The sequence below is a fragment of the Ancylobacter sp. TS-1 genome (genome assembly GCF_009223885.1).
Taxonomy (GTDB): Bacteria; Pseudomonadota; Alphaproteobacteria; order Rhizobiales; family Xanthobacteraceae; genus Ancylobacter.
This window is the reverse complement of record NZ_CP045144.1, coordinates 2124813-2180880: the sequence shown is the minus strand read 5'-3', so window position 1 is coordinate 2180880 and position 56068 is coordinate 2124813. Positions and strand designations below refer to the sequence as shown.

Sequence of the window (56068 nt, the reverse complement as noted above, 5' to 3'; positions counted from 1 at the left end):
ATCCGGCTCATCCAGAGCGTCCTTCGCGGGCGCGGCCCCTCCGGCACCGGCCGGAAGCGGTGAGGGGGGTGCTCCCCGCCCAGGCCGAGTACCGGCGTGCGCACCACGTGGAAGCGCTCCATCTGCGGCGCCGTCAGGCCGAAATAGCGGCGTGCCTTGCCGATGATGGTCTCGTTGTCCGCGATGACGCCCGCCAGCCCATCGAGCATGAACGGAAGGAAGCTCCAGAAGAACCCGACCGGAGCTCCCTCTTTAATTCGTACATCGCTGTAGATGTTGACGAATATCTTCGTGTCGGGAGAGTAGAACTTGCCATTTGTGCGAAAGGCGGACCAGCCCACGGACGAATTGATGCAGTGAACCGTGCCGGGACGCAGTTCGATCAGGACGCGGTCGAGCACCCGGATGCGCTGCTCGAGCGTCAGGGCGGGGGCGATGTCGTTGATGGCGACCACGGGCATGCCGAAGCGGGCCCTCTCCGTCACCGGCAGATCGAACTCGGCATCGGGCGAGAAGATGCACAGGCCGCCGTCATAGCGCTGGCGCAGAAAGGCGAAGACGCGCTCCGTCACCACTTCCGAGCCGCCCGACACGCCGAGCCAGGGCACAAGCACGAGATGGCGCACATCGCGCGGCATGGCCGCGACCACGGCGCAGGCGTAGCGCTCTACCACCGCGTCCGGCAGGCCGCGCGGATTGGTCACGAGGCGCCGTTGGATCTCCGATGTCGGCGTCGCGCCTCTCGCGACGTCGCGCAGATCGTCGAGATCGGCCTTCACTTCGGGCCACATGTCGAGCACGACATGCGCGCGAGACGGATCGGCGACACTGGTCGCGGTGCGAGAGGCATTCGGGATGACGGAAACCAGACCCGCCGCGATCGCCGCGCGATGAAGGGCCTCACCGCGCCCCGTCGGCCGGTTGCGGGAGAACAGCAGGAAATGCAGGACCGGCCCACATTTGGCCGCCGAGCGATGCGCCGCGAGATAGTCGCGTTGAGAGAACCAGGGATTGGGATCGGCCAGGTTGCGATTTCCCAGGAAGCAGAAATCCAGCAAAGGAAACCGGCGACGGAATCGCGTTCTCTTGTTCGTCGCCACATAGAACTTTCTGTCAAGGAAGCCGCGGTTCAAGCGCAGGAGCACAAGAACGGCCAGTCCTGAAAAGGTGAAATACGGAATAACTCCAATTATGTAAAATGTTCTCGAAATAATATTAAAAAATCGACGGCTCATTTTAGTTTGTTTCTATTGCAAGATTGCGCAGAGTCTAAACGGTCGGATAGCAAAGAGTAATCTCGCTCCCGGACGCGATTGCGCAATATCTTACCACCAGGGTTCGGTTGCAGCAACGTATTGCTGCTACCGCAGAGGTCTGGACAGTACGACATTTTTCTTGATTTTCGCTCTGGTTGCGTCTAGCTCGCCTTGGCTTGGCGCCCTTCGCAGCGTGGCGTGATGGCATTGTCATACGTAAAAATACCATCTCCTTTGGTTTCGGTTATTATCCCGACCTACAATCGCGCCGAGCTTCTGGGCCCGACGATCGATAGCATAGTGGGCCAGTCCTTTTCCGACTTCGAAATTATTCTCGTCGACGACGGGTCGACCGATCGCACGAGAGAGTTGTTCGCGGAAGGTCGCGATCACCGCATGCGCTATGTTCTCCAGCCCAATGCCGGCGAAGGCTCGGCCACGAATCACGGCTGGCGGCTGGCGCAGGGGCGCTATGCCGCCGTGGTCTCCTCGGACGATCCTGTCCTGCCCGGCTGGATGGAAACCATGGTGGCTTTCATGGAGGCCCGCCCGTCCATCCTGGTCGGTTATCCCGACTGGCGGGTCATCGACGCTGAGGGGCGGGCCGTCGAGACGATGGTGACGCACGAATACGCCTTCGCCGACATGGTGGCGTGGCTCCTGACGGTCCCCGGGCCCGGTTCATTCATCCGTAGGGAAGCGCTCAAGGATTTCGGCGACCTGCGCAATCCGGCGTTTCGCTATGCCCCCGATCTCGATAGCTGGCTGCGCCTCGCGCTGGTCGGGGATTTCGCCCGCGTGCCGCACGAACTCGCATGCTGGCGACGCCACCCGACATCGATCACCGTCGCGGACCGCTCGCGGGCGCGGGCGACGGAAATGCTCGTACTGGTCAGGAGCTTCTTCGCGCGGCCCGACATTCCTCGCGACATCCGCAGGCTGAAGCGCTTCGCGCTCAGTCGCGCCTACTGGTACGCGGCATGGGCAGTCCTCGAAACGGCCCCCCTGCTCTCGGACTATTACCTGCTGAGATCGTACTGGATTTCTCCCGAGGATCCCGAGCGTCTTCCAGTCCCCTTGAGGCGTTTCCCGCGCCCGACCGCCTCCGGGATACGCACGAAGCTCGGCGCAAAGCTGCGCTGATCGCCCGGTGAGGGCGCGTCGCCCGGAGCGCATATTCGCTCTCCTGGAGGTCCCGGCCATCCTCGCCGCCGAAGCACGGCGCGTCCGGTCTCAGGCCATTATCCGGCGCCGGATGGCGGAAAGCGGCAGCTGCACTGTCCACGCCTTCAGCCATCTCTGGAGCCGGACGTCGACGAAGCCCATGGCCAGGGAGACCGGCAGGGCCGAGACGAACATGAGCGCCGCGACCTGCCAGAAGGACAGCGGCCACTGGTTCCACTTCACGATGTAGGTCATGGCTGACATCGGAACCATGTGAACGAGATAGATTCCGTAGGACAGGTCGCCCAGCCGGGCCATGAGCGAGCCGATCCGTCCTTGGGCGCTCCATGTCAGCGCGGCCCGAACGAAGCAGCCCATGGCGACAGCCCACACAGGAACGAAGATCATCCCGAGATAGGGAGCGATGAGAGGGCCGATACACGGCACCTTGTGAGCGTGCTCTATGCCGTAGAAAAGCGCGATCCCGACGAGGGCGTAGACGACGCCGGAGCCTAGCCTGGGACGGGGCAAAAGGCGTGTCACGAGGCCCGCCAGGAAATAGATCGAGAGCGGCATGACCAGGACGGCGCCGCCGGTCGGAAAGATCTGGTTCTGGAGATTGTCCGGCGCCGACAGCAAGTAGCTGACCGAAAGGGCCACGATGGCTCCGTAGACGGCGTATTTCCTCAGGACGACGATGAGCACGAACATGAGGACATAGAAGGACATCTCGAAATAGAGCGTCCAATAGGGAACGTTCGCCCATGGCTGCGGGCCGGCCGGGATCAGCAGGACGAGCTGCCAGGTCGTGCCGTGCGCACCGACGAAATAGAGCGAGGCCACGCCGGAGACAGCCAGGGCAATCCACAGGGAGGGATAGACGCGCCTTGTGCGGTCCAGTGCGAATTTCAGCGGAGGGTCGCTGGCTTTCGCCGCCATCAGATAGGCGGACAGCGCGAAGAAGATATAGACGCCGAGCGCGCCGAAATGAAAACTGTAGAGAAAATCGGTCGGGCCCTTCACGGTCATGTCCGCGAACGCGAAGACATGCTGGACATAGACCGCCGCCGCCGCAATGCCGCGCAGAGCCTGCAGGCCGGCTAACCTCTCGGGAGCTTGCGAAGGCGCGGCCATTGGGCTCCGGCATTTTCACGGCACAGGCGACGCGTCCTACAAGCACGGCGCACGGGCCGCCGCAAGCCTGTCACCTCGGTGCCGCCGCACAATCGGCGGTGGCACGCACGCTCCGTTCCACAACGGAGGAAGGCCGGCGCGGCCGGATGGTGGCCACCGGCCTCGATGCGCGCGGCGCTGCCGGGGTCGTGTTCCATCGGACCTTGCCGCCCGCGCCCCTCCCGGCCGGTCGCTACCGGGTTCCGGCGGCCTTCCCGGTGGCGGGACGATGCACAGCCGAAAGGCCGCTCCAAACGTTCTCCCGGCCGCCAGCAGCCGTTCCCCCAGCTCTCCGGCGCGCCCCTCGGGCGCCAGCAGAAGGTCGTTGGGGCCGAGCGAAAGCGGCGTCGCCAGCCCGTCACGCGACAGCACGACCATTTCGGTGTCCGGCGGAAGAAGATGTCGCAGGAGTGCGGATGCTTCCTCGCGCCCGGGCAGGGCGACGCGCCGCCGGGTGAAGCCGCGTTCGCCGGCAAAGGTGTCGATCATATGCCGAAGCGGGGAGCCGGGCCCGGTTCCCGCCTCCATGCATTGATGGTCCAGAAGAAGGGTCAGCCGCGCCGGAGCCTGCCAGTCGGGCTGGAAGCGTGCTCGCAGGAGGTCCGCCGGGCCGTTGGTGTCCGGCGGATTGAGATCGGGATCGATGAGCCGAAGAAATCCCGCGGCGATCACCGCGTCGAGTTCCTGCGGGCTCCGCACCTCGACGAGCCTGTCCAGCGCGGGCACCTCGTCGCGGCCGACGGCGAGCCAGTGAAAGCCGGCCCTCTCGCAGATGTGCAGCATCAGTCTTTCGATGGCATGCGCCATGCTGCCGCGAGGCAGGCCGTCCTCCTCCTCGAAATCCTCAGGGGTGAGCGCCAGATCGAGCAGCGGACGCAGGGCGCCTCGCCGCGACCAGAACATTGAGCCCGCCGGGAAATGCAGCGCCTGCGAGCGGGTGATGGCAATGCCGAGCCGCTCGCCCAGCCTCACGCAGCGCTCCAAATCATATCCCCAGTTTATCGACGGCCGGACAGGCGGGAAGATGCGCGGCATCACCAGGCCGAGCCGGGGCCCGCGCCTGAACGCCTCCAGAATGCCGAGCACGACCTCGCGGTTGCCGGCGAGGAGTCCGACCTGATCGCGCCGCCATGCATCGCCGTGTATCCAGTGCGGCGACCGTTTGCCGTGCAGGTTGAGGCACAGCTCGTAGCGCTCATGGACATCGGCCAGCCCGACGATGCGCGGGGCAACATCCCGTCCCCGGTTGGGCACCAGCCTGACCTCGACCTTGCCGTGCGGCCAATCGGCGAAGCAGTCCGTGAGCGCCGCCCTCTTGGCGTCGGTGTCGGTCGTCACATACAGGTCGGTGGGGCCGGCCATGGACAGGGTGAGGACATCGCGCAGCTCGGGGGCCAGTTCGTCGTAGTAAAGATGGATGATCGCCGCCAGGGACGGCCACGGCTGCGCCCCGACGTCATAGCCGAGCGGTAGCGACAGGGTGGGAACCGAGCCTGCCGGAAGCGTGATGGCGGCGGTGATGTGTTCGGTGGCCCGCCCTTCATCCATCGTGGTGCTCCGCGCGTGGACCCTTCACGACGCTCGCGCTCCTCCCGCAGTCTGCGTGGCCGCAACGCCCGGCCGGCCTGGCGATACCGTCTCCAGGCATGGCGTGTCGGATATGATGTCGGTGCGGCGATGTCGGGGTATCCAACCATCTTCGGGGGACGCGATCCAGAACCCTGATGCCGGCGCGACCCTTGCCCGGGCCGCAGGCGAAGACCCCGCTCGCCGGCGCCGGCGCCGTCGGCTGTGGGCGGCGCGTGTCGAGGGGCATCCGCCATTCTGGCGACTCACGGTGAAGTCGCGTATGGAGACCCCGATTGGGGGCAGCTTGATGCAGCATGAACGCATATTGATCACCGGCGGCACCGGGTCGTTTGGCCGTACCATGCTGCAGGACCTGCTGGACCGGGGATGCCCCGAAATCCGCATCCTCAGCCGCGACGAGGAAAAGCAGGACGCGCTGCGTAATTCGCTGCGCAGCGCCAATGTGCGCTTCTATATCGGCGACGTGCGCGACCGCGACAGCGTCGACCGGGCCATGGCGGGCGCGACGCGGGTTTTCCACGCGGCGGCGCTGAAGCAGGTTCCGTCCTGCGAGTTCTTTCCGCTGGAGGCGGTACGCACCAATATTCTCGGCTCGGAGAACGTGCTGCGCTCGGCGGTGGCCGCCGGCGTGCGCAGCGTGGTCTGCCTGTCCACCGACAAGGCGGTGTTCCCGGTCAACGCCATGGGCATGTCCAAGGCGATGATGGAGAAGATCGCCTGCGCCATCGCCCGCTCGATCGGCCCCGATTCCCCGACGACCATCGCCCTCGTGCGCTACGGCAACGTGATGTATTCGCGCGGCTCGGTGATCCCGCTGTTCATCCGGCAGCTACGGGACAACGTGCCGATCACCGTCACCGAGCCGAGCATGACGCGTTTCCTGATGCCGCTGCGGGATTCGGTGGCGCTGGTCCACCATGCCTTCGAGCATGCGCGCCAGGGCGACCTCTTCATCCGCAAGGCGCCGGCCGGCACCCTTGCCGACCTCGCCGTCGCGCTGAAGGAGATTTTCGGGCGTCCTGACCATCCCGTCGACATCATCGGCTGGCGGCACGGCGAGAAGCTCTACGAGACGCTGGCGAGCGCGCAGGAACTCACGCGCAGCGAGGATATGGGCGACTATTTCCGCGTCAGCATGGACGGGCGCGACCTGAACTACCGGCCCTATTTCACGGAAGGCGACATCCACACCGCCGAACACCACGACTACCACTCGCACAACACCCAGCGGCTGGACGTCGGGGCCATCAGGGATCTGGTGCTGTCGCTGCCCGAGCTTGCGGCGGACCTTGAGGCCTGGGAGCGTCGTTGATGGGGTCCGGGCGGGACAGCGGCGGGCACCGTCGATGAGGGTGGTGGTGCTCGGCGCGACCGGGATGCTGGGAAACGCGGCAATGCGCGTTCTCGCGCGCGAGCCGGGGGTCGAGGTCTTCGGCGTCTCCCGCCGTCCGGTGACGCCGGAGGAATTCCCCGGCGTGCCAGCGGAGCAGTTCCTGCACATTCCGGACATCGCGGCTCTTGATGGAATAGCCGACATCCTCGCGCGCACCCGCGCGGAGACCGTCATCAATGCGATCGGCGTGGTCAAGCAGCTCCAGAGCGCCGACGATCCGCTGGTCGCCCTGCCGATCAACGCGCTGCTGCCGCACCAGCTCGCCCGCCTGTGCGGGGAGGCGGGAGCGCGCCTGGTCCATGTCAGCACCGACTGCGTGTTCGACGGCAAGCGCGGCGGCTACACCGAGGAGGACGTCGCCAACGCGACCGACATCTATGGCCGCAGCAAGCTGCTGGGCGAGGTCGACGCGCCGCACGCCATCACCCTGCGGACCTCCATCGTCGGGCATGAGCTGGGCAGCCGGCACGGGCTGATCGACTGGTTCCTTGGACAGGAGGGATCGGTCTTCGGCTTCACCCGGGCCATCTTCTCCGGCGTCACCACGGTGGAACTCGCCCGCGTCATCGCGCGCCACGTGCTGCCCGATCCCGGCCTGCATGGGCTCTATCACCTGTCGGCGGCGCCGATCAGCAAATACGATCTGCTGTCCATCGCCGCGCAGGTGTATGAAAAAGAGATCGCCATCGTCGCGAGGGACGAGCCGGTCATCGACCGCTCGCTGCGATCGGATCGGTTCAGGACGGCGACGGGGTACGCGCCGCCGGACTGGCGCCGCCTTCTTGCGGACCTGCGGGACGCCTATCGTGACCGCGGCTGATCCGGCGGCGGGCGCGACGCGCGCGGGAATGAAGGGAGCGCCATGCTCAAGGTCATGACCATACTGGGCACGCGCCCGGAGATCATCCGCCTGTCGCGCGTCATGGCCCGGCTGGATTCCTTCTGCGCGCACCGCCTCGTCCATACCGGCCAGAATTACGACTACGAGCTCAACGAGGTGTTCTTCGAGGATCTCGGCGTGCGCCGGCCGGACCATTTCCTCGGCACGGGTGGCGGCACGCTGGGCGAGACGCTGGGGCGCATCCTGATCGAGAGCGAGAAGGTGCTCGCCGCCGAGCAGCCCGACGCGGTGCTGATCCTCGGCGACACCAACTCGGCCATCTCGGCCCTGATGGCGCGGCGGATGAAGATCCCCGTCTACCACATGGAGGCGGGCAACCGTTCCTTCGACCGCAATGTGCCGGAGGAGACCAACCGCCGGCTCGTCGACCACATCTCGGATTTCAACCTCGTCTATACCGAGCATGCCCGCCGTCACCTGATCGCCGAGGGCATCCAGCACCGGCGCATCTACCTGACCGGCTCGCCGATGCGCGAGGTGCTCGACCATTACCGCGCGCGCATCCTCGCCTCCGACGTGCTGGACCGGCTCGCCCTTTCGCCGCGCGGCTATTTCGTGGTGTCGCTGCACCGCGAGGAGAATGTGGACAGCCGCGCCCGGCTGGGCGAGCTGGTCGGCACGCTTTCCGCGCTGGCGGCGCGCTACGATCTGCCGGTGATCGTCTCGACGCATCCGCGCACGCGCAAGCGACTGGAGGCTCTCGGCGCCGAGGTCGACGGGCGGGTCCAGTTCATGAAGCCGTTCGGATTCCACGACTACAACCACCTGCAGATGAACGCCTTCTGCGCCATCTCCGACAGCGGGACCATCGCCGAGGAGGCCTCGATCCTGGGATTCCCCGCCGTCACGCCGCGCGACGCCATCGAGCGGCCCGAGGCGCTCGACGCCGGGTCCATCATCATGACCGGCCTGGCGCGCGAGGCGGTGCTGCGCGGCGTCGATGTCGCCACGAAGCTCTTCGCGGAACGCGAGGCGACGGGGCTGCCGCATCCGGTGCCGGACGACTACCAGGTGACAAATACTGCCGAGCGCGTCGTCGGCCTGATATTGGGGACGGCTAGCCTCTCCAATGGCTGGGATGGTATCCGCAGCAACGATCCCGGCCCTTGAGACGGACGGGGGGCAGGGGCGACATTCGGCGGTGGGTTTCCGCTGGCGATTGATCGGAATCATGGCGCGCATGAGCGTGTTGGGCGCCGGGTCGAAAATGGAAAGTGCAGGCATACGGAGCGGCCGACGTCGGACCTCCAGGTGCCATAAGGGCGGGCATGCCAGTGAATGCGATGAAGCGTGAGGAAATGGGCCAGAGGTCGCCGCGTACGGCCATCGTGCTCGCCGGGGGCAAGGGAACGCGGCTGCGTCCCTACACGACGACGATCCCCAAGCCGCTGGCCCCGATCGGCGACAAGCCGATCGTGGAGCTGATGATCCAGCGGCTTGTGCGCGCCGGCTTCGAGCGGGTGGTCCTGGCCGTGAACCATATGGGCGACCTGATCCGCGCCTATTTCGGCGACGGCAGCCGCTGGAACGTGCAGATCACCTATTCGCTGGAAGAGGAGCCGCTGGGCACCATCGGCCCCCTGCGGGTGATCGACAGCCTGCCGGAGAACTTCCTCGTCGTGAACGCCGACGTGCTGACCGACCTCGACTTCATGTCGCTGCTGGAGGGCCACGCCGCCTCGGACGCCATCTTCACCGTGGCGGCCACCCGTCGTGAGCAGCGCATCGAATATGGCGTGCTGGACGTTGCCGGCGGCAGCCTGGTCGGCTTCAAGGAGAAGCCCGTCGTCGAGCACATGGTGAGCATGGGCGTCTATGCCGCCTCGCGGCGGGTGCTCGACCACATTCCGGCAACCGGGGCCTTCGGCTTCGACCAGCTCATGCTGACCCTGCTGGCGGCCGACGAGAAGGTGGCGATCCACCATCACCACGGCTTCTGGCTCGATATCGGCCGGCCGGACGATTACGAGATCGCCAACGACCTCATCGCCAAGGACAAGGACCGCTTCATCTGACGCGGCTGCCGGCGCGGAAAGGCGTCAGGCGCGCTGGTCGAGGCTGCGGTCCGAATCGGCGTGCCGGAAGCCGGCGACCACCCGCAGAAGCTGCTGCTGGACGTCCGTCTTGGTGACGTCGCGCGAGATGTCGTCGCGCAGCGCCGCGAGGGCCTCGATCGCCGCGGGCAGATCGGCCGGGAAGGCCTCGTAGGGAATGCCGCTCATTTCCTCGAGCCCGACGCCGGTCGCGCTCTCGCCGGCGCCGACGAATTCCTCGTAGGGCTTCTCGCCGCCGGTATCGAGCGGGGTCACGATGAGGGGATAGCGCCCGTTGGCGAGTTCGCTCTCCACCGCCCGGATCGCCGCCGTCTCGTCCTCGTAATAGGCGGGCTTCAGCCCGTGATGGGCGAGCACGCCCTCCGCGATCTCCAGCATGGGCCGCAGATTGGTGGCGGGGTCGAGATTGGGGAAGACGATGTGTCCCGCCGGCACCGCGCAGGCGGCGAGCAGGCAGATTTCGCCGGATTCGCGCAGGCTCACGAAGAAGCGGCGCGAGCCCTCGGGCGCAGCCAGCGGCTGGCGCCGCGCGAGGCGGAACAGGAAGGCCTGCGGCAGGCTGCCATTGGAAAAGGCGACATTGGCGAAGCGCGTCGAGCGCCGCGGCGCCCCCTGCGCGCCGGAGGCGAACAGCACGTGCTCCATCAGCCGCTTGCTGGCGCCCATGAAGCTGGAGGGATTGGCCGCCTTGTCGGTCGACACGGCGAATATCTCCGCCCCCTCATGCCCGTACAGCGGCAGCCAGCGCAGGAAGCGGTCGAGCTTCAGCGCGTTGGTGTCCAGCATCTGCAGCAGGGAGGGGACGTCCTTCTCGGAGCGCACATGCTTGTGCGCGGCGAAGTGCAGGATCTGGTCGTAGGCCGGCTCGTCCTTCAGGTGCCGCTGCATGGCGGGACCGCCGAAATCGATGGGGAGGAAGCGCAGATCCGGCGGAAGGGGGACGTCGGCCTGCGAGCGCAGGTCGCGGGTCAGCTCGGCGAGCGGGTTCTCGCCGATGTCGACGACATGGACGGCACGGGGGCGGAACTTCAGCAGTTCGCGCAGCGTGCTGGCCCCGATGCTGCCGGCGCCGCCGGTGATCAGGATGCGCTTCTCGCTCAGGCGGTCGGACAGCAGGTCGGCGGAGCGCTCGATGTCGGCGGTGAAGAGCGACGAGCGCCGGTGCGTCGCGACGTAGGACAGGTCGCCGTCGGAGAACGTGTCTGAAAACGCCATGAGGTTGCCCGCCCGCAAGAGAGTGCGCAGCGATATACGGAACGGCGCCAGCATTGGCAATGAACCGCCCTGCGCGCCGCCGGGCTCACCTCCAATTCCGTTCAACGTTACATTTGCAGCTTGCCATGTATCCCCGGCCGGGCGCGTGCCCCCATAGCTCGTCACAACATGGGGAGTGTGAAATGGCCGCTCATACGTCGTTGAAGTCCATCGCCACGGCCCTCGCCGTGACGATGTTCGCCGCGCTGCCCGCCAGCGCCGAGACCAAAGGGCCCGTCACCGACGAGAACGGCGTCGTGGTCGTGCCGGCCGGCGAGCCGCTGCAGATCGGCAGCTTCCTGTCGCTGACCGGCGCCGATGCGGCGCTCGGCATCGACGCCCGCCGTGGCGTCGAGATCGCGCTGGAGAAGATCAGCGGGACCTACAAGGGACATCCGGTCGAGATCGTCTACGAGGACGAGACCTGCAGCCCGGAAGGCGGCCAGACGGCGGCGACCCGGCTGGCCTCGAACCCCGAGCTGGTCGCGGTGCTCGGCCCGAGCTGCTCGGGCGCCGGGCGCGCCGGCGTGCCGATCCTCTGGCAGCACAAGGTTCCGGTGGTCGGCGTCGGCCCCACCTCGCCGACCCTGACCGCGCCCACGCGCGGGCCGACCTTCGACGGCTTCGTGCGCGTCTCGTTCAACGACAACGCCACCGGCAAGTTCGCCGCCGACTATGCCTTCAAGACGCTGGGCGCCAAGACGGCGGCCACGCTGCATGACGGCAGCGTCTATGGCGAGCAGGTGGTGCGCACCTTCGAGGCCGCCTTCAAGGCGGCCGGCGGCGAGATCGTCGCCAGCGAGGCGGTCGGCGCCGCCGATACCGACCTGCGCCCGGTGCTGACCCGCATCGGCACCAAGAAGCCCGCTCTGCTTTTCGCACCGCTCTATGTCTCCACCGGCGCCTATCTCGTGCGCCAGATGGGCGAGATCGCCAGCCTCAAGGATACGGAGCTTCTCGCCACCGATCCGATCCTCGCGCCGGCCTTCCTCACCGCCGCCGGCAAGGCCGCCATCGGCGTCAAGGTCGTCGGCATCGACTTCCGGCCGGAAACGCTCGGGCCCGCCTACCAGACCTTCGTCGAGACCTACAAGACGAAGTTCGGCGAGCCGCCGATCTCCAGCTTCCACGCCTATGGCTACGATGCGCTGGGCCTGCTTCTGGCGGCGGTCGACAAGGCCGCGGTGGAAAAGGACGGCACGCTCTACATCGGCAAGAAGGCGCTCAACGACGCGCTGCACGCCACCGCCGGCTATGACGGCCTGACGGGCAAGCTCAGCTGCTCGGCGCTCGGCGACTGCGCCTCGCCGGTCTATGCGGTGTGGGAGTTCACCTCCGAGCAGCCCGACAGCTACGCGCTCGGCACCAACCCGAAGCGGGTCGACAAGTGAGCGAGGACGCCATGACCCCCGGCGCGTCCCCGGCGGCCGGCGGTTCGGGAGAGATCCCGGACCGCCCTGCGGCCGGTGGCCGGGAGCATGGCGCCGGCGAGGCGGGGGCTGGTATCGGCGTCGGCATCGGTGCCGCCCTTGCCGACTGGCGCCGCCGGTCGACCTGGGTCGACATGGTGATGCTGGCGCTGCGGGTCTCGCTTCTCGTGCTGGTCTCGGCGGGGCTGCTGCTCTCGCTGGCACACAACGAGTACAGCGCCGGGGACTGGCTTTCCTTCGCCGTGTTCGGCCTGACGCTGGGCAGCATCTACGCGCTGATATCGCTCGGCTACACCATGGTCTACGGCGTGCTGCGCATGATCAACTTCGCCCATGGCGACGTGTTCATGGCCGGCGCCTTCGGCGCGCTGATCGTCGCCGATCCGCTCATCGCCACCGGCTCGCTTCTCGCCGTGCTGCTGCTGATCGCGGTGGGCGCCGCGACCTCCGCCGCGATAGCCGCGCTGGTCGAGCGCGTCGCCTACCGGCCGTTCCGCCACCGGGGCACGCTGGCCCCGCTGATCTGCGCCATCGGCGTCTCCTTCGTGCTGCAATACACCGCGCGCGGCCTCTTCGGCACCGGATCGCGGGCCTATGACGACATACCCCTGCTCGACGGCGTAGTGACGCTCGGCCCGCTGCAGGTGCCTCTCGTGCAGATCTTCGTCATCCTCGCGGCGCTGCTCGCCATGGGGGCGCTGCACCTGCTGGTCCAGCACACGCGCCTCGGCGCCTCCATGCGCGCCGTCGCCGAGGACCGCGAGACCGCCGCGCTGATGGGCATCAATGCCGACCGCGTGGTGACGCTGACCTTCCTGATCGGCGGTGTCATGGCTGGCACGGCGGGCGTGCTGTACGCGCTGGTGTTCAAGCAGATCCACGCCTTCATGGGCTTCGCCATCGGCATCAAGGGGTTTGCGGCGGCGGTGCTCGGCGGCATCGGCAACATTCCCGGCGCCATGGTCGGGGGCTTCGTGCTCGGCCTTGCCGAGAGCTTCGGCCCGGCGGCGCTGCTGTCCGGCTTCGGCATTCCCGCGCCCTACCAGCTCAAGGACGCCATCGCCTACGGACTGCTCGTGATCATCCTGATCTTCCGCCCGCAGGGCATCTTCGGCGAGCGCCTCGCCGTCAAGCGGATGTAGCCGATGATGGCCCCGGACATGCGCGGCGCGGCGCCGCAAAGCCTCGTTCTCAAGGCCGGCATCGTCGGCGGGCTGGTCGGCGTCTATGTGGTGGCGGTCGGCGTCTTCGCCGCCTTTGCCGCGCGCCCGGTCGTCGCGCAGTCCGTCTCGCTCGGCCAGATCATGCTGCTGTCGATCGCCCTGGCGGTCGGCTGGTCGGCGGCCGATCCCCGTCAGGGCCGTTCCCGACGGCTGGCGATGGCGGCCGCGGCCGGCGTCCTCGCCGGCCTCGTCTATGCCGGCGCGCTGCTGGTCGCCCGCGAGGCGAAGCTGCAGGCGATGTTCGTCGCCCTCAGCCCGGCGGCGCTGAACACCGGCCTGTTCGGCAAGGCCGGCATGGCCGCGCTCGCGGCGGCGGCGATCATCGCGGGGCTGTCGGCCCTTGCCGGGGGGCTCGCGCGGCAGATGCCGGCGCCGGCGCGGCGGACGCTGCTCGCGGTCGGCGTCGCCATCCTGATCGGCGCACTGCTGCGCGATCTCTGGATCAGCTTCTTCTCGAACCTGCTGGGCGGGCGCTGGTGGGTTTCCACCATCTATGCCGGCAACGGGCTGAGCTGGATCGGCACGGCGGTGGCGGTGGCGGTCGGCCTCGCCTGGCAGGCGTTCCGCACCCTCGGGCGCCGCGAGGCCGGCAAGCAGCGCACCTCGCTGGCGGGTCTCGTCCTGCTTCTCGCCGCCGCGATCCTCATTCCCTACTTCACCAACGCCTTCGTGGCGCAGGTGATGCTGCTGGTCGGCCTCTATGCGCTGATGGGCACCGGGCTCAATATCGAGCTTGGTCTCGCCGGGCTGCTCGATCTCGGCTTCGTCGCCTTCTTCGCCATCGGGGCCTATGTGACGGCCCTGCTCACCGCCGATTCCCCGCTCGCCATCGCCCAGCTTTCCTTCTGGGAGGCGCTGCCGATCGCCACGCTCTGCGCGGCGGCGGGCGGCTTCGTCTTCGGTCTACCGGTGCTGCGCGTGCGCGGCGACTATCTGGCGCTGGCGACGCTGGGGCTGGGCGAGATCGTCCGCCTGCTGGTCGTCTCCGACATGAGCGCGCCTTTCATCGGCGGCGCGCAGGGCATTGTCGGCATTCCCCGCCCGGAACTGGCCGGGGCGCCGATGGTCTCGCAGCTCAGCCTCTATTACCTCACGCTGGCGCTGACCTGCCTCGTCGCGCTCGCCGGCTGGCGGTTGCAGCACTCGCCGATCGGAAGGGCGTGGGCGGCGGCGCGCGAGGACGAGGATGTCGCCGCCACGCTCGGCATCGACCTCGTGCAGAGCAAGCTGCGCGCCTATGTGCTGGGGGCCGCTTTCGCCGGTGTGGCGGGTGCGCTGTTCGCCACCACGCTCGGCTCGATCTTTCCGCAGAGCTTCAAGCTCGACGTGTCCATCAACGTGCTGGCGCTGCTGGTGGTGGGCGGGCTCGGCAGCCTGCCGGGCGTGTTCGTCGGCAGCCTGATCCTGATCGGCCTGCCGGAATTCCTGCGCGAGTTCGGCGAGTACCGCTACCTGTTCTACGGCTTCCTGCTCATCCTGGTGATGCGGGTGCGCCCGCAGGGCCTGTGGCCGGATCCGCTGCAGGCGAGGAGCAGCTGAGATGCTGGCGTTGAACGACGTGTCGATCCGCTTTGGCGGCGTGCAGGCGCTCTCCGGCGTGTCCTTCAAGGTGGCGGACGGCGCCATTCACAGCGTCATCGGCCCCAACGGGGCGGGCAAGACGACCCTGTTCAACGCCATCACCGGCGTCGCGCGGCTCTCCTCGGGAACGGTGAGCCTCGCCGGCGCGCGCATCGATGGCCAGCCCCCGCATGTGATCGCGCGGCAGGGCATCGCCCGCACCTTCCAGAATGTGCGGTTGTTCGGCTCGATCAGCGTCCTCGACAACGTGCTGGTGGCGGAGGAGGCGCGGCCCGGCATCGTCCACGGCCTTCTGGCCACGCTCGCCTGCCTGCCCGCCGCGCGCCGCGCCGAGCGGGCGGCGCGGGAGGAGGCGATGCGCCTGCTGGGCGATGTGGGACTCGCGGCGCAGGCCGAGCGGGCCGCGCGCACGCTGTCCTATGGCGACCAGCGCCGGCTGGAAATCGCTCGTGCGCTGGCGACGCGGCCGAAACTGCTGATGCTCGACGAGCCGGCCGCCGGCATGAATCCGCAGGAAATGGCGCGGCTGACCGAATTCATCGCCGACCTGCCCCGGCGCTTCGGCGTCACCATCCTGCTGATCGAGCATCAGATGCGCCTCGTCATGGGAATCTCCGACCGCGTTACCGTGCTCGAATATGGGCGGTGCATCGTCGACGGCTCGCCTGACGAGGTACGCGCCAATCCCGAGGTGCTGCGCGCCTATCTCGGCGGGCGCACCGCCGCGCGGGCGCTCGGGCTGGAGGCCGCGCCATGATCTCCGCTTCGACCGCCCCGCCGCTGCTGTCGGTTCGCGACGTGGATGTCCATTACGGGCAGATCTGCGCGGTGCGCGCCGCCTCACTCGAGGTCGCCGCGGGCGAGGTGGTGACGCTGATCGGTGCCAATGGCGCGGGAAAGAGCAGCCTCATCAATGCGATATGCCGGCTGCGCGACTGCGGGCGCGGGCATGTCGCCTTTCGCGGCAGCGACATCGGCGCCCGGCGCGCCGACGAATTGCCCGGCCTCGGGCTGGTGCAGGTACCGGAGGGACGGCGCGTCTTCGGGCGGCTGACCGTCATGGAAAACCTGCGCCTCGGCGCCTTCTGCCGGACGGCGCCCCGCAAGGAGCTCGAGGCCGAGCTCGATGCGGTGCTCACGCTGTTTCCGCGCCTTGCCGAGCGGCGCGAGCAGGCGGCCGGCACGCTGTCGGGCGGCGAGCAGCAGATGCTCGCCATCGGGCGCGGGCTGATGGCCAGGCCGGCGATGCTGCTGCTGGACGAGCCCAGCATGGGTCTCGCCCCGCGCATCATCGACGTGATCTACGGCGCCATCGCCGCCATCGCCGCCAGGGGCGTGTCGCTGCTGATCGTCGAGCAGAACGCCTTCCTCGCGCTGGAACTGGCCCAGCGCGCCTATGTGATGGAGGCCGGCGCGATCACCCTGTCCGGGCCGGCGGCGGCCCTCATGGATGACGAGCGCATCCGTGCGGCCTATCTCGGCTGACCGGCCTTGCCGGCCTCAGTTCATCACCGGGGCATAGTCGTGGCGGTTGCGGCGGGGCTGCCAGGAGGCGAGCGCCGGCAGTTCCGGCTCGCTCTTCTTGCGGCCGGTGGTGCCGACGGCGGCGTAAAGGTCCTGGATGAAGGCCTTGAGCGTCGGCGTGGTGCGCACGCCCTTGCGGGTGGCGAGCTGGAAGCGCACGGCGTAGGAGGTCTCGTCGACGAGGAGGGGGCGCAGCCGCCCCTTGTCGACCCAGTTCCGTGCGTAATGCATGGGCAGGAAGGCGAGATAGGCGCCGGAAAGCACCAGCATGAGCTGGGCCTCCATCTGCTCGACCGATGCCGAGGTCTTCATCAGCCCGATCCGCTCCAGATCCTGGTTGCACCAGTAGGAGCGGCTGGCGAAGGGGTGCTCGCGGATGATGTCCACCGTCAGCTCGGCATCGTCCCGGCCGAACAGCGGGTGGCCCTCGCCGCAATAGAGCGCGCTCGATTCGGTGTAGAGGTTCTGGTAGCGCAGGTTCGGCAGCCGCGGCACGAAACCGAATATGGCGAGGTCGATGCTGCGGTCGACCACCTGCCGCTGCAGGGCGGGCGGGCTGTCGACCGCCAGCTTGATGCTGACATTGTTCGGCCGCTTGGAGAAGCGGCGCAACGCCTCGGCGATCGGCGAATGCGGATCGGTGACGGTGTTGTCGACGACCCCGATGCGCAGGCCGCCGGTCAGCATGCCATGGAGCGATTCGGTCTCGCTGGAGAACTCGTCGAGTGCCGCGAACAGCCGCAGCGCCGCCTCGTAGACGACGCGTCCGTGGTCGGTCAGCTCGAAGCCGCTGCGTCCGCGCTGACACAGCTTGGAGCGCAGCCGCTCCTCCAGCGCGATCATGTGGTTGCTGATGGTCGACTGGCTGATGTTCAGTTCCGCCTGCGCCGCCGAGAATCCGTTGCAATCCACAATCGTGGTGAACACGCGCAGCAGTCGGAGATCGACATTCGCGATATTGACCATGTCCGTCCTCCGCAATCGCGAGACCCGCCGAGGCGGGCCGCGCGGGCCAGTGTGTGCCCCTTGAGGAAAATGGAAAGCAAAGTTGGGACCATCCCGGCGCCGGATGCGCGCCGGGGCGGTCCGGCGAGGGAGAATGTGGAATGTCCGTTTCCGACCTGATGCAGCGCCTGCACGCGATTCTCGGCGATGCCGGCATGCTGACCGATGCCGGGCGGCTCGCCCCCTATCTCGTCGATCACCGCGATCTCGTGCGCGGGCGCGCCCCGGCGGTGCTGCGCCCGTCCAGCACCGAGCAGGTGATGGCGATCATGCGCCTCGCCAGCGCGCACCGCGTCGGCATCGTGCCGCAGGCCGGCAACACCAGCTACTGCGCCGGCGCCACGCCGGACGCCTCGGGCGAGCAGTTCGTGCTGAGCCTGGAGCGGCTCGACAAGGTGCGCGCCGTCGATCCCCTCGATGCCGCGCTGTCGGTCGATGCGGGGGTGATCCTCAAACACGCGCAGGAGGCAGCGGAGGCGGCCGGGCTCTATCTCCCGCTGAGCCTAGGCTCCGAGGGAAGCTGCTGCATCGGCGGCGTCATCGGCACCAATGCCGGCGGCCTGTCGGTCCTGCGCTACGGCATGACACGCGACCTCGTTCTCGGGCTGGAAGTGGTGCTGCCCGACGGCACGCTGGTCAACGACATGAAGAAGCTGCGCAAGAACAACACCGGTTACGACATCCGGCAGAACTTCATCGGCGCGGAGGGCTCGCTCGGCATCGTCACCGGCGCGGTGCTCAAGCTGATCCCGATTCCGGCACGGCGGGCGACCGCCTGGGTCGAGCTGGCGCCCGGCGTGCCGCTCGCCGACATGCTGGCGCTGGTGCGGCGGGAGACCAGCGATCTCGTCTCTTCCTTCGAGTTCATCACCGCTCGCTCGCTCGCGCTGGTCGCGGGCAATGACGGGCGCCTGAAGAGCGGCTCGGGCGGCGTGATCCTCGTCGAGCTGTCCTCCTCCTCGCGCCATCTGCCGATCGGGGACGTGCTGGAGGGCGCGATGGGCGAGGTGGTGGAGGCCGGCTGGGCGGAGGACGTCATCATCGCCCAGACCGAAGCGCAGCGGGCGCAGATGTGGCGGATCCGCGAGACGATCCCGGAAGGCGAAAAGCACTTCGGCGGCTCGGTGAAGCACGACATTTCGGTGCCGCTGGGCTCGACGGTCGCTTTTCTCGCGCGCGGTGGCACCCTCGTGGCGGCCTATGATCCGGCGCTGGAACTCTCGGTCTATGGCCATGTCGGCGACGGCAACCTGCACTACAACGTGCTCGTGCCGCCCGGCGAGGACCGGCTCGCCTTCACCGACCGGATCGGGCGCGAGCTTGCGCCGGCCCTGTACGACCTTGCCGTCGGCATGGGCGGCACCTTCAGCGCCGAACACGGCGTCGGCCGCCTGAAGAGGGGGCTGCTGCAGCACTATGCCGATCCGGGGCGCTACCGCGTGCTGCGGGGGATCAAGGGCCTGTTCGATCCGCTCGGCGTGATGAATCCCGGTGTCATGGTCGACCCCTCCCTCGGCCTGCCAGACTGCGACCTTCCCGTCCCACCGCCCATCAGGAGACTGCTATGATCAATGCCGAACGCTTCTACATCGACGGGGCCTGGGTCGAGCCGCTCTCGGCCGGGCGGCTGGAGGTGATCGACCCGGCAACCGAGGCGCCGTTCCTGACCATCGCGCTCGGCAGCGTCGCCGATGTCGACCGGGCGGTGGCGGCGGCGCGGCGGGCCTTCCCGGCCTATGCGCAGACCGGCTTCGCCGAGCGCCGCGAACTGCTGGAGGCCATCGCCGCCGTCTATGAGCGCCGGCTCGACGAGATGGCGGGGCTGATCACCCGCGAGATGGGCGCGCCGGCGGCCTTCGCGCGCGACGCGCAGGCTGCCTCGGGGCTGTTCCATCTCCAGCGCGCGATCGAGGTGCTGCGGGACCTCGACGTCGAGGAGACCATCAACGACGCTCTCGTCACCCGCGAGCCGATCGGCGTGTGCGGGCTGATCACGCCGTGGAACTGGCCGGTGAACCAGATCGTGTGCAAGGTCGCCCCGGCGCTGGCCTCGGGCTGCACCATGGTGCTGAAGCCGAGCGAGGTGGCGCCCGCCTCCGGCCTGCTCTTCGCCGAGATCCTGCACGAGGCCGGCGTGCCGGCCGGCGTGTTCAACCTGGTGAACGGCGACGGGCCGACGGTCGGCCAGCGCCTCGCCAACCATCCCGAGATCGACATGGTGTCCTTCACCGGCTCCACCCGCGCCGGCATCGCGGTGGCGAAGGCGGCGGCCGACACGGTGAAGCGGGTGAGCCAGGAACTCGGCGGCAAGTCGCCCAACATCATTCTCGACGATGCCGATTTCGAGCGTGCGGTGACGAACGGCGTCGCCAACTGCTTCAGCAATTCCGGCCAGTCCTGCAACGCGCCCACGCGCCTGCTGGTGCCGGCGGCGCGCTATGAGGAGGCGCTCGCCCATGCCCGCCGCGTCGCCGAGGCGACCGTCGTCGGGGCGCCGGAGGATCCCTCCACGGTCATCGGTCCGGTGGTGAGCGCGGTGCAGTTCGACAAGATCCAGCGGCTGATCGAGGCCGGCATCGCCGAGGGCGCGCGGCTGGTCGCCGGCGGTCCGGGCCGTCCCGAGGGACTGGCGGCGGGCTATTATGTCCGCCCGACCGTGTTCGCCGGTGTCACCAACGACATGAGCGTCGCCCGCGAGGAGATCTTCGGGCCGGTCGTCGCCATCCTCGCCTATGAGGACGAGGAGGAGGCGATCGCCATCGCCAACGACACGGTGTACGGCCTCGCGGCCTATGTCAGCTCCTCGGACCGGGAACGCGCGCGGCGCGTCGCCCGCCGGCTGCGCGCCGGCACGGTGCATATCAACGACGCCCCCGAGGACGTCGCCGTGCCCTTCGGCGGCTACAAGCAGTCGGGCAACGGGCGCGAATGCGGGCGCTACGGCTTCGACGAGTATCTCGAGGTCAAGGCGATGCTGGGCTATCACACCGCCTGAGCCCCGCCGGGCCGGCGTTGTCCGCACCCGGAGATTCGACATGGATCCCCGGGGCCACGCCCCGGGGATGAGGACCGGAGGGCGCAGCCGTCGCCCTCCTTGGTCCGCCCCGGGCCAAACTTTAGATTTGCGTTGATGCATTCGTCGCCGGCGCCCTCCTGCCTACTCTTCCCGCGACAAAGGGAGGAGGACGGCATGAGCAGCGAAGAACGATCCGGCCCATCGTGGTCGCGCCTGCCCGCCGGCCTCGCCCCCGGCGACGGGCTGTCGGTCGGCATGATCGCGCTGGCACCCGACCGGGTCGGGGTGCGGGACTTCGAGGCCTTCCTCGCCCCGGTGCCGGATGTGGCGGTCTTCGCCACCCGCGTGCCGATGGCGGATGTGGTGACGCCGGATTCGCTCGCCGCGATGCGCGAGCATCTTGCCGAGGCGGCCGCCCGCCTCGTGCCCGGCTCGCCGCTCGCCGCCATCGCCTTCAGCTGCACCTCGGGGACGGCCGCCATCGGCATCGAGGCGGTGCGCGCCGCGATCGGCGAGGCCCGGCCGGGCGTTCCCGTCCACACGCCGATCGAGGCCGGCGCGAAGGCGCTCGAGGCCCTCGGCGCCCGGCGCATCGCCCTGCTGGCGCCCTATCTGGAGGCCACCGGCGGGCTGATCGCCGACTATTTCGAGGCGCAGGGCATCGAGGTGCTCAGCCGCGCGACCTTCGCCCTCGACGGCGACCGGCAGATGAACCGCGTCACGCCCGCCTGCCTGATCGAGGCGGGGCGGGGATGCATCGCCGCGACGCCCGGGGCGCAGGCGCTGTTCATCTCCTGCACCGGCCTCGCCACGGCGCAGGTGGTCCAGTCCATCGAGGATGCGACGGGCCTGCCCGTCGTCACCAGCAACCAGGCGCTGGCATGGGACGTGCTGCGCGGCTGCGGCGACATGACGAAGATCGAAGGGCGCGGACGGCTGTTCCGCTAGGCGTATGGGAAACCCAATGACACGGCAGATGCACCTCGTGGCCTTCCTGCTCGCGGGGCCGACGGCTCACCACCACGGCATGTGGCGCCACCCGGAGACGCTGAACGCCTTCCTCGATCCGCAGAGCTACGAGCATGTGGCGCGCGTGCTGGAGCAGGGCTGCTTCGACGGGCTGTTCTTCGCCGACGTGCAGGGCCTCTACAATTACTACAACGGCAGCCACGACACGGTGGTCGAGAAGGGGGGGCAGATGGCGCTGCTCGATCCGGTGCCGCTGCTGTCGGTGATGTCGCGCGTCACCAGCCACATCGGCCTCGGCGCCACCCTGTCGACCTCGCTGCTCAACCCCTACCAGATCGCCCGCACCCTCGCGACGCTCGACCATCTCAGCGGCGGGCGGGTGGCGTGGAACGTGGTGACGTCGTCGAGCGGCATCGAGGCGCGCAATTTCGGCCTCGACGGGCTGCCGCCGCGCAATGAGCGCTACGACCGCGCCGACGAGGTGGTCGAGGCCTGCATGGCGCTGTGGAACTCGTGGGAGGCCGACGCGCTCATCGTCGACAAGGCATCGGGCACCTTCGCCGACCCGTCCAAGGTGCGTGCCGTCAATTATCAGGGAAAGTGGAGCCGCACCGTCGGCCCGCTCACCGTGCCGCGCTCTCCGCAGGGCAATCCGGTCATCATGCAGGCCGGCTCCTCGGATCGCGGGCGCGAATTCGCGGCGCGCTGGTCGGAGGTCATCTTCACCCTCCAGCACGACGTGGAAGGCATGCAGGCCTTCTACAACGACGTGAAGGGGCGCATGGCCAAATATGGCCGGGCGCCGGAGGAATGCGCCATCCTCACCTCGGTCGACCCGATCGTCGGCGAGACCGAATCCATCGCCCGCGAGAAGCAGGCCTATATCAACGATCTCGTCGACGCCGAGCTCGGCATGGCGCTGGTCTCCTACCATCTCGGCGTCGACCTCTCGCGCTATCCCGCCGACCAGCCGCTCGACGACATCCAGATGGAGGAGGGCTCGCGCGGCTCCTTCGACGTGCTGGTGCGGGCGACCAAGGCGGAGGGGCTGACGCTCGGCGAGGCCGCCCGGCGCTTCGCCACCTCGGAACTGTGCCCGCAGGTGGTGGGCACGCCGGAAAGCGTCGCCGACCAGCTCCAGTCCTATTTCGAGGCGAAGGGCTGCGACGGCTTCATCCTGACGCCGACGACCTTCCCCGGCAGCTTCGAGACCTTCGCCCGCAGCGTGGTGCCGATCCTTCAGGAGCGCGGCATTTTCCGCCGCGCCTATACCGGCCGGACGCTGCGGGAGAATCTGCGCAGCTGACACGACGCGAAACGGCAGGCGCGCCGCGCCTGCCGCTTACGTCCCCGTCGGTGGGCTCTCAGTACCCGACGGAAAGGTCGACCCGGCCGACCGGCTCCTCGCCGCGCTCGAAGCGGTTGAAGCTGCCGATGATGGCGCTCTCCGCCGCCGTGCTGACCGGCTGGGCGGCGATGTGCGGCGTGACGAACACGCGCGGATGCCGCCAGAGCGGGCTTTCGGCCGGCAGCGGCTCGCTGGGGAAGACGTCGAGCATGGCCCAGTCGAGCCGGCCGGCATCGAGCGCGGCGACGAGATCGGCTTCGACGAGATGGCCGCCCCGGCCCAGATGCACCAGCGCCCCGCCGCCCGGCAGGCGATCGAACAGCTTCGCACCGAGAATGCCGCGCGTTTCGTCGGTGAGCGGCAGGATGTTCACCAGCACCTCGGCGCGGGCGAGGAAGGCGTCGAGCCCGGCCTCGCCGACGAAGCTCTCCACGCCGGCGATCTGCTTGGGCGTGCGGCTCCAGCCGATGACGTTGAAGCCGAGCGCGACGAGCTTGGCCGCGATGTCGGAGCCGAACACGCCCAGCCCCATCACGCCGACCGTGCGCTGCGAGGGATGGATCGCCTCCAGCATGCGCCATTCGCCGCGCGCCTGCTGCTCGCCATAGCGCCCCATCTGGCGGTGCCAGTGCAGCACGCCATAGAGCGCGTATTCCGTCATCTGCTCGCGCAGGCCCCCATCGACGAGGCGGAACAGCGGCTTCTCGCGGGGAAAGGCGGGGTCGCGGATGATCTGGTCGATGCCGGCGCCGAGCGAGAACACCGCCTTGAGGTTCGGCAGCGAGGCCAGCACGCCGTCGGGAATGCGCCAGACCAGCGCATGGGTGATGTCGGCGGGATCGCCGAGATCGGGGAAGACGCGGAAGGCGACGTCCGGCCGCTCGCGGGCGAACAGCGCCTGCCACGGCGCGGGATCGTCGATATTGGAGGCGAAGAGCAGCGTGGGGCCGGCCATGATTCAGTTCCTTCTCTCGACGCCGGGCAGCACGCAGAGCAGTTCGAAAAGCAGGTTCGCTGCCGTCAGCGCCGTATTACCCGAGGTGTCGTAGGGCGGCGAGACCTCGACGAGGTCGCAGCCGACAATATCGAGGCCCCAGCAGCCGCGGATGATCTCGAGCGCCTGCATGCTGGTGAGCCCGCCGATCTCCGGCGTGCCGGTGCCCTGCGCATAGGCGGGGTCGAGCGAGTCGATGTCGAAGGAGATGTAGACCGGCCCGGCGCCCAGATGCGCCCGCACCTCGTCCATCAGCGGCACGAGGGAACGGTGCCACAGCTCGTTGGCCGGAAACACCCGGAAGCCCTGGTCGCGCGGCCAGTCGAACTCGTCGGCGGAATAGCCGCTTCCCCGCAGGCCGATCTGCACCGTGCGGTGGGGGTCGATCAGCTTCTCTTCCACCGCGCGGCGGAAGGGGGTGCCGTGGGCGATCTTCTCGCCCGACATGGTGTCGTTGATGTCGGCATGGGCGTCGACATGAACGAGGCCCACCGGGCCGTGCTTCTTCGCCATGGCGCGCAGGATCGGCAGCACCATGGTGTGGTCGCCGCCGAGCGACAGCGGCTTGCAGCCATGGGCGAGGATGGCGGCAATGCCGGCCTCGATCGCATCGACCGATTTGAGCAGGCTGTAGGGGTTGGTCGGGATGTCGCCGACATCGGCGATGTTGAGCGAATCGAAGGGCGCGGCGCGGGTGGCCATGTTGTAGGGGCGGATCAGCACCGATTCCGACCGGATCTGGCGCGGCCCGAAACGGGTACCGCTGCGGTTGCCGGTGCCGATGTCGAGCGGCACGCCGACGAAGCAGGCGTCGAGCCCGGCGGCGTCCTTGACATGCGGCAGCCGCATCATGGTCGCGATGCCGCCGAAGCGCGGCATGTCGTTGCCGCTTAGCGGCTGGTGGAAGGCTTCACTCATGCTGGCACCCGGTAAGAACTGTCTCGATGAGGCCGGCGGGCCTCGCGATGCGTGGATTCCGCCTTTCCCGTGTCGCAGCCAGTGTCGGAGGGCGATGCATTCGCTTCAACGCGCGCTTGCCCATCCATACTCGGAGCCGCGTCAATGTGACGGCGGTCGGGGCCGCCCGGCTGCCGCGCTTGCATTCGCCTTCCTCAAGCTAAGGATTGCAAAGTCGCGGTGGTTGGCGCGGCGGCAGCTTCCTAGCGTCGGTACCCTTCGGGCCCTCCGGCCGGAAGCCGCCACAGGAAGCCAACATGACCGTCTCCCTTTCGTTCGACACGCCCGAAGGCCCGCTCGCGGCGACCGTCAGCCGCGTTCTCGCCGCCGGCTATACCGGGCGCACGCGCCATCTGGTCGAAGCGCATATCGAGGAGCTGAAGGCGCTCGGCATCGGCGTGCCGCCGCATATCCCGATGCTGTTCCCGATCATTCCCGGCCTGCTGTCGCAGTCCGGCGTGACGCAGGTGCTCGGCCTCGACACCTCGCCCGAGGTGGAGTTCGTCGTGTTCCACCAGGACGGGCGCGACTACGTGACCGTGGGCAGCGACCAGACCGATTCGGTGATGGAGGCGCAGAACGCCGCCATCGCCAAGAACATGTGCCTGAAGTCCGTCGCCACCGAGGCGTGGGCGCTGGAGCCGCTCCTGGGCCATTGGGATGAGCTGGAGCTGACGCTCACCTGCGAGGGCGTGGTGATGCAGCATGGCGCGCTCGGGCAGATGATGACGCCGGCGCAGCTTCAGGAGTTCGTCGCCGGGCATGACGGGCCGCAGCATGAGGGGCGGATGATCTTCTCCGGCACGATGGAGATGCACGGGCGCTGCCCGCGCGCCTCGGTGGAGATGGTGATCACGCTGCACGATCCCGTGCTCGCGCGCTCGATCGTGCACCGCTTCCGGGTCGAGCCCATGCTGGAAATCTTCCCGCCCAAGGGCTGAGGCGCGAGGGTCAGAGCCGCACGCCCAGCGCCCCGGCGGCGCCGGGCGTCGGCTCGGTGCGTGCGGGCGCCACCGCCGGCCGGCCGAGGATGAGGTCGGCGCCCTTCTCGCCGATCATGATCGCGGGCGCGTTGGTGTTGCCGCCGACGAGGCGCGGCATGATGGAGGCGTCGACGACGCGCAGCCCCTCGATGCCGCGCACGCGCAATTCCGGGTCCACCACGGCGCCGTCGTCCGAACCCATGCGGCAGGTGCCGGCCGGGTGGTAGTGCGAGGCGGAGCTGGCGCGCAGGTGCCGCTCCAGCGCCTCGTCCCCGACCATGGTGTCGCCGGGCGAGACCTCGCGCCCGCGCAGCCCGTCAAAGGCGCTCTGGGCATGGATCTCGCGCGCCATTTTCAGGCCGGCGAGGTTGAGCCGCCGGTCGTCGGCGTCGGCGAGGTAATTGTGCAGGATCGCCGGCGGCGCCAGCGGATCGGCCGAGCGCAGGAAGACCCTTCCGCGCGAGCGCGGGCGTAGCAGCGCCCAGTGGATGCTGTAGCCGTGGAAGGCGGGCCGGAACAGGTCCTGGCTTTCGGGATCGAGCGCGACCGGGAACATGTAGAACTGGAGATCGGGGCGTTCGAGCTCCGGCGCGCTCTTCAGGAAGGCCTGCGCGTTCATCGGGAAGACGGCGAGCGGCCCGCGCCGCAGCAGGGCCAGTTCGGCGACCGCCAGCGCCGCACGCGGCTTGCTGAGCAGGCTGTAATAGGTGATCGGCCGCAGGCATTCGTGCTGGACGAAGCCGCCGAAATGGTCCTGTAGGTCACGTCCGACGCCCGGCAGGTCGTGGCGCACGGCGATGCCGGCCTGCCGCAGCTCGTCGGCCGGGCCGATGCCCGACAGTAACAGCAGGTGCGGCGACTGGTAGGCGCCGGCGGCGAGGATCACCTCCCGTTCGGCCCGCACTTCGACAACCTGCCCGCCACGGACATAGGCGACGCCCGTGCAGCGCCTGCCCTCCAGCGTCAGGCCGGTGACGTGGGCGCCGGTGACGATGTCGAGGTTGGGTCGCCGCGCGGCGGGGTGGAGATAGGCGTTGGCCGCCGAGCAGCGCAGCGGAAAGCCGTGCAGATGGGTGTATTGCGACCAGCCGAAGCCTTCCTGCGACGAGCCGTTATGGTCCGGGTTGAAAGGGTGGCCGAGCGCGCGGCCCGCCGCGATGAAGGCCTCATAGAGCGGGTTGGCATAGCGGCCGAAGGCGGTCTTTAGCGGCCCTGCCTTGCCCCGGAAGGCCGGGTCGCCGCCGGGCTTCCAGTCCTCCGAGCGCCGGAAATAGGGCAGCACCTCGGCGAAGGACCAGCCGGTGGCGCCGAGCGCCGCCCATTCGTCATAGTCGCGCCGGTGGCCGCGCACATAGAGCTGGCCGTTGATCGAGGAGGAGCCGCCGAGCACCTTGCCGCGCGGCACCTTGAGGCGCAGCCCGTCGAGCGCCGGCTCGGGCTCGCTGTCGAACTTCCAGTCGAGCGCGCTGCCGACGGTGAACACCTCGCCGGTGGGAAAGCGGATGACCGGGTTCCAGTCGCGCCCGCCCGCTTCCAGCAGCAGCACCCTGACCGACGGATCGGCGCTGAGGCGGTTCGCCAGCACGCAGCCGGCCGAGCCGGCGCCGACGATCACATAGTCGAAGGCGCGGGCGGGCATGGCGGGCCTCACGGGCGCGCCGGCTCGCCGCCGGCGGCGGCGCGCAGCAGGCGGTCGATGATGATGGCGAGGAAGGCCATCGCCGCGCCGGCAATGATCCCGCGCCCGGGATCGGCCTTGCTCAGCGAGATGAGCGTGTCGCTCTCCAGCCCCTTGGTGCCGATCAGCGCGGTGATCACCAGCATGCCGAAGGCCATCATCACCGTCTGGTTGACGGCCAGCAGCAGGCCGGGCCGCGCCAGCGGCACCTTCACCCAGCGGAAGCTCTGCGGGCGAGAGGCGCCGGACATCTGCGCCGCCTCGACGATCTCGCCGGGCACATGGCGCAACGCGTCGGCGGTGAAGCGCACCGCCGGCGTCACCGCATAGACCACGATGGCGATCAGCGCCGGGAAATCGCCGGAGCCGAGGAGCATGATGACCGGGATCAGATAGACGAAGCTCGGCAGGGTCTGGATGGTGTCGAGCACCACCCGCATGCCGGCATTAAAGCGCGGGGACGCGGCGCAGACGACGCCGAGCGGCATGCCGATGAGGAGCGCCAGAACGACGCTGATGGCGATGAGGTAGAGCGAGAGCTGCGCCGGCTCCCAGAAGCCGCAGCCGGCGACGAAGAGCATCAGCAGGCCGCAGGAAAGCGCGAGGCGCCACCCGCCCAGCAGCAGGCCGAGCGCGGCGACCAGCGCCACGGCGCCGACCCAGGGCACGGAGAGGAAGAACAGCTTCGTCGGCCGCAGCAGCCAGAGGAAGACATAGGTCTTCACCTCCCGCAGCGTGTCGGCGAAGGCGAGGTTCATTTGCGCGATGCGCGCGTCCCACCAGCTCGCGGTGGAGACCGACCATTCCGCCGGCCAGTGCGCCAGCGCGGGAACGGCCGGCGCCAGCAGGCAGGGCAGTATCAGCGCCGCCGCGAAGGCGAGGGCCCAGCGTCGGCTGTGGGCGGCGTCGCCGTGCTGCGGGCGGCGCTCGGCGATCGCCTGGCCGAGGCGGTCGAGCGCGATGGCGACGAGCACGATGGCGAGCCCGGCTTCCAGCCCGCGCCCGATCTTCAGCGATTGCAGCGCCTTCAGCACCACGGCGCCCAGCCCGTCGGCGCCGATGACGCTGGCGATGATGACCATGGTCAGCGACAGCATCAGCACCTGATTGACGCCGATCATCATCTTGGGGAGCGCGGAGGGCAGCAAGGCGAGCCGCATCACCTGCCCGCGCGTGCAGCCGGCCATCGCCGCCGCCTCGCCGATGGAGGCGGGCACGCCGCGTAGCGCCAGGGTGGTCACGCGCGCCATGGGCGGCATGGCGTAGATCACCGTCGCCATCATCGCGCCCACCGGGCCGAAGCCGAACAGATAGAGGATCGGCACGAGATAGGCGAAGATCGGCACCGTCTGCATGACGTCGTAGAGCGGTTGCAGCGCACGGTCGATCCTCGGATGGCGGAAGGCCAGCACGCCGAGCAGCGTGCCGAGCAGCACGCCGAAGGCCACCGAGACGACGACCGAGGCGAGCGTCAGCATGGTGGCGTCCCACAGGCCGAACAGTGCCGCATAGAGCAGCGCCCCGCCGGTCATCAGCGCGAGCCGCGCGCCGCCGAAACGAAGGCCGAGCAGCGCCGAGGCGAGCACGACGGACGGCCAGGGCAGTGGCGGCAGCTCCACCCCGCCGATGGTCAGGCCCTTCGACACCAGCCCCTGCAGCAGAAGCATGGGCTGAAGGATGACCCCGGCGATGCCGCGGGTGATCTGGCTCACCATCACCGGCCCGATATGGGACTCCTTGGCGACATAGGTCAGCGCGTCTCCGGCCCATTGGCGCCATGGCAGCAGGTAGCGGTCGGGAATGGCGGCGAGGGCAGGGGGCATCTCGACGCCGAGCTGCGGCAGGAGGCAGAGCAGGATCGCCACGGCGAGAAAGGCGAGGGCCAGGTGCCGGGCGAGGCCGGCGCCCGGTGTCGGCGAGGTCGTCCCGGTGCCGGTCGCCGGCTCGCTCCGCAGTTCAAGCGCCGTCATTGGGCGAGCGCCGCGCGCGTGTGCGGCTGTGCCAGCAGAAGGCGGATCACCGCGTCGCGGCTCAGCGCGCCGAGGATGGCGCCGTCCTCGTCGAGAACGGCGACGGGGCCCCCGGCGCCCAGCACCTGCTCGGCGATGTCGATGATGCGCGCACCGGCGGGGACGCTGCCGCCGCCGGCGGCGGTCTCGGCGCCGAGGTCGATGGCCGAGCGGGCGGTGACGACCTGCGCGCGGGGAATGTCGCGGGTAAAGGCCGACACGTAAGGGTCGGCGGGGGCGAGCACGAGTTCCTCCGGCGTGGCGACCTGCACGACCGCGCCCTCGCGCATGATGGCGATGCGGTCGGCGAGCCGGACGGCCTCGGCGAAGTCGTGGGTAACGAAGACGATGGTCTTGCGCAGCAGCGTTTGCAGCCGAAGGAACTCGTCCTGCATCTCGCGCCGCACCAGCGGGTCGAGGGCCGAGAACGGCTCGTCGAGGAACCAGATGTCCGGCTCCAGCGTCAGCGAGCGGGCGATGCCGACGCGCTGCTGCTGGCCGCCGGAGAGTTCGCGCGGGTAGTGATGGCCCCGCCCGCCGAGGCCGACCAGTTCCAGCATCTGCAGCGCCCGGGCCTCGCGCGCCGTACGCTTCATTCCCTGCACCTTGAGCGGGAAGGCGACGTTCTCCAGCGCGGTGAGATGCGGCATCAGGGCGTAGTTCTGGAACACCATGCCCATCTTCTCGCGCCGGATCTGCATGAGCTGACGCTCGGTGGAGTTGAGCAGGTTGGTGCCGCCCAGCAGGATCGAGCCGGCGGTCGGCTCGACCAGCCGGGTCATGCAGCGCAGCAGCGTGGACTTGCCCGAGCCGGACAGGCCCATGATGACGAAGATCTCGCCGCGATTGATCGAGAGGCTCACGCCGCGCACGGCGGCGAGCAGCCCCGCCGCCGCCAGATCTTCCGGCGACGGCGGGTGTTCACGGTCGGACAGATACGTGTCGGCGTTCGGCCCGTAGACCTTCCAGACATTGTCGCAAAGCAGGATGCGGTTCGCCGTCGACACGTTCGTGCGCTCCGTCAAAGCGCCCAGTCGGCGGCCAGCTCGGGGTGAGCCTTCAGCCATTCCTCGGCCGCCTTCTCGCTGTCGATGCCGTCGACATCGATCCGGCGAATGCCCCACGCCACGTCGGCGGCGGTGAGATGATAGAGGCGCAGGAAGCGCGAGGCGCGGGGGAATTTCTTCTCGGACTGGGTGTTGGCGACCTTCCAGACATAGCCATAGGGGTTGTCGCAGTCCCACACCTTGTCCGGGTTGCCGCCCCATTTCGGATCGGTGGCGCAGGCCGCCTCGAAGGGCGGGAACTGCACGAACTCGCCCGGGTACTGCTCGGTCATCCAGTCCGGCATGAAGCCCCAGCCGATGACCGGCTCCTTGCGCTGCACCGCGCCGACGATGGTGGCGTGCAGGGCGGCGGGCGTGCCGGTTCCTTCGAGCACGAAGGGCAGCTTCAGGGCCTCGAGGCGGGCCGCATTGTTGGTCGTCCAGTCGGCCGGCGCCTCGACGAAGCGGGCCTTGGGCGCGGTCTCGACGGTAGAGAGGGCCTTGACGCAGGCCGGCTCCAGCAGCGCCTTCCAGTCCGGCAGGCCCGGGCACTGCTCCTTGAGATAGGCGGGATACCACCAGCCTTCACGGATCTTCACGCCGGTGGAGCCCATGTTCTGGACCTTACCCGTGGCGAGCGCGGCATCCATGATGTCGCGGCTGGTGTCCCAGATGCTGGTCGAGAAATCCATGTCGCCGGCCTCGAGGCCCACGAACTGCGCGGCATAGTCCGCCTTCACGCGCTCGACCTTGTAGCCCTGCTTCTCGAGGAAGCTGGCGAAGACGTTGGCGATGAAATCCGCGTCGGTGATGCCGGTGACGACGATACGGAGCGGGTTCGCCGTCTCCGCATCGGCGGCGCGCGCCTGCGGCGCGGCCAGAAGAGCGGCGGAAAGAGCCACGCCACCTAGTATCTTCATAAAGTTCATGCTTGTGTGCCGTTGGTTCATTGTGTTCTCCGGAAGTTTATATCGGTTCATATTTGTAATTAACGATCAGCATTTCCGATTTTACTATCTGGAAATGGCATACTAGGTTCTCCCCATAAATTCAGGAGAAGAAGAATGGCGGCGCATGTACTTCATCTGACGGCCACCGAACTGGCGCGCCGGCTGCGGATTGGCGACATCGGTGCCGTCGAACTGACCCGGGCGGCGCTGGAGCGCATCGAGGCGGTCAATCCGGCGCTGAACGCCTTCTGCCTGCTCGTGCCCGAGCGGGCGCTGGCGCAGGCGGCGGAGATCGACGCGCGGCGCCTGCGCGGCGAGGCCCTCGGCCCGCTCGCCGGGCTGCCGGTCGCGCTGAAGGACTACACCCCGACCGCCGGGCTGCGCACCACCTATGGCTCGCGTCTCTTCGCCGACCATGTGCCGGCCCGCGACGCGGTGATCGCCCGCCGGCTCGCGGCGGCCGGCGGCGTGCTGGTCGGCAAGACCACGACACCGGAATTCGCCGATTCCTGGTTCACCCGCGGCGCCCAGTTCGGCGTGACGCGCAATCCGTGGGACCCCTCGCGCACGCCGGGCGGCTCCTCCGGCGGCTCGGCGGTGGCGGTGGCGACCGGCTGCGTCGCGCTCGCGGAGGGCTGCGACATGGCCGGCTCGATCCGTGGGCCGGCCTCCTTCTGCGGCATTGTCGGGCTGAAGCCCTCGCTCGGGCGTATCCCCTTCGACGCGCTGCCGACCACCTTCGACGACATCAGCCATTTCGGCCCGGTGGCCCGCACGGTGAACGATGCCGCGCTGTTCCTCAGTGCCGTGGCTGGTCCCGATCCGGTCGACCTGTTCTCCTATCTGCCGCCGCTGGATCTTTCCCTGCCGGTGGAGGTCGAGCCCTCCCGGCTGAAGCTGGCCTTCTCGCGCGATCTCGGCTTCTGCGCGGTCGATCCGCAGGTGGAGCGCGAGGTGCTCGCCACTGTGGAGGCGCTGCGCGCGGCCGGGGCGACGGTGGAGGAGGTCGATCTCGGCTGGCGCGCGGAGGATGCCGAGGCCTTCTTCACCGCCACGCTGGTGTGGATGGCGGCGCTTTACGGAGAGGCCTATGACCGGGACGGCGACCGGATGGAGCCGCTGACGCGCCGGCTGATCGAGATGGGCCGGCAGGTCGACGGGGTGACGCTGAAGCGGCTCGATTTCGTACGTGCCGGCATCTGGCACAAGCTCGCCGCCGTGCTCGCCGATCGTGACGCGCTCATCTGCCCGACCATGGCGCAGCCCGCGCCCGGCCTCGACAAGGGCGATTTCGACTACGGCCACCGCACCGCCGACGGTCGGCTGGCCACGCTCGACATGACCGCCCTGTTCAACCTGATCGGCGCCTGCCCGGCGCTGTCCGTCCCGGCCGGGCGCACGGATGGCGGCCTGCCCGTCGGCCTCCAGATCGTCGGCCGGCCGCATGACGAGGCGAGCGTGCTGCGCGTGGGGCGCGCCGTCGAGCTGGTGCGGCCCCAGCCCTCCGCGCCGTTGCCCCCAGCACCGTTGCCGCCCGACACCGCGCGGACGGCCTAGCGCGGCGGCGTCTGCCGTCGTGAGGCCATCGCAAGGGAGAGTGACGGGCATGGCTCGCATGGCGACAGACTGCCGGTCGTGGCGCAGCCGGGAAATGCCATCCTGTGAAGCTTTACATTCACCCCGCTCCAACTAAGCGGGCGGGGTAGCCGGCGCGGCGTTCCTGCCGAGGCGCGCGAGGCTCACTTGACCGGGCGCTTCTCCAGCTTTCGGGCGAGCGTGCGCCGGTGCATGCCGAGCCGGCGCGCGGTCTCGGAGATGTTGAAGTCGGTCTCCACCAGCGTCTCGTGGATGCGTTCCCATTCGAGGTTCTTGAGCGAGGTCGGCCGCCCGTCGAGGGGCACCGAGACGTCGCCCTCGCTGCGCTCGAACGCCCGTTCGATGTCGTCGGCATTGGCGGGCTTGGGCAGATAGTGGCAGGCCCCGAGCTTGATCGCCTCCACCGCCGTCGCGATGCTGGCGAAGCCGGTGAGGATGACGATGCGCATCTGCGGGGCGCGGGCGTGCAGCAGCTTCACGCATTCGAGCCCGGATTCGCTTGCGAGCTTGAGGTCGACCACGGCGAAGCCGGGCGTCACGGTTTCGAGCAGTTCGGCCACCGTGGCGAGGTCGGCGCCGTGCGCCACCTCATAGCCGCGCCGTTCGAAGGAGCGCCGCAGCGCCCGCGCGAAGCTGTTGTCGTCCTCGACGATGAGCAGTTGGCGGGCGGTCATGCGGCGGGCTCCGACAGCGCGGCGAGCGGCAGGTCGAGCGTCACGCAGGCGCCGCCCCCGGCGATGTTGCGCGCCTCGACCGTGCCGCCGAGCCGGCGCAGCACGTTGACGACGAGGAAGAGGCCGAGCCCGGCGCCGGCGCGGGCCTTGGTCGAGCGGTAGGGCTTGCCGAACTCGGCGAGGATGTCCGGCCGGAAGCCGGTGCCGTGATCGGTGACCTCGATGCGCAGGGCATCCGCGCGGCGCGTGGCACGCAGTTCCACCCGGTCCGGCGAGGCCTCCACGGCATTGTCGAGCACGTTGAACAGCACCTGCTTGAGTGCGAGGTCGGAGACGATGGCCGCGTCGGGCTCGAAGGCGTTGACATAGCTGAAATCGACCGGCGCGCGCAGCAGCTGCCAGTCGAGCGCCACCTCGTCCAGCAGGGCGCGCACGCTGGTGCGCACGGTGCCTTCCCCGCGCGCCTCGCCGGAGGAGAGCAGGATGCCGGTGACGATGGCCTTGCAGCGGTCGAGCTGGGCCTGCATCTCCCGCATGTCCTCGGCAAGCTCCGGGTTCTGCGCCAGCTGCCGATTGTGCTGCCAGTCGTTCAGCAGCACCGACAGGGTGGAGAGCGGGGTGCCGAGCTCATGCGCCGCGCCGGAGGCCAGCAGCCCCATGCGCACGATGTGCTCCTCCTCCACCGACTGCCGCCGCAGCTCGGCGAGATAGGCGTCGCGGGCGTTCAAATTGGCGGTGATGCGGGTGATGAACAGCACCAGCAGGCAGGAGGCCAGGACGAAGCAGATGAACATGCCCTGCACGTGCAGGTTCCAGAACCCGCCCATATGGCTGTGCTGCATGGCGAGGTCGCGATGGAAGACGGTGAGGCCGACGAAGCAGAGGCTGGTGACGGCCACCAGCGACCACACCGACCAGGCCTCCAGCAGGATCGCCCCGAGAATGACCTGCAGGAGAAACAGCGAGATGAACGGGTTGAGCGCGCCGCCGCTGAGGTAGAGCTGGACGGTGAGCGCGGCGATATCGAGCAGCAGCTCGACGAACAGTTCGGTGTTGGTGACGCTTTCCTGCCGCCTATAGCGCAGCAGGCTCACCAGATTCAGCATCACCAGGAACAGCACGACGGCGAGCATCGCCACGAGCGGCAGCCGGATGCCGAGTTCGAAATCCACCAGCCAGATGGTGACGAGCTGGCCGACGACGGCGATCCAGCGCAACTGCGTCAGAAGCAGCAGGTTCTTGCGGGCGGTGGTGTCGGCGGCACTCAGCGGAGCCAAGGGCAGGTCACTCCTTCAGGCCGACAGGCATCCGGACCCCGCCCGTCGCACGGCACGTGTGGTGTGCGGCCCGTCGTGAGGACGCGAGCCGGCCGCGTGCCCCTTCTAGGTCGATGCGGCATTGACGCCCATTGGGCATTCTGTCCAAGGGCGCGGGAAGCGCCTGCCTGCTAGGTAGTTTCACCCACCCGGAACGACGCGGCCGCACCCCGGCCGCGACAGAAACTGTTGCGCCGCAAGGCGGCAACGGAAGGACACCCATGTCTTCGCGCCCCGCGACGAATGCCCGTGCCGAGCCGATGTCAGCGGCGCCCCGTCATGCGGGCGTCCTGACCCGTGCGGCGACCGGGCACGCGCAGTTCCGCCAGGCGCAGCCTGCGGGCGGGGATCGTCCGGCGCCGGCCATTGCCCGGCTTCTCCTCGTGGCTCGCCAGCAGCATGACGGCGAAGCCCATCTGCACGCTGGCGAAGGTGACGCCGACCGAGAAGACCAGGATCAGCGCCGCGAGGCCGCCGGTGGACGAGGCCCGCACCAGCGAGCCGAGGCGGGCCACGTCGAAGGCCAGCAGCGCGCCGACGAACAGGATGGCGAGGGCGAAGCCGATCAGCGCATGGCGCATCAGGAAACGAACGAGATGGGGCACCGCGACCTCCGCCGTTCAGGAATGCGGGACGGGCCGTCGGGCGAGATGCACCGCCTCGGCCGCGCACATGGCGCCAGCATAAACCGCCAGCAGGCCGGTGAAAACGGCGAAGCCGGTGTCGCGCGCGGCGCCGAAGCCGGCCATGGCGACCAGCGCCAGCACGCCGTGGACCAGACCCAGCCACCAGCCGACCGCCTCGCCGCGCGAGCGCAGCGCGCCATAGACCAGGGCGATCAGGGCCAGCGCCGGGAGCAGGAAGTGCCAGTCATTCATGGAATGAATCCAAATATTGTTTGCCGATACAGAATATCTATACATAGTTCTGTTGTATCTGCAAGACATAATTCAAGTAAAAATGGAAAGTTTATAAGAATAGAAACGACCGCGCGCATTCCATCGGAGTATCACTGAGATGGATGCCGTCGCAAGCTGGGCGCACGCTGCCCGATCACAGGCCATACCCGGGTATAACGAGGCCATTATCCGCCGCTTCACCGTGGCGACGGTGATCTGGGCGCTGTTCGGTTTCAGTGTCGGCGTGGTGGTGGCGGCGCAGCTCGCCTTTCCGCACCTGAATCTCGGCGAATACCTCACCTTCGGCCGGCTGCGGCCGGTGCACACGTCAGGCGTCGTCTTCGCCTTTGGCGGAAACGCGCTCATCGCCACATCGCTCTATGTGGTCCAGCGCACCTGCCAGGTCGGGCTGTGGGGCGGGCCTCGCCTCGCCAACTTCCTGTTCTGGGGCTACCAGGCGTTCCTCGTCATCGCGCTCTCCGGCTATGTCATGGGCATCACCCAGAGCCGCGAATATGCCGAGCCGGAATGGTATGCCGACCTCTGGCTGACGGTGGTCTGGCTGACCTATCTCGCCATCTTCGTCGGCACGCTGGTCTATCGCCGCGAGCCGCACATCTATGTCGCCAACTGGTTCTTCCTGGCGTTCATCGTCACTGTCGCGGTGCTGCACCTCGTCAACAATCTGGCGGTGCCGGTGTCCTTCACTGGGGCGAAGAGCTACTCGGCCTTCGCCGGCGTGCAGGACGCGATGGTGCAGTGGTGGTACGGCCACAACATCGTCGGTTTCTTCCTCACCGCCGGCTTCATCGGCATCATGTACTATTTCGTGCCCAAGCAGGCGGAGCGGCCGATCTATTCCTACCGGCTCTCCATCGTCCATTTCTGGGCGCTGATCTTCCTCTACATCTGGGCCGGCCCGCACCATCTGCACTACACGTCGCTGCCCGACTGGACGCAGACGCTCGGCATGGCGTTCTCGATCATGCTGTGGATGCCTAGCTGGGGCGGCATGATCAACGGCATCATGACGCTCTCGGGCGCGTGGGGGAAACTGCGCACCGACCCGATCCTGCGCTTCCTCGTGGTGGCGGTGGCCTTCTACGGCATGGCGACCTTCGAGGGGCCGCTGATGGCGCTGAAGTCCGTCAACTCGCTCAGCCACTACACCGACTGGACGGTCGGCCACGTGCATTCCGGCGCGCTGGGCTGGGTCGCCTTCATCTGCTTCGGCGCGCTCTACTACATGGTGCCGCGCCTATGGCGGCGCCCGCTCTGGTCGCACCGGCTGGTGGAGTGGCACTTCTGGATCGCCTCGGTCGCGATAGTGCTCTACATCACGGCGATGTGGATCGCCGGCATCGCCCAGGGGCTGATGTGGCGCGCCTATGACGCGTTCGGTTTCCTGCAATATTCCTTCGCCGACAGCGTCGCGATGCTGCACCCCTATTACGTGATCCGCCTCGTCGGCGGGGTCATGTACCTGACCGGCGGCGTGCTGATGGCGATCAACTTCGCCATGACCATCCGCCAGCCCCGTCCTGCCCGCGAGCCCGTGCCCGAGACGGCACCGGTTCCGGCCGCGTGAGGGAGGCGGGCATGGCATCGCACACCGACGAGGCCCCGAAGGGTCACGCCATCATCGAGCGGTCGACGACGCTGCTGTTCGCGCTGACCCTCCTGGTCGTCCTGATCGGCGGCCTGGTCGAGATCGTGCCGCTGTTCAAGCTGGAGACCACGGTCCAGCCGGTTCAGGGCGTGCGGCCCTATTCGCCGCTCGAGCAGATCGGGCGCAACATCTACACGCGCGAGGGCTGCTACACCTGCCACAGCCAGCAGATCCGCCCCTTCCGCGACGAGGTGGAGCGCTACGGCCACTACTCCGTCGCGGCGGAGAGCATGTACGACCATCCCTTCCTGTGGGGATCGAAGCGCACGGGTCCGGACCTCGCCCGCGTCGGCTCGAAATATTCGAACGCCTGGCACGTCGCCCACATGAAGGACCCGCGCAGCGTGGTCGGGGTGTCGATCATGCCGGCCTATCCGTTCCTGATGGAGCGCGAGATCGACGCGAACGGATTCGGCGACCACATGCGCGCGCTGCGCGACGTCGGCGTTCCCTATTCCGACGCCATGATCGCCCGCGCGGCGGACGATATCCGCGCCCAGGCGAGCGGCGAGGACACGGAGGGCCTGCTCGCCCGCTACCCCAAGGCGAAGACCGGCGATTTCGACGGCCAGCCGGACCGCATTACCGAGATGGATGCGCTCATCGCCCATCTGCAGATGCTCGGCACCCTGGTCGACTTCTCCGATGTGAAGCTCAGCGAGGGTCCGTGAGCATGACCGAAGCCCTGCTCGTCTTTGCCCTCAAATACTGGCTGGTCGCGGCCGTCCTCCTCTTTCTCGGCATTCTCTGGGGCGCCTTCCGCCCCGGCGCCCGGGCAGAGATGGAGCGCCACGCCCGGATTCCCTTCGCCGCCGGGGAGGACCATGATGGCTGCGCCTGAACGCGATCACCTCACCGGCTACAACACCACGGGTCATGAGTGGGACGGCATCAAGGAACTGACGACGCCGATCCCGCACTGGTGGGTGACGGTGTTCCTCGGCTCCTGCTTCGTCGCCCTCCTCTATATGTGGCTGTTCCCCTCCTTCGCGACGACGACCGGCGTGTTCCGGGGCCAGCTCGGCTGGACCAGCCGGGGCCAGTTCGCCGAGGAGGTCGCCGCCGGCCGCGCCGCGCAGGCGGAATGGCGCGCGCGGCTCGACCAGACGCCGCTGGAGGAGATCGAGGCCAATCCGGATCTGCGCCGCTTCGCCATCGCCGGCGGGCGGGCCGCCTTCAACGAGAACTGCGCGCCGTGCCACGGCGTCGGCGCGGGCGGCCAGATCGGCCAGTTCCCGACGCTGATCGACGATGACTGGCTCTGGGGCGGCCAGATCGCGGAAATCCACCAGACGGTGCGCTTCGGCATCCGCTCCGGCCATGAGGAAACCCGCGACAGCCTGATGCCGGCCTTCGGCGATAGCCTGTCCGCCGCCGAGATCGAGCAGGTGGCCGACTATGTGCTGTCCTTCTCCGACCCGCAGGCGAGCGAGGCCGCCAGCAATGCCATGCCGGGCGCCGCGCTGTTCCAGCAGAACTGCGCCGCCTGTCATGGCGTGAGGGGCGAGGGCAGCCGGGAATTCGGCGCGCCGAAGCTCAACGACGCCATCTGGCTCTATGGCGGCACCAGGGACGCCATCAAGCGCCAGATCGCGCATCCGCGCATGGGGATGATGCCGGCCTTCGCCGCCAAGCTCGACGACGCGACGATCCGCATGCTCGCCGTCTATGTCCATACGCTGGGCGGAGGCGAACGCTGATGCCGGCGACAACCTTCCAGGGCCTCTCTCCCGCCCGCGCCGTCGTCCGGCCGGACATCCCGCACGCGGTGCGCGGCCGCTTCCGCTCGATCAAGACCGTGCTGGCCGGCCTGATGCTCGGCTTCTTCTTTCTGGCGCCGTGGCTGCGCTGGGAGCGCGGGCCGGCCCTGCCGGGGCAGGCGATCCTGTTCGATTTGCCGGGGCGGCGGCTCTTCGTCTTCGGGCTGGAATTCTGGCCGCAGGACCTGCCGATCGCCGTCGGCCTGATGATCGCCGGCGCGCTGGCGCTGTTCTTCGCCACCACGCTCGCCGGCCGGGTCTGGTGCGGCTTCGCCTGCCCGCAGACCGTGTGGTCGGACCTGTTCTTCGCCGCTGACCGGCTGATCGCCCGCCTCGTCGGCAAGGGCGCCCTGGAGCGGCGGCTGCGCACGGCGGCGTGGATCTCGATCGCGCTGGCCACCGGCGTCGGCTTCACCGCCTTCTTCATCGACGCGCCGTCCCTGCCGGGCCTGCTGCTCTCCGGCCGGGCGCCCGCCATCGCCTATGCGACCGTGCTCGTGCTCACCGGCACGACATGGCTGCTCGCCGCCTATGCCCGCGAGCGGGTGTGCCTGCACATGTGCCCCTGGCCGCGCTTCCAGGCGGCGTTGCTGGACCGGCAGAGCTTCGTCGTGACCTATCAGGACTGGCGCGGCGAGCCGCGCGGACGCAAGCGCGACATGCTGCGCCCGGATCTCGCCAATCCGGGCCGCACGCCGGGGCTGATCGCGCTGGTGGCCGACGCGACGGCGTTTTCCGCGCCGGTGCGCGGCGACTGCATCGACTGCACGCGCTGCGTCACCGTCTGCCCGACCGGGGTCGACATCCGCAAGGGGCTGCAAATGGGCTGCATCGGCTGCGGCCTGTGCATCGACGCCTGCAACGAGGTGATGGCCCGGCTGGAGCGCCCGGCCGGCCTCATCCGCTTCGATGTCGAGAGCGCGCAGGCCGCGCCCGGCTTCGCCCCGCCGCGCCTCGACTGGCTGCGGCCGAAGGCGCTGGCCTTCGGCCTCGCGGCCCTGCTGGCCTTCGGCCTTTCCGGCTACGGCATGGCCACGCTGGCGGACGTCACCGCCCATGCCGACCCGCAGCGCAACCCGCCCTTCGTGCGCCTGTCGGACGGCAGCGTGCGCAACGACTACGCCCTGCGCCTCGCCCACCGCCGGGCGGAGCTGGCCCGTGTCGTCATCCATGCGGAAGGGCTCGACGGCGCACAGCTGCGCCTCGGCACGCTCGACCGGCCGCCGACCGGCGCACTCACCGTGACCGTGGGCGCCGGCCGCAGCCTGGACGAGCGCCTGCTGGTGCTGCTGCCCCGGGACGCCGCTCCCCACGGGCGGCGCGACTTCACCCTCGTTCTGACCGACCCGGCGAGCGGCGAGGAACTCGCCCGCGTGCCGAGCTATTTCTGGGGGCCGGAATCGTGAGCCGGGGTTCCGCCGCGCCGGGCGCCCGCCGCGACCTGTGGATCCCGGCGGGCTTCGTGCTGTTCTTCGTGGCGCTGGCGGGTCTTCAGCTGTGGTTCGTGCTGCTGGCGAACCGCACCTTCACCGGGCTTGTCACCGACCCTCGGCCGGCGGCGCAGGCGCATGGAACGCCCGCCGCCACCGACTGGTCGGCGCGCCTGTCCTTCGCCCAGACCGGCACGCTCGCCGGCCGCCTCGCTCTCGCGCTGGTGGGCGCGGATGGTGCGCCGCTGGCGGTGGACCGGCTCACAGCCACCGCCGAGCGCACCACCCGCTTTCCCCAGCTTCTGCCCATCGACTTCACCCCGGCCGGACCCGGCCGCTACGAGGCGTCGCTGCGGCTGCCGCTGGCGGGCGACTGGGCCATCCGCCTTCAGGTGACGCACGCGGGCCGGACGTCCGAGCGCATCGAGACGGTGGAGGTGGCGCCGTGAGCCTCGCCTACGTCGCCGGCGCGCCCCCGATGGAGGACCCGACGCCGCGCTCCGTCTGCGGATTCGTCGAGAGCGAGGGCGAGGCGAAGCGGCTTCACCTGCTCGTCGCCGGCGCCCATTGCGCCGCCTGCATCTCGGCGATCGAGGGCCGGTTGCGGGACGACCCCGCCGTGACGCAGGCACGGCTGAACCTCGCGCTGCGCCGGCTGAGCGTCGAGTGGCGCGGCGAGGCCCGCCATGCCGACGCGCTGGCCGGCGCGGTGGAGGCGCTGGGCTACACTGTCGCGCCGTTCGACCCCGCCCATCTCGCCCGGCTCGACACGCAGACCGGCCGCGCGCTGGTCCGCGCCCTCGCCATCGCCGCCTTCGCCTCCTCGAACGTCATGATGCTCTCGCTCGCGGTCTGGGCCGGGCAGGCGCAGGATATGGCGCCGGGCACGCAGCTTCTGTTCCAGTGGCTCGCCGGCCTCGTCGCCCTGCCGGCGGTCGCCTTCGCCGGACGGCCCTTCTTCCGTTCGGCCCTGCGCGCGCTGAGGGCCGGGCGTACCAATATCGACGTGCCGATCGCGCTCGGGCTGATCCTCACCACGGCGATCAGCGTCATCGAGCTGCTGCGGCAGGGGAGGGACGTGTATTTCGACAGCGCGACGGCGCTGCTCTTCGTGCTGCTGGTCGGCCGCTATCTCGATTTCCGCGTGCGGGCCCGCTCGCGCGGCGCCATCGAGCGCCTGCTGATGCTCAAGGCGCACGGGGCGGCGGTGTGCCGCGCGGACGGCACGGTCGAGGTGCTGCCGGCCGAGGCGGTGCATGCCGGCATGAGCGTTCTGGTGCGCCCGGGCGAGCGCGTGCCGGTGGACGGCTTCGTGATCGACGGCCGCTCCGAGCTCGATGTCGCCATCGTCACCGGCGAAAGCCTGCCGCAGGCGGTGGCGCCCGGCGCGCGGGTGCTGGCGGGCAGCGTGAACCGCGCCGCGCCGCTGCGCATCCGCGCCAGCGCCGGCGTCGAGGACAGCCATCTGGCCGATGTCGCGCGGCTGGTGGAGCGCGCCGAGCAGGCGCGCGGGCCGGCGCAGGCGCTGGCCGACCGCGTGGCCCGCATCTGGACGCCCATCATCCACCCCGTGGCGCTGGCGACGCTGCTGGGCTGGTGGCTGTTCGCCGGCGCCGGCCTCGCGCCGGCGCTGCTCCATGCGGTGAGCGTGCTGATCATCGCCTGTCCCTGCGCCATCGGCCTCGCCGTGCCGGCGGTGCAGGTGGTCGCGACCGGCGCCCTGCTGCGGCGCGGCGTGCTGCTGCGCGCGGGCGACGCGCTGGAGCGGCTCGCCGGCATCGACCATGTCGCCTTCGACAAGACCGGAACGCTCACCTGCGGCCAGCCCCGGATCACCCGCTGGCCGGACGATCCCGAGGCTGTCCGCCTCGCGGCGGGTCTGGCGGCGGCGAGCCATCATCCGGCGGCGCGCGCGCTCCACGCCGCCGTGCCGGACGCCGGGCCGCCGGCCGGCTGGGCGGAAGTGCCCGGCGAGGGGCTTCGCGCCCCGGTCCCCGGCGGCGAGCTGCGGCTCGGCCGTGCCGCCTTCTGCAGGGCGGAGCCGGGTGAAGACGGCGACAGCGAGATCTGGCTGGCGCGTCCGGGGCGGGCGCCGGTGCGCTTCGGCTTCGAGGACGCGCTACGGCCGCAGGCGGGGGCCGTCGTCGCGGCGTTCCGCGCGGCGGGGCTGCCCGTCGCGATCCTCTCCGGCGACCGTCTGGCGGCGGTGGCGCGCGTCGCCCGCGTGCTGGGCCTGCCAGACTGGCACGCCGGCCTGCTGCCGGGCGACAAGCTGGAGCGGCTCGACGCGTGGCGGCGGCAGGGCTGGCGCGTGCTGATGGTCGGCGACGGGCTCAACGATGCCCCCGCGCTGGCCGGCGCGCATGTGTCGGCGAGCTTCGCCCATGGCGCGCCCGCCAGCCAGAGCGCCGCCGACATCGTGCTGCCGCCGGGCGACCTTGCCGCCGTTCACCACGCATGGCGGGCCGGGCGGCGCGCGCACCGCATCATCGTGCAGAACCTCGTTCTGGCGGCGCTCTACAATGTCGCACTGATCCCCGTGGCCATATTCGGGCTGGTGACGCCGCTCGGCGCGGCCGTCGCCATGGCCGCGAGTTCGCTCACCGTCACGCTCAATGCGCTGCGCGCGGGCGAGCCCGGCGGAGGGCGCGGCTGATGGGCGTGCTGATCTTCCTCGTGCCGATCGCCCTCGCCCTTGGCGGGCTGGGGCTTGCCGCCTTCTTCTGGACGCTGCGCGCGGGCCAGTACGACGATCTCGACGGGGCGGCCGAACGCATTCTCCTCGATCAGGATTCACCGGAGGCTCCCCGATGAACGACATGACGCCCTTGAAGCGCGCCGTGCCGCATGCCGCCTCGCGCGCGGAAAAGCCGGCAACGGACACGCCGCGCGCGCTGCCCTTCCTGCTGAACCTGCTGCTGGCCACCGCCCTCGGCGCCTATCTCGGCGGCTGGCCGGCTGCGCTGGCGGGCACGGGGGGGATGTTCGCGCTGCTCGGCGGCTTCTTCCTCGCCCCGCGCATCATCCGCGCGCGGCGGGCGTTCGGCCGGTTCGGCGGGCATGTCTGGGCCCTGCTGCGGCCGCTGGTCGGTCTGGTGCTGCTGCCCCCCGTCGCGGCGCTCACCCTTGCCGCAGGCCTGCTGCTCTTCGCCTGGGACCGCACGTTGGGACGGATCGAGCGGCCGAGCCTCGCCCCCACCCGGGCGCCGGTCACGCTGCTGCGCCGCATGCGCGACCTGCTGGCCGGGCTGTTCAGCGCCGAGAACCTGCCGATGACGGCGGTCAACGCGCTGCTTCTGCTGCTGCTCGGCTGTATCGCGATCGGCATAAAGGTCGCCTTCTACGCCGCGCTGGCGGCGGTGCCGGTGCTGATCTGCACGCTGATGATGGTGGCGGTCGAATCCAGCCGCGAGCCGCAGGACGGCCCGGCGCAGGGCTGACGGAGCGGCATGGTCGATCTCAGCTTCATCGGCGGGCTTCTTCTGGGGCTGGCGAGCAGCCTGCACTGCGCGGGCATGTGCGGGGGCATCGCCTCCGGCCTGCTGATGGCGTTCGACCCGGGGCAGGGGCGCGCCGCCCGGCTGCGGGTGCTGCTGTCCAGCCAACTCGGGCGCATCGCCTCCTATGTCGCGGCGGGCGGCTTCCTCGGCTATGTCGGCTCCGGCTTCTACGGCGCCTTCGATCAGGCGGGGGCGCATCTGGTCCTGCGCTGGGCGGCGGCGGTGGCGCTGGGCTGGATCGGCCTGTCGATGATCGGCGTGGCGCCGGCGCTGACCTTCGTCGACCGGCTGACCGGGCCGCTCACCCGCCTGATGCGTCCGCCCGGCCGGCTGGCGCGGACGGGCGGCCATGCCGGGCCGTTCCTCGCCGGCACCGCCTGGGGCCTGCTGCCCTGCGGAATGGTCTATGGCGCGCTGTTCTACGCCATGCTGGCGGGAAGCGGGGGCGGCGGCGCAGTGGTGATGGCCGGCTTCGGGCTCGGCACGCTGCCCTCCGTCATGGCGACGGCCTTCGGCGTCACCGCGCTGCGGCGCGCCGCCTTCGCGCCGCGCATCCGCGTCGCGGCCGGGCTGGCGCTCATCCTCGTGGCGACGGCGAGCGCGCTGATGCCCGGCGCGGCGTGGGAAGCCCTCTGCCTGACCTGACCGGCGTGGACATATTGTCCAATGTCGCCGGCCTCCGCGCGCGGTAGTCTCAAGGCACGATGGCACGGGTCAACTCACGCGGGAACCGGAACGCGGCGGCATCGTCCCGCCGGCGCGGCGGCACGCTCGCGTCGACGCTGCTGCATGTGCTGTGCGCCTGTGCCCTGCTCTTCGTGGCGTCGGTTCACCGCCCCCCGGCGGCGGGCGCCGCCACTGTCGGAACGGTCGATCTCTCCGCCTATGCGCTGCCGGACGGGACGCTTCCCGTGCTCTGCCTCGCGGCAGGGGACGAGGACGGCGGACCGGCATCGGCCAAGCACCGCACCGGCTGCGAGGCCTGCCGCCTGACGGCGACGCCGGACCTGCTCGTCCCCTCCTGCCATGTCTTCGCGCCGGCGGACTATCGCCGCGAGGCGAAGCCGCTGCCATTCGCCCGGGCGAGGATCGCACCGGCGCCGCTCTACCGGATCTCGTCACGAGGTCCCCCGACCGCCGGCATCTGAACGTTGTCGCGACGGGTGCGCCCGTCATCGTTCATCCGGAGGCCGCCGCTCCCGTCGCGGGCCGGGCTTCCCATGCCGGATCATCCCGATGTTCCTCAATCCCGTCGCTCCCTCACCCCTGATCGAGGTCGAGTTCGATCTGCCCGCCTTAGCGCGGCTGCGCCCGACGCGGCCCGAGCCGGAATTCATCGAGCCCCGCGAGCCGCTGCTGGCACATGACCTCGTGGCCGGACAGCTCTACCGTCTCGCCGATGGCTGCATCGCCCTCTACCGCCAGCTTGACAGCGAGCGACGGCAGATCCTCGACATTCTGGGACCGGGCCGGCTGATCGATGCCGGCCTCATGGAGCGGATGCAGTGCCAGGCCGTCGCCTTCGCGGCCACCTGCCTGGAGCCTGTCGCGGCACCGGCGGACCAGCTTGCCGCCATGGCCGAGCAGAACCGCCAGCTTATGCTGAGCCGTGCGCTCGGTCATCTCACGCGGCTCGGCAAGCAGAGCGCCGGCGAGCGCGTCGCCGCCACCCTGCTCGACCTTGCCGCGCAGTTCGGGCCGGAGGCGCCCGACAGCTTCTCGCTCCATCTCAGCCGGAACGACATGGCGGACTGGCTCGGCCTGACGCTGGAGACGGTCAGCCGCTGCATGAGCCGGCTGCGGCAGGACGGGCTGATCGACATGGGCAAGGAAGGGGCGATGTCGATCCTCGACCGGGCCGCGCTCATCGAGGTCGCGCGCGGCGAGCGCAAGCTCGAATCCATCTACGCCGTCCGGCGCCGGTAGAAGGGGCGCTCCGGCATTGGACGGCGCGCCCAGGCGTGCCGCAGGTGCCGGCGACGCTCGGCGCGCTAGCCCTGCGCCGGGGGCACCCGGACGACGAGGCCGTCATGCTCGGCCGTCAGGATCAGCTGGCAGCTCAGGCGGCTGAGCGGCGTGCGTTCGCCGGCGATGGCATCCAGCATGTCGTCTTCGGCGGCGGCGGGTGGCGGGAAGGTCTCGAGACCGCGCTCGACCTGGACATGGCAGGTGCCGCAGGCGAGGGCGCCGCCGCATTCGGCCTCGATGCCCTCGATGCCGTTCGTCACCGCCGCGCGCATGAGGCTGGCCCCGGCGCTCGCCTCTATCGTTTCGCCGGTGCCGTCCGGCAGAAGGAAGGTGACACGGGGCACGGCCTCGTCTCCTCGCAGGAATGTTCGCCCGGGCCATGGTTACTTGGCCATGGATATCTTGGCCGTGGGCAATCCGGCCGCGGGCGTCCCGGGGGTCTGGGGACGTCCGCGGCCGGCGCTCGCCGCCGGCGGGCGGCCGGTCGGGTCACTGCCGGTTGGCGTTCTCGGGCAGGTAGGGGCTCCAGGGCTTCGGCGCGATCGGGTCGCTCTTGAACACGATGTCGAACTGGCCCTTGTCGTTCACCTCGCCGATCAGCACTGGTTTGGTGAGGTGGTGGTTTGCGTTCATCGTGACGGTGTTGCCGCCCGGCGAGACGATGCTGAGGCCGATGATCGCCCTGGACACCGCCTCGGGATCGGTCGTGCCGGCCTTCTTGACCGCCGCCGCCCACAGGTTGAACAGGATGTAGGCCGACTCCACCGGGTCGTTCGTCACCTGCTTGGGGTTCTTCATGTAGGCCTGCCACTTCTCGATGAACGCCTTGTTCTCCGGCGTGTCGATCGACTGGAAGTAGCTCCACCCGGCGAGGTGGCCGACGAGCTGGGAGGTGTCGAGGCCCTTGAGTTCCTCCTCGCCGACCGAGAAGGCGATCACCGGAATGTCGGTGGCCTTCACGCCCTGCGCGGCCAGCTCCTTGTAGAAGGGCACGTTGGCGTCGCCATTGACGGTCGAGATCACCGCCGTCGGCTTGCCGGCGCCGCCGAACTTCTTGATGGCGGCCACCTCGGTCTGCCAGTCGGAGAAGCCGAACGGCGTGTAGTTCTCGCGGATGTCCTCCGGCGCCACGCCGACCGATTCCAGATAGGCGCGGATGATCTTGTTGGACGTGCGCGGATAGACGTAGTCGGTGCCTTCGAGGACGAAGCGCTTGATGCCGCCGCCCTCCTTGCTCATCAGGTACTTGACCGCCGGGATGGCCTTGTTGTCGGGCACGGACGAACCGTAGAAGATGTTCTTCGACTGCTCCTCGCCTTCATATTCCAGCGGGTAGAACAGCAGGCCGTTCAGTTCCTCGAACACCGGCAGCACCGACTTGCGGGACACCGAGGTCCAGCAGCCGAAGACCGCGACCACCTTGTCGCGGGCCACGAGTTCGCGCGCCTTCTCGGCGAAGAGCGGCCAGTTCGAGGCCGGGTCGACGACGACCGCCTCGACCTTCTTGCCGAGCAGGCCGCCCTTGGCGTTGAGTTCCTGCACCTGCCACAGGATCAGGTCCTTGAGGATGGTCTCGGAGATCGCCATCGTGCCCGAAAGCGAGTGCAGGACGCCGATCTTGATGGTGTCCTCGGCGAAGGCGGGACGGGCAAGGGGAGTGGCGAGGGCGGTGGCCATGGCGAGGGCGGCCATGGCTTTGCCCAGCGTGCGGCGTGTGAGTGTCATGAGTCGCTCCTGATTGATGTCCGACCGAGCTACCGTCGGTCGCCGGCCTGTGCCGGTACCGCTCTCGGTTCGGATCAAGCGTGCCGCCTTCCCGCGCTCCGCCTGAGAGCCGCGCGGTGAATATTGGGCTCGTCCAGACGTGGCGGCCCTGATGCGGCCGGCGCGGCGGCCGTTGCACAGCGAATGGACAGGCCGGCGCCGCCATGCGCCCGAAATGCCGCCGCACGCGGCGCTGTCGCCCGGCGCGACCCGGCCTTGGGTCCAGCGGGCGCGAATTTGCGGGTGCCAGCTCGCCGGGCACTGGACCCATGCCGCCGGGACTGGTCCCATGGCCGCCGAGGGAGCCACCGGAACATGAGTGCGAGGAACGCCATCGGCGGGACGGAGGAGGCCGGCGCGCGCAGCTATGCCGCGCAGATCCCCATCCTCGTCGACCGCAGCCGGCCAGACGGGCTGACCCGCCAGATCGCCGATCAGATCCGCGAGGGGATCGAGACCGGCCGCGTCGCGGTGGGCACCCGCCTGCCGTCGTCGCGGCGGCTGTCCGAGCAGCTCAACGTGGCGCGCAACACGGTGGTGCGCGCCTATGAGATGCTGGAGGACCAGGGCCTCATCGAAACCCGCCCGGCATCGGGCATCTTCGCGCGGCGCCCCGCCACGCAGGTTCCAGCGCCGACGGTGCCGCTGCCCGAGCCGCCGGGCGACCGGCCGGCCATGCCGCGCCCGCAGGCACCGGCGCGCGTGCAGCGGCTGGTCAATGACGGTGCGGGCCGGCTTTCCTTCGATTTCTTTCCCGGCCGGCCGGATGCCGGCCTGTTCCCGATCAAGACGTGGCGCCGGCTGATCCAGTCCACCCTGTCGCGCGGCGCCGCGCCGGGGCTCGTGCAATATTCCGATCCCGCCGGGCTGCCGGTGCTGCGCGCCGCCATCGCCGGCCATCTGGCGACCTGGCGCGGCATCGCGCCCGATCCCGGCCGGGTGATCGTGACCCACGGGATCCAGGAGGGGCTGAGCATCGCCGCCCGCCTGTTCCTCGGGCCGGACGCGGCGGCGGTGGTCGAGAACCCCTGCTATCAGGGCGCCAGCTTCGCCTTCGAGGCCACCGGGGCGCGCATCGAGCGCGTGCCAGTCGACGAGGAGGGGCTGATGGTGGAGCGCCTGCCGGCCGGGCCGGTCGCGCTCGCCTATGTCACTCCCTCGCACCAGTACCCGACCGGGGCGAGCCTCGCCCTGCACCGGCGCCATGGGCTGGTCGACTGGGCACGGCGCACCGGCGCCTATCTGGTCGAGGACGACTACGACAGCGACTTTCAGTATGACGGCTCGCCGCTGCCGGCGATCGCCGCGATGGCGCCCGACTGCACCCTCTATCTCGGCACCTTCTCCAAGTCGCTCGGCGCCGGCCTGCGGCTCGGCTACATGGTGGTGCCGCCGGCGCTGGTCGATGCCGCCATCGCGGTGAAGACGCTGCTCAACAATGGCGGCAGCTGGCTCGAACAGAGCGTGCTCGCCGAGTTCATCCGCTCCGGCGGGTTCGTCTCCCACCTGATGCGGGCGCGGGCACGCTACCGCGAGAGCCGCGACGTGACGCTGGCGGCGCTGCGCCGGCATTTCGGCGATGTGGAGGTGGAGGGCGAGGCGAGCGGCCTGCATTTGTGCTGGCAACTGCCCTCCGGCCTCCCGGCCGCCGCGACGCTGGAGACGATGGCGCGCAAGGCGCGCGTCGGCGTCTATTCGCTGGCCTCGGGCGGCGCCCATGATGGGCTGGGCACCTCGCTGTCGATGCGCGGCATCGTGCTCGGCTATGCCTCGCTGTCGCCGCGCCAGATCGAGCAGGGCATTGCGCGGCTGTCGGACGTCGTGGACGACACGCTCGACGCCCGCCCGACCTTCCTGAGCGAATTGCTCGTGCATGAGCCGCTGGGGCGCGGCCGGCGTCCCGAACCGGCCCCCCGCAATCGTCAGAGACCGGCCCTACGCGCCGCCCCTCCGCGTCCGGCAGTGTTCGGCCCGGAACAGTTTCTGGAGGGGCCGATGCAACTGGTGCGCGGGATTTACCGCTATCCGATCAAGGGTTTGAGCGGGCAGCCGGTTGCCGGCGTCGAGCTGGAGCCGGGCAGGCCCTTCCCCTTCGACCGGGTATTCGCGCTGGCGCGGCCGGGCGTACCGGTGGACCCCTACGACCCGCAATGGGCCAAGAAGGGCCTGTTCGTCATGCTGATGCTCGACGAGGCGCTGGCGCAGGTGCGCACCAGCCTCGATCCGGAGACATTGCTGCTGCGCGTCTGGTCCGGCACTGACGAGGTGCTGTGCGTCGGCCTCGACACGCCGAGCGGGCGGGCGGAGTTCGAGGCTTTCGTGCACCGCCTCGTGCCCTCGCTCAACGAGCCGCCGACGCTGGTGCAGAGCCGCACCGGCCACTTCATGGACAAGCCTGACAATGTGCTCTCGCTGATCAATCTGGCGACCGTGCGCAGCCTCGAGGAGAAATGGGGTCGGGCCATCGACCCGCTGCGCTTCCGCGCCAATTTCTACGTCGACGGCCTGCGGCCCTGGCAGGAGTTCGAGTGGATCGGCAGCGACATCCGGCTCGGCGACGCGGTGTTCCGGGTCGACCGTCGCAACGGGCGCTGCGGGGCGACAAATGTGAACCCCGCCAACGGCCAGCGCGACCTCGATATTCCGGGCGGGCTGCGGACCGCCTTCGGCCACAAGGATCTCGGCGTCTATCTCGTGACCCAGAAGGGCGGCAAGGTCGTGGTGGGCGATCCCTTCGCCGTCCCGTCAGTCGCCGCCGCCGCCCCCTCGACGCCGGCTCCGGCGGCGGCGCCGGGTGTCTCGACGCCCGCGATCCGGCAGTTCATCTGCCGGGGCTGCTACTACATCTTCGACGAGGCGAAGGGGCACCGTCCCGATGGCATCGTTCCCGGCACGCCCTTCGCCGCGGTGCCCGCCGGCTGGCGCTGCCCGGACTGCGGCACCGACAAGATCGCCTTCCGCCCCTATCTGCCCGCCTGAAGGCTCGCCGGCTGTTGACCGGCATCAATCGACCGTCATCGGATAACTGTATTAAAGTCCCATTGTGCAGGTGCAGCATGGACGGCGCGGAATGACCCTGCGCGCCGCGTGCGCGACGAGCCCTTTCGGGAGGCGAGCATGTCCGGGACGGATCTGATGAGCGACGCCATGGCCTATGCCGTGGATGCGGGCCAGCGCTGGACGCTTTATCTCGAGGCGATGCGCCGGCGCGGTCTGCAATATGAGCAGCACATCGCCGAGCCGCTGCCCAACGTGCTGGACTATCAGGCCGAGGTGATCGTCGACGGGCGCGAGCTGGCGCACGCGGTGAACTACCTGCTGATGCGGATCGTGCCGCCCGACGGCGTGGAGATCGACCCGCGCAAGCGTCCCTTCGTCGTCGTCGACCCGCGCGCCGGGCATGGTCCCGGCATTGGCGGCTTCAAGGCGGACAGCGAGATCGGCGTCGCGCTCAAGGCCGGCCATCCCTGCTATTTCGTCGGCTTCCTGCCCGATCCGGTGCCCGGCCAGACCATCGAGGACATCGGGCGCGCCGAGGCGGCGTTCCTTGAAGCCGTCATCGCCCGGCACCCGGAGGCGGAGGGCAAGCCCTGCGTGATCGGCAACTGCCAGGCCGGCTGGGCGGTGATGATGCTGGCGGCGGTGCGCCCCGAACTCTTCGGCCCGGTCATCATCGCCGGCTCGCCGCTCTCCTACTGGGCGGGCGTGCGCGGGCACAACCCGATGCGCTATTCGGGCGGCCTGCTGGGGGGAAGCTGGCTGACCGCGCTCACCAGCGATCTCGGCGCCGGCGTGTTCGACGGCGCCTGGCTGGTGCAGAATTTCGAGAACCAGAACCCGGCCAACACGCTCTGGAGCAAGCAGTACAACCTCTATTCGAAGATCGACACCGAGGTGGAACGCTATCTCGGCTTCGAGAAGTGGTGGGGCGGGCATGTCACGCTGAATGCCGAGGAAATCCAGTTCATCGTCGACGAGCTGTTCGTCGGCAACAAGCTGGCCAGCGGCGACATCCGCACCAGCGACGGCACCACGATCGATCTGCGCAACATTCGCTCGCCCATCGTGGTGTTCTGCTCGCGGGGCGACAACATCACCCCGCCGCAGCAGGCGCTGGACTGGATCCTCGACCTCTATGGCAGCGTCGACGAGATCCGCTCCTACGGCCAGACCATCATCTACACGGTGCACGACACGATCGGCCATCTCGGCATCTTCGTCTCGGCCGGGGTGGCGCGGAAGGAGCATCAGGAGTTCGCCTCCAATATCGACTTCATCGACGTGCTGCCGCCGGGGCTGTACGAGGCGATCTTCGAGCCGAAGTCGCCGGACACGCCGAGCGCCGATCTGGTGCAGGGCGACTGGATCATGCGCTGCGAGGCGCGCGACCTCGACGATATCCGCGCCTTCGGCGGCAACACGCTGGACGACGAGCGCCAGTTCGCCACGGCGGCGCGGGTCTCCGAGACCAATCTGTCGCTCTACCGCGCGCTGGCGCAGCCCTTCGTGCGCGCCGCCGTCAACCCGGCGATGGCGGAGGCCTTCCGCAAGCTGCACCCGCTGCGGCTGAGCTACGAGATGTTCGGCGCCAACAACCCGTTCCTGTCCTGGCTCGACGACGCGGCCGGGGAGGCACGGCGCGACCGCCTTCCGGCCGGGCCGGACAATCGCTTCGTGAAGGCGCAGGAGCAGGTGTCGCATCAGATCGTCGAGGGGCTGGAAGCCTGGCGTAAGGCGGTGGAGCACCAGTCGGAGTTTGCCTTCCGCGCGATCTACGGCTCGCCGCTGCTGCAGGCGGCGATGGGCATCGACCGGGACGACGACCGGCGCCCGCGCAGCGCCGGCGGGAGCGAACTGCACCGCGAGCTGATCCGCCGGCGGATCGGGGAGTTGCGGGCCGAGTTCGGCAGCGGCGGGCTGGTCGAGGCACTGATGCGCTCGCTCATCTATGTCGCGCTGGCGCGGGGCAGTGCCGACGAGCGCGGCTTCACCGCGATACGCCGGCTGCGCGAGCAGCACGCGCGGGCGCAGCAATACTCGCTCGCCGAGTTCAAGACCAAGCTGCGCGAGCAGTATTTCATGCTGCTGATCGACCGTCCGGCGGCGGTGGCGGCGATCCGCGACCTGCTGCCGGCCGACCGTGCCGAGCGCCGGGCGGCCTACGCCATCCTTACCGACGTGCTTGCCGCGCGCGGGCCCGTGACCGGCGAGGCGGCCGAGCGGCTGGCCGAGATCGCGCGCCTGTTCGACCTCGATCCGCCGGAGGAGGGTGCCGCGCCCGCCAGGCTGCGCGTGGCGGGCGGCAAGAAGGCCTGAGGACGCGGGAAGCGTCTGCGGGGTTCAACCCGGCGGCCCGATGTGGTCCGCTGTTCGGGAAATTCGGGATTCGGGAGGCGGCATGTCGATCCCCACGGCCAGACTGAAGCTGCTTGAGGGCAAGAAGGGTCTTGTCGTCGGCATCGCCAACGACCAGTCGATCGCCTGGGGCTGCGCCCGGGCCTTCCGCGCCTTCGGCGCCGAGGTCGCCGTCACCTATCTCAACGACAAGGCGAAGCCGCATGTCGAGCCGCTGGCCCGCGAGCTGGAGGCACCGATCTTCCTGCCGCTCGACGCCACCGCGCCGGGCGAGATGGAAGCGGTGTTCGCGCGCATCGGCGAGCAATGGGGCGGGCTCGATTTCCTCGTCCATTCCATCGCCTTCTCGCCGCGCGAGACGCTGGCGGGCCGCGTCACCGACGCGCCGCTCGACGGTTTCCTGAAGACGATGGAGATTTCCTGCTGGTCTTTCATCCGCATGGCGCATCTGGCCGAGCCGCTGATGAAGAACGGCGGCAGCCTGTTCACCATGACCTATTACGGCTCCGAGAAGGTCATCGAGAACTACAACATCATGGGCGTCGCCAAGGCGGCGCTGGAGAGCGCGGTGCGCTACATGGCGGCCGAACTCGGCCCGAAGGGCATCCGCGTCCACGCCATCTCGCCCGGCCCGCTGGCGACGCGGGCGGCTTCCGGCATCCCGGAATTCGACGCGCTGCTCGACAAGGCCAAGCGCAAGGCGCCGGCGCGCGAACTGGTGAGCATCGACGATGTCGGCGTGGCGACCGCCTTCCTCGCCCATGACGCCGCCCGGCTGATGACGGGGCAGGTGCTCTATATCGACGGCGGCTACCACATCGTCGACTGAGCGGTGGGTGCGCGATGACCGGCGGCGGTCGTCGCCGGCCCGGCCGTTCCTCCGTTGTGCCGCTGTTCAGCCCGGCAGGTCGCTCGTGGGCGTCCTCACGGGCTGGATGTCCAGCGACTGGAACAGGATTTCTCCGGAGGCGAACTGTTCGGAGGGGGTGCGGGCGTCGTGCACCAGCCGGATACGCTGCGTCGAGCAGGTGCCCGTCTCGGGAATGGTAAAGGTGAAGTCGAATTCCCGCCACTGGCGGGGCGAGCCGAGAAGCTGGTCCGACTGCCCGATGACCTGGTTCGAGGGGTAGCAGGCGACCTGCCAGCGCATGCCGCGCTTGGACGCCATCGCCCCCTTCTGCTCGCCCTCGAAGCGATAGGTTCCGGGCCGCAGCAGCGCGATCTGTCCCACAGGGCCGAACTTGACCTGCCCGACACCGAAACGCACGCGCAAGATCCGGCCGCTTTCGCCGGTGGGCCTGGAGACGAAGTCGACGAAGGCATTCACCGAGCGCGGCACGTTCCAGCCGAAGGGAAGCTCGCCGGCATCCTTCGAGAAGTCGAGATTGTTGACCGGGCGGACGTCCAGCACCTGTTCGTCCGACAGCATCTGGAGCCAGATGTTGTAGGCGGCGACCGCATGCCCGTCGGAGGCCATGCGCCGCCGCAGGAAGGGCGTCAGCTCGCTTTCCGTCGGCGGGCTACCGGCGGCCTTGAGCAGGGCGAAGAGCTGGAGCGGGTCGTCCGATGCCGCCAGCGACTGGCCCATGGCGGCGAAGAACCGGGCGCGCCAGCTCGGGTCCTGCGCCAGCGCGACCGCCAGAGCCTCGCGCCCCTCGGGGGTGAGGACCAGCGAATAGAGATAGCTCAGGGTGAAGCGGGCGAGCGCCGGGCGGGTGCGCATCAGCGCGTCCGCCATGGCGACAGCGCCGGCATAGTCCTTCGCCGCATAGTCGTGCTGCAGCAGCCAGAACACCGCCACCGTCTCGCGGCGCGAGCGGGCGACGGCGTCGATCATCGCCTGCCGGCGAATGTCGGGATCGTCCGAGGCATCGCCGAGGAGGCGGTAGGCGGCGGCGTTGAGCGGAGCCTGCGCGATGATGCGGCTGGCGAGGTCGCGGATCGTGGCCCGGCGCGCCTCGATCTCGGCGGGAGTGGCGGTGGGGGTGGGCGCGGTGGCCTCTGCAGGGTCGCCCTCGGGCGGGGTGTCGGCGAGCGGGTCGACGTGGGCTTCGGCACCCGCCGGGGCCGTGTCTGCCGTGCTGGTGTCCGCCGGCCCCATGTCGGTCGGTCCCATGTCGGCCGTCGTGGCATCCGTCGCCGCCGGGTCCGCGCCGCCCTGTCCCGTGGGACCGTTCCCGACGTCGGTTCCGTCGTCGGGGGTAAGCGCTAGCAGCGCCTGCCGCTCCTCGCGGGCGAGCGTCAGCAGCGCCTGCGGGTGGTTGGGGTGCAGCAGCAGGGCAAGGCGCGGGTATGGCTCGGCCAGCGCCATCGGCAGCGACGTGGTGGCGACGAACACGGTGAGCAGCAGGCCGAGCCCGGCCAGCAGCCCGGCCCGAACGGGATGAACGGCGAAAGCGAGGCCGAGATAAAGGGGCAGCCGGCGCCGCGCCGGCCGGCGCTTCTTGCGCGGCCTGCGTTCGCCTTCCGGGGGTGAAGCCGTCATGTCGCGCCCCTGAACAGGGTCAGCAGCCGGACCCACAGCGAGGCACCCTCGATCCGCCGCACGCCGAGAACGCGCGGGCGCCGGTGTTCGCGGTGGATGAGCGGCTGCGGTTCAAACAGCGGCCGGCTCGCCGCGTCGGACGGCGGGATGCGGA

Annotated in this window: 50 protein-coding genes (2 of these 50 only partly in view); 31 read left to right on the top strand and 19 right to left on the bottom strand. The window is 69.4% G+C overall.

What is annotated here, in order from left to right:
• A protein-coding gene (locus GBB76_RS10310) for a glycosyltransferase family 4 protein (RefSeq protein ID WP_152303228.1) crosses the window boundary here: on the bottom strand, window positions 1–1235 show its 5' portion. Its footprint begins 526 nt before the window's first position; 1235 of the gene's 1761 nt are visible here — the first part of the coding sequence; the start codon lies at window positions 1233–1235; its stop codon lies beyond the left edge, outside the window.
• A gap of 222 nt (window positions 1236–1457) precedes the next feature.
• Between GBB76_RS10310 and GBB76_RS10305 the strand changes: the two genes are divergently transcribed.
• On the top strand, window positions 1458–2399 hold the full coding sequence (locus GBB76_RS10305) for a glycosyltransferase (RefSeq protein WP_152303227.1): 942 nt from the start codon (window positions 1458–1460) through the stop codon (window positions 2397–2399).
• Between the two features lie 90 nt (window positions 2400–2489).
• Here the strand turns inward: GBB76_RS10305 and GBB76_RS10300 are convergent, their stop codons facing one another.
• Window positions 2490–3554, bottom strand: a complete 1065-nt coding sequence (locus tag GBB76_RS10300) for an acyltransferase (RefSeq protein WP_152303226.1) — start codon at window positions 3552–3554, stop codon at window positions 2490–2492.
• A gap of 36 nt (window positions 3555–3590) precedes the next feature.
• Window positions 3591–5141, bottom strand: coding sequence for a rhamnan synthesis F family protein (locus GBB76_RS10295; protein ID WP_152303225.1), 1551 nt, complete (start codon window positions 5139–5141; stop codon window positions 3591–3593).
• Window positions 5142–5469: 328 nt separating this feature from the next.
• On the opposite strand from GBB76_RS10295, the gene GBB76_RS10290 reads away from it, so the two are divergent.
• From GBB76_RS10290 to GBB76_RS10275, 4 genes are all read left to right on the top strand, one after another.
• Window positions 5470–6495: a polysaccharide biosynthesis protein gene (locus tag GBB76_RS10290; RefSeq protein ID WP_152303224.1), complete on the top strand. Its 1026-nt coding sequence runs from the start codon at window positions 5470–5472 to the stop codon at window positions 6493–6495.
• A gap of 34 nt (window positions 6496–6529) precedes the next feature.
• Window positions 6530–7396, top strand: a complete 867-nt coding sequence (locus GBB76_RS10285; protein ID WP_152303223.1) for an SDR family oxidoreductase — start codon at window positions 6530–6532, stop codon at window positions 7394–7396.
• A 42-nt stretch (window positions 7397–7438) separates the two neighbouring features.
• The gene (gene wecB / locus GBB76_RS10280; protein ID WP_152303222.1) at window positions 7439–8587 is read left to right on the top strand and encodes a non-hydrolyzing UDP-N-acetylglucosamine 2-epimerase; all 1149 of its coding nucleotides are present in this window, start codon (window positions 7439–7441) and stop codon (window positions 8585–8587) included.
• Window positions 8588–8760: 173 nt separating this feature from the next.
• Complete coding sequence (locus GBB76_RS10275) at window positions 8761–9492, top strand: sugar phosphate nucleotidyltransferase (protein WP_246668883.1); 732 nt, start codon at window positions 8761–8763, stop codon at window positions 9490–9492.
• Window positions 9493–9516: 24 nt separating this feature from the next.
• On the opposite strand, the gene GBB76_RS10270 is transcribed toward GBB76_RS10275, so the two are convergent.
• Window positions 9517–10746, bottom strand: a complete 1230-nt coding sequence (locus GBB76_RS10270) for a polysaccharide biosynthesis protein (RefSeq protein WP_162375565.1) — start codon at window positions 10744–10746, stop codon at window positions 9517–9519.
• A gap of 182 nt (window positions 10747–10928) precedes the next feature.
• Between GBB76_RS10270 and GBB76_RS10265 the strand changes: the two genes are divergently transcribed.
• Genes GBB76_RS10265 through GBB76_RS10245 form a run of 5 tightly spaced genes read left to right on the top strand, consistent with a single transcriptional unit; the run spans window position 10929 to window position 16504 of the window.
• Complete coding sequence (locus tag GBB76_RS10265; protein WP_246668882.1) at window positions 10929–12176, top strand: branched-chain amino acid ABC transporter substrate-binding protein; 1248 nt, start codon at window positions 10929–10931, stop codon at window positions 12174–12176.
• 11 nt (window positions 12177–12187) lie between these two features.
• Complete coding sequence (locus GBB76_RS10260; RefSeq protein WP_202911072.1) at window positions 12188–13357, top strand: branched-chain amino acid ABC transporter permease; 1170 nt, start codon at window positions 12188–12190, stop codon at window positions 13355–13357.
• Between the two features lie 3 nt (window positions 13358–13360).
• On the top strand, window positions 13361–14977 hold the full coding sequence (locus GBB76_RS10255) for a branched-chain amino acid ABC transporter permease (RefSeq protein ID WP_152303220.1): 1617 nt from the start codon (window positions 13361–13363) through the stop codon (window positions 14975–14977).
• A 1-nt stretch (window position 14978) separates the two neighbouring features.
• A complete protein-coding gene (locus GBB76_RS10250; RefSeq protein WP_152303219.1) occupies window positions 14979–15776 on the top strand; it encodes an ABC transporter ATP-binding protein in 798 nt (265 codons plus the stop codon).
• The gene (locus GBB76_RS10245; protein WP_152303218.1) at window positions 15773–16504 is read left to right on the top strand and encodes an ABC transporter ATP-binding protein; all 732 of its coding nucleotides are present in this window, start codon (window positions 15773–15775) and stop codon (window positions 16502–16504) included. Before GBB76_RS10250 ends, GBB76_RS10245 begins: the two co-directional genes overlap by 4 nt.
• 15 nt (window positions 16505–16519) lie before the next feature.
• Here the strand turns inward: GBB76_RS10245 and GBB76_RS10240 are convergent, their stop codons facing one another.
• Window positions 16520–17509 carry a LysR family transcriptional regulator gene (locus tag GBB76_RS10240; protein WP_152303217.1) on the bottom strand — a complete coding sequence of 330 codons (990 nt, stop codon included), beginning with the start codon at window positions 17507–17509 and terminating at the stop codon, window positions 16520–16522.
• A gap of 140 nt (window positions 17510–17649) precedes the next feature.
• On the opposite strand from GBB76_RS10240, the gene GBB76_RS10235 reads away from it, so the two are divergent.
• The 4 genes from GBB76_RS10235 to GBB76_RS10220 all read left to right on the top strand — a co-directional run bounded on the left by GBB76_RS10235 (window position 17650) and on the right by GBB76_RS10220 (window position 22839).
• On the top strand, window positions 17650–19116 hold the full coding sequence (locus GBB76_RS10235) for an FAD-binding oxidoreductase (RefSeq protein WP_152303216.1): 1467 nt from the start codon (window positions 17650–17652) through the stop codon (window positions 19114–19116).
• Window positions 19113–20543 (top strand): aldehyde dehydrogenase family protein, encoded by a 1431-nt coding sequence (locus GBB76_RS10230; protein WP_152303215.1) that lies wholly within the window; start codon window positions 19113–19115, stop codon window positions 20541–20543. The genes GBB76_RS10235 and GBB76_RS10230 overlap by 4 nt, the downstream gene beginning before the upstream one ends.
• Before the next feature lie 195 nt (window positions 20544–20738).
• Window positions 20739–21512: an aspartate/glutamate racemase family protein gene (locus GBB76_RS10225; RefSeq protein ID WP_162375563.1), complete on the top strand. Its 774-nt coding sequence runs from the start codon at window positions 20739–20741 to the stop codon at window positions 21510–21512.
• Between the two features lie 16 nt (window positions 21513–21528).
• Entirely contained in the window at window positions 21529–22839 is a 1311-nt protein-coding gene (locus GBB76_RS10220) for an LLM class flavin-dependent oxidoreductase (RefSeq protein ID WP_152303213.1), read from the top strand.
• Window positions 22840–22897: 58 nt separating this feature from the next.
• Here GBB76_RS10220 and GBB76_RS10215 read toward each other — a convergent pair whose 3' ends face one another.
• Together GBB76_RS10215 and speB are read right to left on the bottom strand one after the other, a co-directional pair.
• On the bottom strand, window positions 22898–23836 hold the full coding sequence (locus GBB76_RS10215) for a glyoxylate/hydroxypyruvate reductase A (protein WP_152303212.1): 939 nt from the start codon (window positions 23834–23836) through the stop codon (window positions 22898–22900).
• A 3-nt stretch (window positions 23837–23839) separates the two neighbouring features.
• The gene (speB, locus tag GBB76_RS10210) at window positions 23840–24793 is read right to left on the bottom strand and encodes an agmatinase (protein ID WP_152303211.1); all 954 of its coding nucleotides are present in this window, start codon (window positions 24791–24793) and stop codon (window positions 23840–23842) included.
• Window positions 24794–25089: 296 nt separating this feature from the next.
• On the opposite strand from speB, the gene GBB76_RS10205 reads away from it, so the two are divergent.
• Complete coding sequence (locus GBB76_RS10205) at window positions 25090–25773, top strand: DUF2848 family protein (protein ID WP_152303210.1); 684 nt, start codon at window positions 25090–25092, stop codon at window positions 25771–25773.
• A 10-nt stretch (window positions 25774–25783) separates the two neighbouring features.
• Here GBB76_RS10205 and GBB76_RS10200 read toward each other — a convergent pair whose 3' ends face one another.
• The 4 genes from GBB76_RS10200 to GBB76_RS10185 are packed head-to-tail and all read right to left on the bottom strand — an operon-like array spanning window position 25784 to window position 31477.
• Window positions 25784–27454: a GMC family oxidoreductase gene (locus GBB76_RS10200; protein WP_152303209.1), complete on the bottom strand. Its 1671-nt coding sequence runs from the start codon at window positions 27452–27454 to the stop codon at window positions 25784–25786.
• An 8-nt stretch (window positions 27455–27462) separates the two neighbouring features.
• Window positions 27463–29463 (bottom strand): proline/glycine betaine ABC transporter permease, encoded by a 2001-nt coding sequence (locus GBB76_RS10195; RefSeq protein ID WP_152303208.1) that lies wholly within the window; start codon window positions 29461–29463, stop codon window positions 27463–27465.
• Window positions 29460–30509, bottom strand: coding sequence for a glycine betaine/L-proline ABC transporter ATP-binding protein (locus GBB76_RS10190; RefSeq protein ID WP_246668881.1), 1050 nt, complete (start codon window positions 30507–30509; stop codon window positions 29460–29462). Before GBB76_RS10190 ends, GBB76_RS10195 begins: the two co-directional genes overlap by 4 nt.
• Window positions 30510–30523: 14 nt before the next feature.
• Window positions 30524–31477 carry an ABC transporter substrate-binding protein gene (locus tag GBB76_RS10185; protein ID WP_162375560.1) on the bottom strand — a complete coding sequence of 318 codons (954 nt, stop codon included), beginning with the start codon at window positions 31475–31477 and terminating at the stop codon, window positions 30524–30526.
• A 135-nt stretch (window positions 31478–31612) separates the two neighbouring features.
• Between GBB76_RS10185 and GBB76_RS10180 the strand changes: the two genes are divergently transcribed.
• On the top strand, window positions 31613–33055 hold the full coding sequence (locus GBB76_RS10180; protein ID WP_152303205.1) for an amidase: 1443 nt from the start codon (window positions 31613–31615) through the stop codon (window positions 33053–33055).
• A 182-nt stretch (window positions 33056–33237) separates the two neighbouring features.
• On the opposite strand, the gene GBB76_RS10175 is transcribed toward GBB76_RS10180, so the two are convergent.
• The 4 genes from GBB76_RS10175 to GBB76_RS10160 all read right to left on the bottom strand — a co-directional run bounded on the left by GBB76_RS10175 (window position 33238) and on the right by GBB76_RS10160 (window position 35962).
• Window positions 33238–33768 (bottom strand): response regulator transcription factor, encoded by a 531-nt coding sequence (locus tag GBB76_RS10175; protein ID WP_152303204.1) that lies wholly within the window; start codon window positions 33766–33768, stop codon window positions 33238–33240.
• Window positions 33765–35045: an ATP-binding protein gene (locus tag GBB76_RS10170; RefSeq protein ID WP_246668880.1), complete on the bottom strand. Its 1281-nt coding sequence runs from the start codon at window positions 35043–35045 to the stop codon at window positions 33765–33767. The genes GBB76_RS10175 and GBB76_RS10170 overlap by 4 nt, the downstream gene beginning before the upstream one ends.
• A gap of 302 nt (window positions 35046–35347) precedes the next feature.
• Window positions 35348–35689 carry a hypothetical protein gene (locus GBB76_RS10165; protein WP_202911070.1) on the bottom strand — a complete coding sequence of 114 codons (342 nt, stop codon included), beginning with the start codon at window positions 35687–35689 and terminating at the stop codon, window positions 35348–35350.
• 15 nt (window positions 35690–35704) lie between these two features.
• Window positions 35705–35962 (bottom strand): hypothetical protein, encoded by a 258-nt coding sequence (locus tag GBB76_RS10160; protein ID WP_152303203.1) that lies wholly within the window; start codon window positions 35960–35962, stop codon window positions 35705–35707.
• Between the two features lie 139 nt (window positions 35963–36101).
• Here GBB76_RS10160 and ccoN point away from each other — a divergent pair, with 139 nt between their 5' ends.
• The 12 genes from ccoN (at window position 36102) to GBB76_RS10100 (ending at window position 46268) form a co-directional block, all read left to right on the top strand.
• Window positions 36102–37571 (top strand): cytochrome-c oxidase, cbb3-type subunit I, encoded by a 1470-nt coding sequence (ccoN, locus tag GBB76_RS10155; RefSeq protein WP_152303202.1) that lies wholly within the window; start codon window positions 36102–36104, stop codon window positions 37569–37571.
• Window positions 37572–37582: 11 nt separating this feature from the next.
• Window positions 37583–38323, top strand: coding sequence for a cytochrome-c oxidase, cbb3-type subunit II (ccoO, locus tag GBB76_RS10150; protein WP_152303201.1), 741 nt, complete (start codon window positions 37583–37585; stop codon window positions 38321–38323).
• A gap of 2 nt (window positions 38324–38325) precedes the next feature.
• Window positions 38326–38493, top strand: a complete 168-nt coding sequence (locus GBB76_RS10145) for a cbb3-type cytochrome c oxidase subunit 3 (RefSeq protein WP_152303200.1) — start codon at window positions 38326–38328, stop codon at window positions 38491–38493.
• Complete coding sequence (gene ccoP, locus GBB76_RS10140; protein ID WP_152303199.1) at window positions 38480–39352, top strand: cytochrome-c oxidase, cbb3-type subunit III; 873 nt, start codon at window positions 38480–38482, stop codon at window positions 39350–39352. The genes GBB76_RS10145 and ccoP overlap by 14 nt, the downstream gene beginning before the upstream one ends.
• Window positions 39352–40818: a cytochrome c oxidase accessory protein CcoG gene (gene ccoG / locus GBB76_RS10135; protein ID WP_152303198.1), complete on the top strand. Its 1467-nt coding sequence runs from the start codon at window positions 39352–39354 to the stop codon at window positions 40816–40818. The genes ccoP and ccoG overlap by 1 nt, the downstream gene beginning before the upstream one ends.
• Complete coding sequence (locus GBB76_RS10130) at window positions 40815–41291, top strand: FixH family protein (protein ID WP_152303197.1); 477 nt, start codon at window positions 40815–40817, stop codon at window positions 41289–41291. The genes ccoG and GBB76_RS10130 overlap by 4 nt, the downstream gene beginning before the upstream one ends.
• The gene (locus GBB76_RS10125; RefSeq protein WP_152303196.1) at window positions 41288–43498 is read left to right on the top strand and encodes a cation-translocating P-type ATPase; all 2211 of its coding nucleotides are present in this window, start codon (window positions 41288–41290) and stop codon (window positions 43496–43498) included. Before GBB76_RS10130 ends, GBB76_RS10125 begins: the two co-directional genes overlap by 4 nt.
• Entirely contained in the window at window positions 43498–43656 is a 159-nt protein-coding gene (ccoS, locus tag GBB76_RS10120; RefSeq protein WP_152303195.1) for a cbb3-type cytochrome oxidase assembly protein CcoS, read from the top strand. Before GBB76_RS10125 ends, ccoS begins: the two co-directional genes overlap by 1 nt.
• Entirely contained in the window at window positions 43653–44282 is a 630-nt protein-coding gene (locus tag GBB76_RS10115; RefSeq protein WP_152303194.1) for a hypothetical protein, read from the top strand. Before ccoS ends, GBB76_RS10115 begins: the two co-directional genes overlap by 4 nt.
• A gap of 9 nt (window positions 44283–44291) precedes the next feature.
• Window positions 44292–44987, top strand: coding sequence for a sulfite exporter TauE/SafE family protein (locus GBB76_RS10110; protein ID WP_152303193.1), 696 nt, complete (start codon window positions 44292–44294; stop codon window positions 44985–44987).
• Between the two features lie 59 nt (window positions 44988–45046).
• Complete coding sequence (locus tag GBB76_RS10105; RefSeq protein WP_152303192.1) at window positions 45047–45490, top strand: hypothetical protein; 444 nt, start codon at window positions 45047–45049, stop codon at window positions 45488–45490.
• An 88-nt stretch (window positions 45491–45578) separates the two neighbouring features.
• Window positions 45579–46268 carry a Crp/Fnr family transcriptional regulator gene (locus tag GBB76_RS10100; RefSeq protein ID WP_152303191.1) on the top strand — a complete coding sequence of 230 codons (690 nt, stop codon included), beginning with the start codon at window positions 45579–45581 and terminating at the stop codon, window positions 46266–46268.
• Between the two features lie 65 nt (window positions 46269–46333).
• Here the strand turns inward: GBB76_RS10100 and GBB76_RS10095 are convergent, their stop codons facing one another.
• Together GBB76_RS10095 and urtA are read right to left on the bottom strand one after the other, a co-directional pair.
• A complete protein-coding gene (locus tag GBB76_RS10095; protein WP_152303190.1) occupies window positions 46334–46654 on the bottom strand; it encodes a 2Fe-2S iron-sulfur cluster-binding protein in 321 nt (106 codons plus the stop codon).
• Window positions 46655–46799: 145 nt separating this feature from the next.
• Complete coding sequence (urtA, locus tag GBB76_RS10090; protein ID WP_152303189.1) at window positions 46800–48035, bottom strand: urea ABC transporter substrate-binding protein; 1236 nt, start codon at window positions 48033–48035, stop codon at window positions 46800–46802.
• 354 nt (window positions 48036–48389) lie between these two features.
• Between urtA and GBB76_RS10085 the strand changes: the two genes are divergently transcribed.
• The 3 genes from GBB76_RS10085 to fabI all read left to right on the top strand — a co-directional run bounded on the left by GBB76_RS10085 (window position 48390) and on the right by fabI (window position 54258).
• The gene (locus tag GBB76_RS10085) at window positions 48390–51053 is read left to right on the top strand and encodes an aminotransferase class I/II-fold pyridoxal phosphate-dependent enzyme (RefSeq protein WP_162375558.1); all 2664 of its coding nucleotides are present in this window, start codon (window positions 48390–48392) and stop codon (window positions 51051–51053) included.
• A gap of 138 nt (window positions 51054–51191) precedes the next feature.
• Window positions 51192–53390, top strand: a complete 2199-nt coding sequence (locus tag GBB76_RS10080; protein ID WP_152303187.1) for a DUF3141 domain-containing protein — start codon at window positions 51192–51194, stop codon at window positions 53388–53390.
• 82 nt (window positions 53391–53472) lie between these two features.
• Window positions 53473–54258, top strand: a complete 786-nt coding sequence (gene fabI, locus GBB76_RS10075; protein ID WP_152303186.1) for an enoyl-ACP reductase FabI — start codon at window positions 53473–53475, stop codon at window positions 54256–54258.
• Between the two features lie 66 nt (window positions 54259–54324).
• Here fabI and GBB76_RS10070 read toward each other — a convergent pair whose 3' ends face one another.
• Together GBB76_RS10070 and GBB76_RS10065 are read right to left on the bottom strand one after the other, a co-directional pair.
• Complete coding sequence (locus GBB76_RS10070) at window positions 54325–55914, bottom strand: hypothetical protein (RefSeq protein WP_152303185.1); 1590 nt, start codon at window positions 55912–55914, stop codon at window positions 54325–54327.
• Window positions 55911–56068, bottom strand: the 3' portion of a protein-coding gene (locus GBB76_RS10065) for a hypothetical protein (RefSeq protein ID WP_152303184.1). 652 nt of this gene lie beyond the right edge of the window; 158 of the gene's 810 nt are visible here — the last part of the coding sequence; its start codon lies off the right edge, out of view; the stop codon is at window positions 55911–55913. Before GBB76_RS10065 ends, GBB76_RS10070 begins: the two co-directional genes overlap by 4 nt.

What these genes read in the sequence shown, in the direction of transcription:
- GBB76_RS10305 (WP_152303227.1), top strand. Translation starts at nt 1,458, where the DNA reads ATGGCATTGTCATACGTAAAAATACCATCTCCTTTGGTTTCGGTTATT.
- GBB76_RS10300 (WP_152303226.1), bottom strand. Translation starts at nt 3,554, where the DNA reads ATGGCCGCGCCTTCGCAAGCTCCCGAGAGGTTAGCCGGCCTGCAGGCT.
- GBB76_RS10295 (WP_152303225.1), bottom strand. Translation starts at nt 5,141, where the DNA reads ATGGATGAAGGGCGGGCCACCGAACACATCACCGCCGCCATCACGCTT.
- GBB76_RS10290 (WP_152303224.1), top strand. Translation starts at nt 5,470, where the DNA reads ATGCAGCATGAACGCATATTGATCACCGGCGGCACCGGGTCGTTTGGC.
- GBB76_RS10285 (WP_152303223.1), top strand. Translation starts at nt 6,530, where the DNA reads ATGAGGGTGGTGGTGCTCGGCGCGACCGGGATGCTGGGAAACGCGGCA.
- wecB (WP_152303222.1), top strand. Translation starts at nt 7,439, where the DNA reads ATGCTCAAGGTCATGACCATACTGGGCACGCGCCCGGAGATCATCCGC.
- GBB76_RS10275 (WP_246668883.1), top strand. Translation starts at nt 8,761, where the DNA reads ATGAAGCGTGAGGAAATGGGCCAGAGGTCGCCGCGTACGGCCATCGTG.
- GBB76_RS10270 (WP_162375565.1), bottom strand. Translation starts at nt 10,746, where the DNA reads ATGGCGTTTTCAGACACGTTCTCCGACGGCGACCTGTCCTACGTCGCG.
- GBB76_RS10265 (WP_246668882.1), top strand. Translation starts at nt 10,929, where the DNA reads ATGGCCGCTCATACGTCGTTGAAGTCCATCGCCACGGCCCTCGCCGTG.
- GBB76_RS10260 (WP_202911072.1), top strand. Translation starts at nt 12,188, where the DNA reads ATGACCCCCGGCGCGTCCCCGGCGGCCGGCGGTTCGGGAGAGATCCCG.
- GBB76_RS10255 (WP_152303220.1), top strand. Translation starts at nt 13,361, where the DNA reads ATGATGGCCCCGGACATGCGCGGCGCGGCGCCGCAAAGCCTCGTTCTC.
- GBB76_RS10250 (WP_152303219.1), top strand. Translation starts at nt 14,979, where the DNA reads ATGCTGGCGTTGAACGACGTGTCGATCCGCTTTGGCGGCGTGCAGGCG.
- GBB76_RS10245 (WP_152303218.1), top strand. Translation starts at nt 15,773, where the DNA reads ATGATCTCCGCTTCGACCGCCCCGCCGCTGCTGTCGGTTCGCGACGTG.
- GBB76_RS10240 (WP_152303217.1), bottom strand. Translation starts at nt 17,509, where the DNA reads ATGGTCAATATCGCGAATGTCGATCTCCGACTGCTGCGCGTGTTCACC.
- GBB76_RS10235 (WP_152303216.1), top strand. Translation starts at nt 17,650, where the DNA reads ATGTCCGTTTCCGACCTGATGCAGCGCCTGCACGCGATTCTCGGCGAT.
- GBB76_RS10230 (WP_152303215.1), top strand. Translation starts at nt 19,113, where the DNA reads ATGATCAATGCCGAACGCTTCTACATCGACGGGGCCTGGGTCGAGCCG.
- GBB76_RS10225 (WP_162375563.1), top strand. Translation starts at nt 20,739, where the DNA reads ATGAGCAGCGAAGAACGATCCGGCCCATCGTGGTCGCGCCTGCCCGCC.
- GBB76_RS10220 (WP_152303213.1), top strand. Translation starts at nt 21,529, where the DNA reads ATGACACGGCAGATGCACCTCGTGGCCTTCCTGCTCGCGGGGCCGACG.
- GBB76_RS10215 (WP_152303212.1), bottom strand. Translation starts at nt 23,836, where the DNA reads ATGGCCGGCCCCACGCTGCTCTTCGCCTCCAATATCGACGATCCCGCG.
- speB (WP_152303211.1), bottom strand. Translation starts at nt 24,793, where the DNA reads ATGAGTGAAGCCTTCCACCAGCCGCTAAGCGGCAACGACATGCCGCGC.
- GBB76_RS10205 (WP_152303210.1), top strand. Translation starts at nt 25,090, where the DNA reads ATGACCGTCTCCCTTTCGTTCGACACGCCCGAAGGCCCGCTCGCGGCG.
- GBB76_RS10200 (WP_152303209.1), bottom strand. Translation starts at nt 27,454, where the DNA reads ATGCCCGCCCGCGCCTTCGACTATGTGATCGTCGGCGCCGGCTCGGCC.
- GBB76_RS10195 (WP_152303208.1), bottom strand. Translation starts at nt 29,463, where the DNA reads ATGACGGCGCTTGAACTGCGGAGCGAGCCGGCGACCGGCACCGGGACG.
- GBB76_RS10185 (WP_162375560.1), bottom strand. Translation starts at nt 31,477, where the DNA reads ATGAACTTTATGAAGATACTAGGTGGCGTGGCTCTTTCCGCCGCTCTT.
- GBB76_RS10180 (WP_152303205.1), top strand. Translation starts at nt 31,613, where the DNA reads ATGGCGGCGCATGTACTTCATCTGACGGCCACCGAACTGGCGCGCCGG.
- GBB76_RS10175 (WP_152303204.1), bottom strand. Translation starts at nt 33,768, where the DNA reads ATGACCGCCCGCCAACTGCTCATCGTCGAGGACGACAACAGCTTCGCG.
- GBB76_RS10160 (WP_152303203.1), bottom strand. Translation starts at nt 35,962, where the DNA reads ATGAATGACTGGCACTTCCTGCTCCCGGCGCTGGCCCTGATCGCCCTG.
- ccoN (WP_152303202.1), top strand. Translation starts at nt 36,102, where the DNA reads ATGGATGCCGTCGCAAGCTGGGCGCACGCTGCCCGATCACAGGCCATA.
- ccoO (WP_152303201.1), top strand. Translation starts at nt 37,583, where the DNA reads ATGGCATCGCACACCGACGAGGCCCCGAAGGGTCACGCCATCATCGAG.
- GBB76_RS10145 (WP_152303200.1), top strand. Translation starts at nt 38,326, where the DNA reads ATGACCGAAGCCCTGCTCGTCTTTGCCCTCAAATACTGGCTGGTCGCG.
- ccoP (WP_152303199.1), top strand. Translation starts at nt 38,480, where the DNA reads ATGGCTGCGCCTGAACGCGATCACCTCACCGGCTACAACACCACGGGT.
- ccoG (WP_152303198.1), top strand. Translation starts at nt 39,352, where the DNA reads ATGCCGGCGACAACCTTCCAGGGCCTCTCTCCCGCCCGCGCCGTCGTC.
- ccoS (WP_152303195.1), top strand. Translation starts at nt 43,498, where the DNA reads ATGGGCGTGCTGATCTTCCTCGTGCCGATCGCCCTCGCCCTTGGCGGG.
- GBB76_RS10115 (WP_152303194.1), top strand. Translation starts at nt 43,653, where the DNA reads ATGAACGACATGACGCCCTTGAAGCGCGCCGTGCCGCATGCCGCCTCG.
- GBB76_RS10110 (WP_152303193.1), top strand. Translation starts at nt 44,292, where the DNA reads ATGGTCGATCTCAGCTTCATCGGCGGGCTTCTTCTGGGGCTGGCGAGC.
- GBB76_RS10105 (WP_152303192.1), top strand. Translation starts at nt 45,047, where the DNA reads ATGGCACGGGTCAACTCACGCGGGAACCGGAACGCGGCGGCATCGTCC.
- GBB76_RS10100 (WP_152303191.1), top strand. Translation starts at nt 45,579, where the DNA reads ATGTTCCTCAATCCCGTCGCTCCCTCACCCCTGATCGAGGTCGAGTTC.
- urtA (WP_152303189.1), bottom strand. Translation starts at nt 48,035, where the DNA reads ATGACACTCACACGCCGCACGCTGGGCAAAGCCATGGCCGCCCTCGCC.
- GBB76_RS10085 (WP_162375558.1), top strand. Translation starts at nt 48,390, where the DNA reads ATGAGTGCGAGGAACGCCATCGGCGGGACGGAGGAGGCCGGCGCGCGC.
- GBB76_RS10080 (WP_152303187.1), top strand. Translation starts at nt 51,192, where the DNA reads ATGTCCGGGACGGATCTGATGAGCGACGCCATGGCCTATGCCGTGGAT.
- fabI (WP_152303186.1), top strand. Translation starts at nt 53,473, where the DNA reads ATGTCGATCCCCACGGCCAGACTGAAGCTGCTTGAGGGCAAGAAGGGT.
- GBB76_RS10070 (WP_152303185.1), bottom strand. Translation starts at nt 55,914, where the DNA reads ATGACGGCTTCACCCCCGGAAGGCGAACGCAGGCCGCGCAAGAAGCGC.